Source organism: Malikia sp., from assembly GCF_028687635.1.
In the GTDB taxonomy this organism is placed as follows: Bacteria; Pseudomonadota; Gammaproteobacteria; order Burkholderiales; family Burkholderiaceae_C; genus Malikia.
This window is the reverse complement of the sequence record NZ_JAQTZS010000015.1, coordinates 1-57,147: the sequence shown is the minus strand read 5'-3', so window position 1 is coordinate 57,147 and position 57,147 is coordinate 1. Positions and strand designations below refer to the sequence as shown.

46 protein-coding genes, 1 tRNA gene, 2 pseudogenes and 1 riboswitch (1 of these 50 only partly in view) are annotated in these 57,147 nt (G+C 65.0%); of the genes and pseudogenes, 31 read left to right on the top strand and 18 right to left on the bottom strand.

Features of this window, described 5'->3' with window-relative positions:
• From PHR85_RS10385 to PHR85_RS10370, 4 genes are all read left to right on the top strand, one after another.
• Positions 1 to 364 carry the 3' portion of a YceI family protein gene (locus tag PHR85_RS10385; RefSeq protein WP_300053944.1) on the top strand. The gene continues 200 nt to the left of window position 1, outside the view, so the window shows 364 of its 564 coding nt (coding positions 201-564); its start codon lies off the left edge, out of view; it ends in the stop codon at positions 362 to 364.
• 149 nt (positions 365 to 513) lie between these two features.
• On the top strand, positions 514 to 1,215 hold the full coding sequence (locus PHR85_RS10380) for a DUF6781 family protein (protein ID WP_300053941.1): 702 nt from the start codon (positions 514 to 516) through the stop codon (positions 1,213 to 1,215).
• A complete protein-coding gene (locus PHR85_RS10375; RefSeq protein WP_300053939.1) occupies positions 1,215 to 2,951 on the top strand; it encodes an AarF/UbiB family protein in 1,737 nt (578 codons plus the stop codon). Before PHR85_RS10380 ends, PHR85_RS10375 begins: the two co-directional genes overlap by 1 nt.
• 30 nt (positions 2,952 to 2,981) lie before the next feature.
• The gene (locus PHR85_RS10370) at positions 2,982 to 4,139 is read left to right on the top strand and encodes an alpha-hydroxy acid oxidase (protein ID WP_300053937.1); all 1,158 of its coding nucleotides are present in this window, start codon (positions 2,982 to 2,984) and stop codon (positions 4,137 to 4,139) included.
• 12 nt (positions 4,140 to 4,151) lie between these two features.
• Here the strand turns inward: PHR85_RS10370 and mobB are convergent, their stop codons facing one another.
• The gene (gene mobB / locus PHR85_RS10365; protein ID WP_300053935.1) at positions 4,152 to 4,709 is read right to left on the bottom strand and encodes a molybdopterin-guanine dinucleotide biosynthesis protein B; all 558 of its coding nucleotides are present in this window, start codon (positions 4,707 to 4,709) and stop codon (positions 4,152 to 4,154) included.
• Between the two features lie 149 nt (positions 4,710 to 4,858).
• On the opposite strand from mobB, the gene PHR85_RS10360 reads away from it, so the two are divergent.
• Complete coding sequence (locus PHR85_RS10360; RefSeq protein ID WP_300053933.1) at positions 4,859 to 5,497, top strand: trimeric intracellular cation channel family protein; 639 nt, start codon at positions 4,859 to 4,861, stop codon at positions 5,495 to 5,497.
• Positions 5,498 to 5,513: 16 nt separating this feature from the next.
• Here the strand turns inward: PHR85_RS10360 and norR are convergent, their stop codons facing one another.
• The gene (gene norR, locus PHR85_RS10355; RefSeq protein ID WP_300053931.1) at positions 5,514 to 7,130 is read right to left on the bottom strand and encodes a nitric oxide reductase transcriptional regulator NorR; all 1,617 of its coding nucleotides are present in this window, start codon (positions 7,128 to 7,130) and stop codon (positions 5,514 to 5,516) included.
• Between the two features lie 159 nt (positions 7,131 to 7,289).
• On the opposite strand from norR, the gene hmpA reads away from it, so the two are divergent.
• Both hmpA and PHR85_RS10345 read left to right on the top strand, forming a co-directional pair.
• Positions 7,290 to 8,468 (top strand): NO-inducible flavohemoprotein, encoded by a 1,179-nt coding sequence (hmpA, locus tag PHR85_RS10350; RefSeq protein ID WP_300053928.1) that lies wholly within the window; start codon positions 7,290 to 7,292, stop codon positions 8,466 to 8,468.
• A 73-nt stretch (positions 8,469 to 8,541) separates the two neighbouring features.
• A pseudogene (locus PHR85_RS10345) lies at positions 8,542 to 8,988 on the top strand (HPP family protein); the annotation flags it as partial.
• Positions 8,989 to 9,011: 23 nt separating this feature from the next.
• Here the strand turns inward: PHR85_RS10345 and leuE are convergent.
• The 4 genes and pseudogenes from leuE to PHR85_RS10325 form a co-directional block, all read right to left on the bottom strand.
• The gene (gene leuE, locus PHR85_RS10340) at positions 9,012 to 9,677 is read right to left on the bottom strand and encodes a leucine efflux protein LeuE (protein ID WP_300053956.1); all 666 of its coding nucleotides are present in this window, start codon (positions 9,675 to 9,677) and stop codon (positions 9,012 to 9,014) included.
• 8 nt (positions 9,678 to 9,685) lie between these two features.
• On the bottom strand, positions 9,686 to 10,693 hold the full coding sequence (locus PHR85_RS10335) for a ribonucleotide-diphosphate reductase subunit beta (RefSeq protein ID WP_300053925.1): 1,008 nt from the start codon (positions 10,691 to 10,693) through the stop codon (positions 9,686 to 9,688).
• Positions 10,694 to 10,701: 8 nt separating this feature from the next.
• Complete coding sequence (locus tag PHR85_RS10330; protein WP_300053922.1) at positions 10,702 to 12,981, bottom strand: ribonucleoside-diphosphate reductase subunit alpha; 2,280 nt, start codon at positions 12,979 to 12,981, stop codon at positions 10,702 to 10,704.
• Between the two features lie 355 nt (positions 12,982 to 13,336).
• Positions 13,337 to 14,089, bottom strand: a pseudogene (locus PHR85_RS10325) (YoaK family protein); the annotation flags it as partial.
• A gap of 110 nt (positions 14,090 to 14,199) precedes the next feature.
• Here PHR85_RS10325 and PHR85_RS10320 point away from each other — a divergent pair.
• The 3 genes from PHR85_RS10320 (at position 14,200) to PHR85_RS10310 (ending at position 15,539) form a co-directional block, all read left to right on the top strand.
• Positions 14,200 to 14,541: a zinc ribbon domain-containing protein YjdM gene (locus tag PHR85_RS10320; protein WP_300053919.1), complete on the top strand. Its 342-nt coding sequence runs from the start codon at positions 14,200 to 14,202 to the stop codon at positions 14,539 to 14,541.
• Between the two features lie 64 nt (positions 14,542 to 14,605).
• Positions 14,606 to 14,682, top strand: a tRNA-Met gene (locus PHR85_RS10315).
• Between the two features lie 97 nt (positions 14,683 to 14,779).
• Positions 14,780 to 14,957: riboswitch (yybP-ykoY riboswitch) on the top strand.
• Between the two features lie 3 nt (positions 14,958 to 14,960).
• The gene (locus tag PHR85_RS10310) at positions 14,961 to 15,539 is read left to right on the top strand and encodes a TMEM165/GDT1 family protein (RefSeq protein WP_300053917.1); all 579 of its coding nucleotides are present in this window, start codon (positions 14,961 to 14,963) and stop codon (positions 15,537 to 15,539) included.
• A gap of 4 nt (positions 15,540 to 15,543) precedes the next feature.
• On the opposite strand, the gene PHR85_RS10305 is transcribed toward PHR85_RS10310, so the two are convergent.
• The 4 genes from PHR85_RS10305 to PHR85_RS10290 all read right to left on the bottom strand — a co-directional run bounded on the left by PHR85_RS10305 (position 15,544) and on the right by PHR85_RS10290 (position 21,909).
• The gene (locus tag PHR85_RS10305; protein WP_300053915.1) at positions 15,544 to 15,798 is read right to left on the bottom strand and encodes a hypothetical protein; all 255 of its coding nucleotides are present in this window, start codon (positions 15,796 to 15,798) and stop codon (positions 15,544 to 15,546) included.
• 12 nt (positions 15,799 to 15,810) lie between these two features.
• Complete coding sequence (locus PHR85_RS10300) at positions 15,811 to 16,689, bottom strand: DNA/RNA non-specific endonuclease (protein WP_300053913.1); 879 nt, start codon at positions 16,687 to 16,689, stop codon at positions 15,811 to 15,813.
• Positions 16,690 to 16,765: 76 nt separating this feature from the next.
• Positions 16,766 to 21,466: a PAS domain S-box protein gene (locus tag PHR85_RS10295; protein WP_300053911.1), complete on the bottom strand. Its 4,701-nt coding sequence runs from the start codon at positions 21,464 to 21,466 to the stop codon at positions 16,766 to 16,768.
• A gap of 173 nt (positions 21,467 to 21,639) precedes the next feature.
• Entirely contained in the window at positions 21,640 to 21,909 is a 270-nt protein-coding gene (locus PHR85_RS10290; RefSeq protein ID WP_300053909.1) for a YkgJ family cysteine cluster protein, read from the bottom strand.
• Positions 21,910 to 22,006: 97 nt separating this feature from the next.
• On the opposite strand from PHR85_RS10290, the gene PHR85_RS10285 reads away from it, so the two are divergent.
• From PHR85_RS10285 to PHR85_RS10275, 3 genes are all read left to right on the top strand, one after another.
• Complete coding sequence (locus tag PHR85_RS10285) at positions 22,007 to 23,737, top strand: Eco57I restriction-modification methylase domain-containing protein (RefSeq protein WP_300053906.1); 1,731 nt, start codon at positions 22,007 to 22,009, stop codon at positions 23,735 to 23,737.
• Positions 23,738 to 23,934: 197 nt separating this feature from the next.
• Positions 23,935 to 25,188 carry an RNA-guided endonuclease TnpB family protein gene (locus PHR85_RS10280; protein ID WP_300053902.1) on the top strand — a complete coding sequence of 418 codons (1,254 nt, stop codon included), beginning with the start codon at positions 23,935 to 23,937 and terminating at the stop codon, positions 25,186 to 25,188.
• Positions 25,189 to 25,198: 10 nt separating this feature from the next.
• Positions 25,199 to 25,657 carry a PaeR7I family type II restriction endonuclease gene (locus tag PHR85_RS10275; RefSeq protein WP_300053953.1) on the top strand — a complete coding sequence of 153 codons (459 nt, stop codon included), beginning with the start codon at positions 25,199 to 25,201 and terminating at the stop codon, positions 25,655 to 25,657.
• Between the two features lie 114 nt (positions 25,658 to 25,771).
• Here the strand turns inward: PHR85_RS10275 and PHR85_RS10270 are convergent, their stop codons facing one another.
• Positions 25,772 to 26,587: an alpha/beta hydrolase gene (locus tag PHR85_RS10270; protein ID WP_300053899.1), complete on the bottom strand. Its 816-nt coding sequence runs from the start codon at positions 26,585 to 26,587 to the stop codon at positions 25,772 to 25,774.
• Positions 26,588 to 26,852: 265 nt separating this feature from the next.
• Between PHR85_RS10270 and mnmG the strand changes: the two genes are divergently transcribed.
• The 8 genes from mnmG (at position 26,853) to PHR85_RS10230 (ending at position 33,919) form a co-directional block, all read left to right on the top strand.
• Positions 26,853 to 28,859, top strand: a complete 2,007-nt coding sequence (mnmG, locus tag PHR85_RS10265) for a tRNA uridine-5-carboxymethylaminomethyl(34) synthesis enzyme MnmG (protein WP_300053896.1) — start codon at positions 26,853 to 26,855, stop codon at positions 28,857 to 28,859.
• Positions 28,856 to 29,515 carry a 16S rRNA (guanine(527)-N(7))-methyltransferase RsmG gene (gene rsmG / locus PHR85_RS10260; RefSeq protein ID WP_300053894.1) on the top strand — a complete coding sequence of 220 codons (660 nt, stop codon included), beginning with the start codon at positions 28,856 to 28,858 and terminating at the stop codon, positions 29,513 to 29,515. Before mnmG ends, rsmG begins: the two co-directional genes overlap by 4 nt.
• A gap of 142 nt (positions 29,516 to 29,657) precedes the next feature.
• On the top strand, positions 29,658 to 30,428 hold the full coding sequence (locus tag PHR85_RS10255) for a ParA family protein (RefSeq protein WP_300053891.1): 771 nt from the start codon (positions 29,658 to 29,660) through the stop codon (positions 30,426 to 30,428).
• 12 nt (positions 30,429 to 30,440) lie between these two features.
• Positions 30,441 to 31,004: an alpha/beta fold hydrolase gene (locus PHR85_RS10250; RefSeq protein WP_300053888.1), complete on the top strand. Its 564-nt coding sequence runs from the start codon at positions 30,441 to 30,443 to the stop codon at positions 31,002 to 31,004.
• Positions 31,005 to 31,020: 16 nt separating this feature from the next.
• Positions 31,021 to 32,004, top strand: coding sequence for a ParB/RepB/Spo0J family partition protein (locus PHR85_RS10245; protein WP_300053885.1), 984 nt, complete (start codon positions 31,021 to 31,023; stop codon positions 32,002 to 32,004).
• Positions 32,005 to 32,090: 86 nt separating this feature from the next.
• Positions 32,091 to 32,948, top strand: coding sequence for an META domain-containing protein (locus PHR85_RS10240; protein WP_300053882.1), 858 nt, complete (start codon positions 32,091 to 32,093; stop codon positions 32,946 to 32,948).
• 21 nt (positions 32,949 to 32,969) lie between these two features.
• On the top strand, positions 32,970 to 33,536 hold the full coding sequence (locus PHR85_RS10235; protein ID WP_300053879.1) for a cob(I)yrinic acid a,c-diamide adenosyltransferase: 567 nt from the start codon (positions 32,970 to 32,972) through the stop codon (positions 33,534 to 33,536).
• Positions 33,537 to 33,577: 41 nt separating this feature from the next.
• Positions 33,578 to 33,919 (top strand): VanZ family protein, encoded by a 342-nt coding sequence (locus PHR85_RS10230; RefSeq protein ID WP_300053877.1) that lies wholly within the window; start codon positions 33,578 to 33,580, stop codon positions 33,917 to 33,919.
• A gap of 1 nt (position 33,920) precedes the next feature.
• Here the strand turns inward: PHR85_RS10230 and PHR85_RS10225 are convergent, their stop codons facing one another.
• The gene (locus tag PHR85_RS10225; protein WP_300053875.1) at positions 33,921 to 34,853 is read right to left on the bottom strand and encodes a LysR substrate-binding domain-containing protein; all 933 of its coding nucleotides are present in this window, start codon (positions 34,851 to 34,853) and stop codon (positions 33,921 to 33,923) included.
• A 192-nt stretch (positions 34,854 to 35,045) separates the two neighbouring features.
• Between PHR85_RS10225 and PHR85_RS10220 the strand changes: the two genes are divergently transcribed.
• The 6 genes from PHR85_RS10220 (at position 35,046) to recQ (ending at position 43,733) form a co-directional block, all read left to right on the top strand.
• Positions 35,046 to 37,277, top strand: a complete 2,232-nt coding sequence (locus PHR85_RS10220) for a malate synthase G (protein WP_300053872.1) — start codon at positions 35,046 to 35,048, stop codon at positions 37,275 to 37,277.
• 71 nt (positions 37,278 to 37,348) lie between these two features.
• Positions 37,349 to 38,572, top strand: a complete 1,224-nt coding sequence (locus tag PHR85_RS10215; protein ID WP_300053870.1) for a polysaccharide pyruvyl transferase family protein — start codon at positions 37,349 to 37,351, stop codon at positions 38,570 to 38,572.
• 192 nt (positions 38,573 to 38,764) lie between these two features.
• Positions 38,765 to 39,670 carry a cation diffusion facilitator family transporter gene (locus PHR85_RS10210; RefSeq protein WP_300053869.1) on the top strand — a complete coding sequence of 302 codons (906 nt, stop codon included), beginning with the start codon at positions 38,765 to 38,767 and terminating at the stop codon, positions 39,668 to 39,670.
• Between the two features lie 42 nt (positions 39,671 to 39,712).
• A complete protein-coding gene (gene hemB / locus PHR85_RS10205; RefSeq protein WP_300053866.1) occupies positions 39,713 to 40,723 on the top strand; it encodes a porphobilinogen synthase in 1,011 nt (336 codons plus the stop codon).
• Between the two features lie 17 nt (positions 40,724 to 40,740).
• Positions 40,741 to 41,871: a magnesium transporter CorA family protein gene (locus tag PHR85_RS10200; RefSeq protein ID WP_300053862.1), complete on the top strand. Its 1,131-nt coding sequence runs from the start codon at positions 40,741 to 40,743 to the stop codon at positions 41,869 to 41,871.
• Positions 41,868 to 43,733, top strand: coding sequence for a DNA helicase RecQ (recQ, locus tag PHR85_RS10195; RefSeq protein ID WP_300053860.1), 1,866 nt, complete (start codon positions 41,868 to 41,870; stop codon positions 43,731 to 43,733). The genes PHR85_RS10200 and recQ overlap by 4 nt, the downstream gene beginning before the upstream one ends.
• A 149-nt stretch (positions 43,734 to 43,882) precedes the next feature.
• On the opposite strand, the gene PHR85_RS10190 is transcribed toward recQ, so the two are convergent.
• The 5 genes from PHR85_RS10190 to zorA all read right to left on the bottom strand — a co-directional run bounded on the left by PHR85_RS10190 (position 43,883) and on the right by zorA (position 52,856).
• Positions 43,883 to 44,482: a hypothetical protein gene (locus PHR85_RS10190; RefSeq protein WP_300053857.1), complete on the bottom strand. Its 600-nt coding sequence runs from the start codon at positions 44,480 to 44,482 to the stop codon at positions 43,883 to 43,885.
• Between the two features lie 203 nt (positions 44,483 to 44,685).
• Positions 44,686 to 47,991 carry a DEAD/DEAH box helicase gene (locus PHR85_RS10185; RefSeq protein WP_300053854.1) on the bottom strand — a complete coding sequence of 1,102 codons (3,306 nt, stop codon included), beginning with the start codon at positions 47,989 to 47,991 and terminating at the stop codon, positions 44,686 to 44,688.
• Positions 47,992 to 48,035: 44 nt separating this feature from the next.
• Complete coding sequence (locus PHR85_RS10180) at positions 48,036 to 49,745, bottom strand: EH signature domain-containing protein (protein WP_300053851.1); 1,710 nt, start codon at positions 49,743 to 49,745, stop codon at positions 48,036 to 48,038.
• On the bottom strand, positions 49,724 to 50,491 hold the full coding sequence (locus tag PHR85_RS10175) for a flagellar motor protein MotB (RefSeq protein ID WP_300053848.1): 768 nt from the start codon (positions 50,489 to 50,491) through the stop codon (positions 49,724 to 49,726). Before PHR85_RS10175 ends, PHR85_RS10180 begins: the two co-directional genes overlap by 22 nt.
• 13 nt (positions 50,492 to 50,504) lie before the next feature.
• Entirely contained in the window at positions 50,505 to 52,856 is a 2,352-nt protein-coding gene (zorA, locus tag PHR85_RS10170; protein WP_300053846.1) for an anti-phage ZorAB system protein ZorA, read from the bottom strand.
• Positions 52,857 to 53,010: 154 nt separating this feature from the next.
• Here zorA and PHR85_RS10165 point away from each other — a divergent pair, with 154 nt between their 5' ends.
• Together PHR85_RS10165 and PHR85_RS10160 are read left to right on the top strand one after the other, a co-directional pair.
• Positions 53,011 to 53,433: a DUF1810 domain-containing protein gene (locus PHR85_RS10165; protein ID WP_300053843.1), complete on the top strand. Its 423-nt coding sequence runs from the start codon at positions 53,011 to 53,013 to the stop codon at positions 53,431 to 53,433.
• A 210-nt stretch (positions 53,434 to 53,643) separates the two neighbouring features.
• Positions 53,644 to 54,003 carry an EamA family transporter gene (locus PHR85_RS10160; RefSeq protein WP_300053841.1) on the top strand — a complete coding sequence of 120 codons (360 nt, stop codon included), beginning with the start codon at positions 53,644 to 53,646 and terminating at the stop codon, positions 54,001 to 54,003.
• Here the strand turns inward: PHR85_RS10160 and PHR85_RS10155 are convergent.
• Positions 54,000 to 55,070, bottom strand: coding sequence for a transposase (locus tag PHR85_RS10155; protein ID WP_300053838.1), 1,071 nt, complete (start codon positions 55,068 to 55,070; stop codon positions 54,000 to 54,002). The genes PHR85_RS10160 and PHR85_RS10155 overlap by 4 nt on opposite strands.
• A gap of 117 nt (positions 55,071 to 55,187) precedes the next feature.
• On the opposite strand from PHR85_RS10155, the gene PHR85_RS10150 reads away from it, so the two are divergent.
• Together PHR85_RS10150 and PHR85_RS10145 are read left to right on the top strand one after the other, a co-directional pair.
• Positions 55,188 to 55,754 carry a DMT family transporter gene (locus tag PHR85_RS10150; RefSeq protein ID WP_300053835.1) on the top strand — a complete coding sequence of 189 codons (567 nt, stop codon included), beginning with the start codon at positions 55,188 to 55,190 and terminating at the stop codon, positions 55,752 to 55,754.
• Positions 55,755 to 55,990: 236 nt separating this feature from the next.
• On the top strand, positions 55,991 to 57,147 hold a 1,157-nt coding region (locus PHR85_RS10145; RefSeq protein ID WP_300053833.1), incomplete at its 3' end, for a phosphoenolpyruvate carboxykinase (GTP).

Genomic DNA, 57,147 nt, shown 5'->3' with positions numbered 1-57,147 from the left:
CAGCCTGGACATCGCTTCGGTCAACTCGGGCACCGCCGCGTTCGACAAGCATCTGCAAAGCGCCGACATCTTCAACGCCGCCCAGTTCCCCAAGGCACGCTTCGTGTCCGACAAGTTCGTCTTCAACGGCGACAAGGTGACGGAAGTCCAGGGCCAGCTGACCCTGCTCGGCAAGACCCAGCCGGTGAGCTTCAAGGCCAACCAGTTCAACTGCTACGAGAGCCCGATGCTCAAGCGCGAAGTCTGCGGTGGCGACTTCGAAGCCACCATCGACCGCGCCGCCTTCGGCGTGAACTACGGCATCGACTGGGGCTTCCCGAAGAACGTCCGCATCGTGCTGCAGGTCGAGGCCGTCAAGCAGTAATCCTGCCCAGCACCCCCAAAAAACCCGCCCGGCCTGTCCGCCCGGCGGGTTTTTTGCTGCCCGCGTCAGTTTGGTCAGCCTTGCCACCGTCACCGCTCTGGGCGAGACTGTAATCAGGTGCACAATCCAAACCGCTCAGGAGGGAAAACATGACGACAGAACACCCGCATTCCGCCGCCCAGCTCGAGGCCGATGTCAAGCGCGCGGTCGAGCAGGGGCTTGACCTGCAGCAGCGCGTGCGCCAGCTGACGTTGCAGCAGATCAGCTCGGGCCAGTTCGATCTGGCCGCGCTGCGCGAGCTGAGCCAGGCCGTGCTCAACGGCGCGCTGGCCGGTGCGCAGCCGCTGCTGCAGCCGGCGTTGACCCAGACCAGCCAGGCCAAGGAGCAGTTGCAGCAGGTCGTCGCGGGCCTGGACGCCGCGCTGGCGCAACTGGCGCAGACCGCCAGCCTGGCGCTGCAGGAAGCCGCTGGCAAGGCGCAGGCTTTCTCGGCCACCGACCTCAAGCGCGCCCGCGCCGATTTCGCGCAGCTTGAGCAGATGTTCCTCGACACACTGCAGTCCACCGCCAGCCGCACGCGCGACGCCGCCGGCGTGATCCTGTCCGAGCTGGCGGCCCATTCCCGCCTGAAGGGCTCGGCCGTGGGCGCCCAGCTGCAGCAAAGCTGGCTGACGACGGCGCAGCAGCTCGGCGAGGTCGGCAAGGCCCAGCTCGACGCCGGGCTCAAGCTCGCGCACGCCAGCGGCGACCTGCTGCGCCAGATCGCCGCTGGCGTGCTCGGCGGCCTGGCCGAACAGGTCAAGCCCGCGCCCAAGGCCGATCAGGCCGGACCCGGCAGCAAGGGCGCCTGATGCTCTGGCAGGCGCTCGCCTCGGTCCGCGACCTGGGCCGCCTGCACGATATTGCTTCCGTCCTGATCCGCCACGGCTTCGGCGACTTCGTGCGCCGCATGGGGCTGGCCGAGGCGCTCGAGAATGCCGGCCGCGCCCTGCACTGGGGCGACACCCACGAGCTGATCCACCTGACGCCGCCGCAGCGCGCGCGGCGCGTGCTGGAGGAGCTGGGGCCGACCTTCGTCAAGCTCGGGCAGGTGCTGTCGACCCGGGTCGACCTGTTCGAGCCCGAGTGGATTGCCGAGTTCGGCCAGCTGCAGGACAGCGCGCCGCCCGTGCCCTACGCGGAGCTGCTGCCGCAGCTGGTCGAGGACCTGGGCGGCCCGCCCGAGCAGGTCTTTGCCGCCTTCAACCCCGAGCCGCTGGCGGCGGCCTCGATCGCGCAGGTGCACCGGGCCAGGCTGGAAGATGGCACCGAGGTGGTGGTCAAGGTGCGCCGGCCCGGCATCAAGCCGGTGGTCGAGGCCGACCTGCGCTGGCTGTTGCGGCTGGCGCAGCTGGCCGAGTCCGAGAGCCCCGAGCTGCGCACCTTCAGCCCGCAGCAGGTGGTGCGCCAGTTCGGCCAGTCGCTGCGCAATGAACTGGACTTCGCGATCGAGTGCCGCAACGCGACCCGCATCGCGCGCCAGTTCGAGGGCTACACCGATGCCGATGCGGTTCGGTCCCGGCCGGACGGCGGCGAGCTGCTGCAGCCGCCACCGCTGATCGTGGTGCCGCGCGTGCACTGGCAGTGGAGCGGCGAGCGCTGCTGCGTGCAGGACTACATCGCCGGCATACCGGGGCGCAAGCTGGCCGAGGTCGATGCCGCCGGGCTCGACCGCAAGGTGCTGGCGCGCCGGGGCGCGCGCGCGGTGCTCAAGATGATCGTGCAGGATGGCTTCTTCCATGCCGACCCGCACCCCGGCAATGTGTTCTATCTGCCGGGCAACCGCATCGCCTTCATCGATTTCGGCATGGTCGGGCGCCTGTCCGAGCTCCGGCGTGAACAGCTGATGGCGCTGCTGCTGGGCCTGGTGCAGCAGGAGCCGGCGCGCGTCGCCGATGTGCTGAACGACTGGAGTGGCAACGGCGCGGTCGAGCACGAGGCGCTGATCGCCGAGATCGAGGCCTTCGTCGAGCAGTACCGTGGCGTGTCGCTGCGCCAGCTCAAGCTCGGCTCGCTGCTGTCCGATCTGGTCGCGATCCTGCGCCACCATCAGGTGACGCTGCCGGCCGATCTGAGCCTGCTGATCAAGGCCTTCGTCACGCTCGAAGGCATGGGGCGCGAGCTCGATCCGGATTTCGACATGGCGGGCGAGGCGCTGCCGCTGCTGCGCGAGCTGCTGCAGGCGCGCTACGAGCCCCAGGCCCTGCTCGGGCGCGGCTGGCGCGCGGCCGGCGAGCTGCTCGGCCTGCTCGCGGGGCTGCCGCAGGACCTGTCGCGCCTGCTGCGCGCGGCGCGCAAGGGCCGGCTCGACATCCACATCGACGTGCTGGATCTGCGCCGGATCGGCAACCAGCTGGACCGCGCGCTCAACCGGCTGGTGGTCGGGATCGTGATCGCGGCGCTGATCATCGGCTCGTCGATCGTGATGACGGTGCCGGGCAATCCCAGCCTGCTTGGCCTGCTGGGCTTCGTGGGCGCGGTGATCGGCAGCCTCTGGCTGTTCCTGTCGATCTGGAGCGCCAACCGGCGCGACCGCGACGACGACTGAGCTGCCCGTTGGCTGGATTAAGCTCGGAGCATGACCCCGATCACCAATATTGAAGACCTGCGCCGACTCGCCCGCAAGCGGGTGCCGCGCATGTTCTACGACTACGCCGATTCCGGCAGCTGGACCGAGAGCACCTACCGCGCCAACGAGGCTGATTTCCAGGCGATCAAGTTCCGCCAGCGGGTGGCGGTCAACATGGAGGGACGCAGCACGCGCACCACCATGGTCGGCCAGGAAGTCACGATGCCGGTGGCGCTGGCGCCCACTGGCCTGACCGGCATGCAGCATGCCGACGGCGAGATCCTGGCGGCGCGCGCGGCGCGCAAGTTCGGCGTGCCGTTCACGCTCTCTACCATGAGCATCTGCTCGATCGAGGACGTGGCCGAGCAGGCCGGCCCGGGCTTCTGGTTCCAGCTCTACGTGATGCGCGACCGCGCCTTCATCGAGCGCCTGATCGCGCGCGCCAAGGCCGCCGGCTGCAGCGCGCTGGTGCTGACGCTGGACCTGCAGATCCTGGGTCAGCGTCACAAGGACATCAAGAACGGCCTGTCGACCCCGCCCCGGCTCACGCTGACCAATCTGCTCGACATCGCGACCAAGCCGCGCTGGGCGCTCGGCATGCTGGGCACCAAGCGGCGCCAGTTCGGCAATATCGTCGGCCATGTCAGCGGGGTGGAGGACATGGGCTCGCTGTCCGAATGGACCGCCAGCCAGTTCGACCCCACGCTCGACTGGGACGCGGTGCGCTGGATTCGCAAGCTGTGGGACGGCAAGCTGATCCTCAAGGGCATCCTCGACCCGGAGGACGCCCGGCTGGCGCTCGATATCGGCGCCGATGCGCTGATCGTGAGCAACCATGGCGGGCGTCAGCTTGACGGCGCCGAGTCCAGCATCCGCGCGCTGCCGGCCATCGTCGAGGCCGTGCGCGACCGCATCGAGGTGCATCTGGACGGCGGCGTGCGCAGCGGCCAGGACCTGTTGCGCGCCCGTGCCCTGGGTGCGCGCGGCTGCTACATCGGTCGCCCCTTCCTCTATGGCCTGGGCGCCCTGGGCGAGGCCGGCGTGACCCGCTGCCTCGAAATCCTGCACAAGGAGCTCGATGTCACGCTGGCGCTGTGCGGCCGGACCCGGATCGACCATGTCGGCCACGACATCCTGCTGCCGGGCAGCTATCCCGGTTCGCCCTGAGGCCTGCCGGATTTAGCGCAGCGCGGCGTGCGCGAGCGCGAAGTCGGCGATGGCGCCGATGTCGGCCAGGTCCAGCCGCTCCAGTCCTGGCGGGATGGCGTCTGGCGGCGGGCCGTCGCTCGCGAGGCCGACGATGCCGGGCCAGTCGCCCGCCAGCGGCTCCCGTCCCGGTTCGGCGCGCCAGACTTCGAGCTTGGGGAAGTCGCCGCCCTTGAAGCCCTCGACCAGCACCAGGTCGCAGGCCTGCAGTCGGTCGAGCAGGTAGTCCAGCGGCGGCTCGTCGGCGCCGCGCAGTTCGTGCATCAGCGCCCAGCGCTGGTTGCCCAGCAGCAGCACCTCGTGGCAGCCAGCCTCGCGCAGCCGGTACGAGTCCTTGCCGGGCCGGTCGATCTCGATGTCCTTGTGGCTGTGCTTGATCAACGAGATGCTCAGGCCGCGCGAGCGCAGCTCGGGCAGCAGGCGTTCGAGCAGCGTGGTCTTGCCCATGCCGGAATGGCCGGCGATGCCGAACACCCGGGTCCTGACTGGCGCCGCTGCGGCGCCGATGGCTTGCTGCTGGTCGTGGTTCATCGGGGCGGGAGGTAAAAAGTCAGCAGTCTAGTGCCTCGGCACAAACCGGCGTGGAGGGCCAGTCATGCGAGGGACTCTTATCATGCAGGTTTTATGCCGGACAAGCGCGCTGTCGCGCGAACGCGCAGCGCCGGTGGCAAGGAGTCAGCATGACGGGATTATCGGATTGGGGTGTTTGGTTGCGGCACGGGCTGGAGCTGGCGGCGACCGTGGCTTTCGCCCTGTCGGGCGCGATGACGGCGGCGCGCAGTCGCCTCGACGGCGTCGGCGTCTGTGCGGTGGTGTTCCTGACCGCCTTCGGCGGCGGCACGCTGCGCGACATCCTGCTCGACATCCGTCCCTTCTTCTGGGTCAGCCATGTCGAATACCTCTGGGGCCTGCTCACGCTGGCCGTGCTGGCCATGATCTTCATGCGGCAACACCATTTCGAGCTGACCGAGCGCGCCATCCAGCTGCCCGACGCGATCGGCCTCGGGCTGTTCGCCGCGATCGGGGTGGACGTGGCCCGCGCTCATGACATGCCGATGCTGGTGGCGGTGCTGATGGGCGTGATCACGCCGGTCTTCGGCGGGGTGCTGCGCGATCTGGTCTGCAACCGGATCCCGGAAGCCTTCATCGATCACCGGCCCTACGCCTTCTGTGCCTTCCTCGGCGGCTGGCTCTACCTTGGGCTGGAGGTGCTGGCGCTGCCCGAATGGCTGGTGTTGAGCGCCACCGTCGTCTTCACCGCCGGACTGCGACTGCTGGCGCTGAGGTTCGACTGGCGCATGCCGGTCTGGCGGGTGTGACGGCCGGCTGACCCATTCAGTTCGCGCCTGTTCCACGTGAAACAAAAGATCGCGATGGCGGTGCCACTCCCAGTCGCTTGGCCAGCCGGCTCAGGTTGGCCCGGTCCATCCGCAGTTCCCGGGCGGCGGCGGTCCAGTTGTGCTGGTGTCTGAGCAGGCATTGCTCGATCAGTCGGCGCTCGATCGATTCGACCGTCTGGCGCAGGCCGAGGGTTGACAAGGCCACGCCCGCGACCGCCGGCGTTCCGAGCGAAGTCGACTCGTCATCCTTGTGGATGGCTACTTGGCCGGGGCTGGGCAAGCCCAGATCCTGGGCGGTCAGGCTCAGGATGCGCGGCCTGGGCTGTTGCCGCCCCAGTGCCTTGAGCACGCTGCGTCCGATCAGGTGCTCCAGTTCGCGCACATTGCCTGGCCAGTCATAGGCCATCAGGGCCTCCTGCGCGTCCTGTTCCAGCCGCAGGCTGCCCACGCCCAGGCGGCCACGGTTCTCCTCCAGGAAGAAGCCGCTCAGCAGCAGCACGTCGCGGCCACGCTCGCGCAAGGGCGGCACCGGCAGCGGGTAGACGCTGAGGCGGTGGTAGATGTCGGCCCGCATCCGGCCGGCTCGCACCTCGGCGGCCAGGTCGCGGTTGGTGGCCACGATCAGGCGCACGTCGACCCGATGCTCGCGGTCGGAGCCGAGCCGCTGCAACTGCCCGCTCTGGAGCACGCGCAGCAGCTTGGCCTGCACCGACAGCGACAACTCGCCGACCTCGTCCAGGAACAGCGTGCCGCCATCGGCCAGTTCGAACTTGCCCTGCCGTTCGGTCACCGCGCCGGTGAAGGCGCCCCGCAGGTGGCCGAACAGTTCGCTTTCGACCAGGGTCTCGGGCAGGGCCGCGCAGTTCAGGCTCACGAAAGGGCGATCACGGCGGCCGGAGCGCTCGTGCAGGGCCTGCGCCACCAGCTCCTTGCCGACGCCGGTCTCGCCGGTGATCAGGACCGTCAGCTCGCTCGCCGCCACCAGGTCCACCTCCTTGAGCAACTGCCTGAAGGCCGGGCTGTGCCCCAGCAGCTGGCGATTGGGCTGGCCGCCGGCACGGCGGTAGCGCTCGGCCTGCAGATGCTCGCGTTGCGCCAGTTCTTCCAGCCGCTTGATGCGGGTGGCCGCCGCCACGGTGGCCGCCGCCAGATTGCCGAAAGCGTCCAGGTTCCGCAGGTGCTCCAGAGTGAAGCAGCCCGGACTGAGCGAGTCCAGCGTCAGCAGGCCCCAGGGTGCGCCCTCCATGTGCAGGGCTACCCCCATGCAGTCGTGCACTTCCAGCTGCCCTTGCAAGCCCTCGACCAGGCCGTCATAGGGATCGGGCAAGGGACTGCCGGGCGGGAAGTGGATTGCCTGCTCGGCTGCGAGCAAGGCCTGCAGCCTGGGGTGATCGGCGACCCGAAAGCGCCGGCCCAGGGTGTCCCGGCTCAGACCGTCGATGGCCAGCGGCAGCAGGTAACCGTTTTCCAGCCGCAGCAGCGCCACCGCATCGCAGGGAAACAGGGTGCGGACGGCTTCCAGCAGGCTGCGGTAGCGCTCGGATTCGGACATTTTCCGGGGCAGATTCGCCACCAGCGGGACCACGGCATTGAGCCATTCGGATGGAGTCATTTTTACACCAGCAAGGTCAGTTCGACTCCGAAAAGATGGAGTCTATTCGACATGGTACCGCGCAAGCCATTGATCGGCATGGGCCGTCACGCTGGCACGCCTGTTGCGTTACGGGTGCAGACAGCTTTGCCTTCCCGAACCCATAGACGAGGACTCCCCATGTTGACCGATGCCCAGCGCGCCATTGTGAAATCGACCGTACCGTTGCTTGAAACCGGGGGTGAAACCCTGACCAGGCATTTCTACAAGATCATGCTGGGGGAGTTCCCCGAGGTTCGCATCCTGTTCAACCAGGCGCACCAGGCCAGCGGCGACCAGCCGCGCGCGCTGGCCAACAGCGTCCTGATGTATGCCAAGCATATCGACCGCCTCGAAGGCCTGGGCGATCTGCCGGCGCAGATCGTGCACAAGCATGTGGCGCTGCAGGTGCTGCCCGAGCATTACCCGATCGTCGGCGCCTGCCTGCTGCGCGCCATCCGTGAAGTGCTGGGCGCCGAGATCGCGACCGACGAAGTGCTCGCCGCTTGGGGCGCCGCCTACCAGCAGCTGGCCGACATCCTGATCGGCGCCGAAGAGCAGGTCTACGCCGCCACCCAGGCGGCCAAGGGCGGCTGGCGCGGCGAGCGCGCGTTCCGTGTCGCGCGCAAGGAAGCCGAGAGCAGCGAGATCACCTCGTTCTACTTGAGCCCGGTCGATGGCGGTCCCGTGGTCGCCCACCAGCCGGGCCAGTACATCGGCCTGCGCCTGACGGTGGACGGCCAGGACCAGCGCCGCAACTACTCGCTGTCGGCCGCCGCCAACGGCAGCGAGCTGCGCATCAGCGTCAAGCGCGAGCCGGGCGGCGCGGTCTCCAACTACCTGCATGACCAGGTCCAAGCGGGCGATGTCCTGCAGCTGTTCCCGCCCGCTGGCGCGTTCACCCTGCAGCCGGGCGACAAGCCGCTGGTGCTGATCAGCGGAGGCGTGGGCATCACCCCGACGCTGGCGATGCTGCACGAGGCCCTCAAGACCGAGCGTCCGGTCCACTTCATCCACTGCGCGCGCAACCGGGCGGTGCATGCCTTCCGCGACGCCGTCGATGCCCTCTCGGCCAGCCACCCCCAGCTCAAGCGCTTCTACAACTACGACGAGGCCAGCGAGGCCGATGGCGTGGACGCGGTCGGTCTGCTGGATCAGGAGCGGCTGGCGCAATGGCTGCCGGAGACCCGCGACGTGGACGCCTACTTCCTGGGGCCGAAACCCTTCATGGCCCTGGTCAAGCGCCAGCTGAAGGCGCTTGGCGTGCCGGAGGCGCAGACCCGCTTCGAGTTCTTCGGTCCGGCTGCCGCCTTGAACTGACATCGACCGGGAGCGCCAAGCCGTGAACCCACTGCGGGTGTGGTGGCGCGCCCTCCATCCCGCTACCCTCGCGATGGGGTGGCGGGAGCTCGTGCTTGGCAGCCTGGGGCTGGGACTCGGAGTGTGGCTGACCGGCTGGCTCAGCCGCCTGACCTTGGGTGATCTGAACCCCTGGTTCATTGCCCCCATGGGCGCCTCGGCCATCCTGCTGTTCCTCCTGCCGACGGGTCCCATGGGGCGGCCCTGGTCGATCCTGGGTGGCAACCTGGTTTCGGCCTTGATCGGCGTCAGCTGCGCGCAGTGGCTGGGCAACGGCATCGAGGTCGCCGCGCTGGCTGGGACCATGGCGGCGCTGGCCATGCGCGCACTGCGTTGCCTGCATCCGCCGGGCGGCGCGGTGGCATTGACCGCGGTGCTGGGCGGCCCGGCCATCCAGCAACTGGGCTACGGCTTCGCAATCTGGCCGGTGGGGGTCAATTCCACCTTCATGATGCTGGTGGCGCTGCTGTTCCACCAAGCGACCGGACGCCGCCCGAACCGGCTTCAGGCCAGCGAGGCGCTCGCCAGTCGCACGCCGAAGCCGATGAACAGCGCGCCCATCGCTCCCATGCCCGCCGCCGACAGGCGCCGGTGGCGGCCGAACTGTCGCGCCAGGCGCGCGCCGCCGAAGATCAGCGCGCTCAGATAGAGCGCGCTGCAGACCTGCACGATCAGCCCCAGCAGCAGGAAGGGCAGCGTCGGCGAGGGGTAGGCCGGATCGACGAACTGGATGAAGAAGGACACGAAGAACAGGATGGCCTTGGGGTTCACCAGGCTGATCAGCAGCGCGGTGCGAAAGGGGCGGCCGGCGCCAGCGGCCTTCATGCCGCCGTCAGGTTCAGGTCCGGCTGGCGGGCTGGCCGATGCGCTCCAGTCGCGCCAGGCCGCGCGTACCAGCCCCAGCCCGAGCCAGGCCAGGTAGGCCGCGCCGGCGTACTTCACCACCATGAAGGCCAGCGGCGTGCCGCGCAGCAGCGAGGCCGCGCCAGCCGTCGACAGCAGCATCAGCACCGTGTCGCCGGCGAAGATGCCGGCCGCGCCCCGGTAACCCGCCGCCACGCCGTGGCGCGAGGCCAGCGCCATCACGTAGAGCGAGTTCGGACCCGGCAGCAGCACGATGAAGACCGTGCCGAGGATGAAGGTCGCGAGGTCGGTGATGCCGTAGGCCATGGCCTGGCTCACCACTCCAGGCCGTCGGTGGCGTAGTCGGTCGGCTTGCTCTCGAAGAAGTTGCTGCGCGTGCCGTTGGGCTTGCTGAAGTCGTCGAACCAGGGCACGGCGTTGACCACGCCCGGATAGATCACGCCCAGGTTCAGCGCCATCGCGCGCTTGTTGGCCAGGCCCTTGACGAAGTTCTCCACCACCTCGTCGGTCAGGCCCAGGATGCCGCCCTGGATGATGTACTGGCCCCAGCTGACCTCGAGCTCGACCGCGTCCTTGATCAGCTGGATCGCGTCATGGCGGAATTGCTCGTCGTACAGCTCCGGGTTCTCGGCCTGGAACGCGTGGTGCAGGTTGGTGAACAGGTCGAGATGGGTCTCGCCCTCGTCGCGGTTGATGTACTTGATCATGTCCGCGCTGCCCAGCATCTTGCCGTTGCGCGCCAGCGTGTAGAACACCAGGAAGGCCGAGTAGAAGTAGATGCCTTCCAGGATCACGTTGCCGACGATGGCGCGCGCGAAGTTGGCCGGCGTCGGCTCGTCCTTCAGCACCGACGAGGAACGCATGATGAATTCGTTCTTCCTGGCCAGCATGCCGTCATGCTCGAACATCATGTAGACCGATTCCGGATCGAGCGAGACCGCCTCGATCAGGAACTGGTAGCTGCGCACATGCACGCCTTCCTCCGAGGCCTGGCGCGCGATCGCCAGGCTGACCTCGGGCGCCGTGATGTGCTGGCCGATGTTGTGGATCAGGTTGTTGAACTGGATCCCGTCCAGGTTGGAGACGAAGGCCAGCGCCTTGTCATAGGCATTGCGCTCGCGCGCGTTGAGCGCGCCGCTGCGGTAGGTCTCGCGGTCGGCCACCAGCGGGATCGACTTCGGGAACCAGGTGTTGGCCTCCATGCGGTCGTAGATCTCGGTCGCCCACTTGTATTTTGTCCTCGACATGTTCATGAGCTGGTCCTGCGGCCCGAAGGCGATGCGGCGCTCGTTGGTGATGCGGGTGGTGTTGTTGATGGTCACGGCTGTACTCACTGGCAGGCCTCGCAGTTCGGGTTGTCGATCGAGCAGAAATTGGTCGGCAGTTCGGCCTCCGCCACGTCGCCCACCGGCAGCGCGGCGTTGGCCAGCGCCGGCTTGGCCACTTCCTTGGTCTTGGTCTGGCCGCGCAGGTAATAGGTGGTCTTGAGGCCGAGCTTCCAGGCGCTCAGGTAGATCTCGGCCAGGTCGCGGCCCTTGGTGCCCTGCTTGACGAAGATGTTGACGCTTTGCGCCTGGTCGATCCATTTCTGGCGCGCGGCGGCGCTTTGCAGGATCCAGCCCGGATCGATCTCCCAGACCGTCTTGAGCAGGTCCGGACGGCCGTACTTGACGCAGGGATCGACCACCTTGAACTGGCCGCTCATGTTCTTCTCCGAGCGCTCGATCTCGAAGATCGGCTCGATGCAGGGGGTGGTGCCTGTGATGATCGAGATCGTCGCGGTCGGCGCGATCGCCATCACGTTGCTGTTGCGCATGCCCTGCGCCTGCACCTGGGCGCGCAGCGCCGCCCAGGCGGCTTCGCCGAGGCTGGTCTCGTGGCGGCGCGCGGTGTCGATCGGCAGCAGGCCCTTGCTCCACTTGGAGCCCGGGAAGGTCTCGTAGGCGCCGCGTTCCCGGGCCAGCGCGCTCGAAGCCTGGATCGCGTGGAAGCTGATCAGCTCCATGGCCCGGTCCGAGAAGGCCACGCCGGCCGCGCTGGCGAAGTCGACGCCGCAGGCCACCTTGGCCTCGGTCTCGCCCATCAGGCCCAGGCCGACCGGCCGGTGGCGCAGGTTCGAGTTGCGCGCGCGGTCCGACGGGTAGAAGTTCAGGTCGATCACGTTGTCGAGCATGCGCAGCGCGGTCTTGACCGTGCGCGCGATCTTGTCGCCGTCGAGCTGGCCGTCCTTGACATGGCGCGCCAGGTTGACCGAGCCCAGGTTGCAGACCGCGGTCTCGGTGTCGCTGGTGTTCAAGGTTATCTCCGTACAGAGATTGCTTGAATGCACGACGCCGACATGGTCCTGCGGCGAGCGGCGGTTGCACTCGTCCTTGAAGGTGATCCAGGGGTGGCCGGTCTCGAACAGGTTGGTCAGGATGCGCTTCCAGACCTCGATCGCCGGGCGCTGCTTGTAGGCCTTGCCTTCGCGCTCAAGCTGTTCGTAGCGGGCCTTGAAGGCGTCGCCGTAGAGCTCGTGCAGTTCGGGGAAGCGCTCGGGCTGGAACTCGCTCCAGATGCCGTTGCTCTCGACCCGCTCCATGAACAGGTCGGCGATCCAGGCCGCCGGAAAGATGTCGTGCGCGCGCAGGCGGTCGTCGCCGAACTCCTTCTTGATCTCGCAGTAGTCCCAGAAATCCGGGTGCCAGACCTCCAGGTAGGGCGCGAAGCTGCCCTTGCGCCGCCCGCCCTGGTTCACGCCGACCGCGGTGTCGTTGTAGATCTTGAGGTAGGGGATGACGCCCGAGCTCTTGCCGTTGGTCGACTGGATATGCGAGCCGGCCGCGCGCACGCGGGTCCAGTCGGTGCCGATGCCGCCGGCGTACTTGGAGAGGCGGGCCGACTCCTCGATGGTGCCGAAGATCGAGGCGTAGCGGTGCTCGCCTTCGTCGATGTCGGCGCTGATCTGGTCGTTGACCGTGTTGAGGTAGCAGCTCGACAGCTGGGAGTGGACGGTGCCCGAGTTGAACAGCGTCGGCGTCGAGGCCATGTAGTCGAAGCTCGACAGCAGGTCATAGAACTCGATCGCCCGCGCGGTCGGCTGGTCTTCCTGCAGTGAAATGCCCATCGCCACCCGCATGAAGAAATGCTGCGGCAGCTCGATCAGCTTTTGCTGGGTGTCGCGCATCAGGTAGCGGTCGACCAGGTTCTGCAGGCCGTAGTAGTCGAACTGGTAGTCGCGCTCGGGCTTGATCGCGGCCTCCAGCGCGGCCAGGTCGAAGACCTCGGCCATGCGCTGGGTGTAACGGCCGGCCGCGACGCCGCGCGCGATCGTCTCGGCCAGCGCCGGATAGCGCGCCGAGCCGGTCGCGATCTTCATGGTCTCGGCCAGCAGGTAGCGCGCCGCGACGAAGGTGAAGTCCGGGTTGTCGGTCGAGATCAGGCCGGCGGCGGCCTTGTTCTGGGCCTGGAAGATCTCGTGCGTCTGCATGCCATCGTAGACCAGCAACTTGATCTGGCTGCGCAACAGGCCCAGGTCGACATTCAAGCCCTGGGTGGCAAATTCGTTGAGTCGCTCGATTTTGGCGAAGTCGAAAGCTTCGCGCGAGCCGTCGCGCTTGATGACGTCCATGGAGATGATGCAGGAAAAAATAGGGAACAGCCCACCCGTCGGCAGCAGCCGGAGCGATCCGTCGGAAAGGGCGATGGGCGGTCGGCTAGGGGGCCGTCCGCGAGGGGGTCGGGCAGATGGCCTTAATGGCCGGTGCGCTGGCGTGCCGCTCGGGCGCTGGCCCGGGCTGGCGGTGGTGATCAACGATGTGCATTCGAATCCTCCCGTCGAATGGTGCTGGCTGCATGGAGCAGCGGCACTCTTTCCGTTCAACGTCGCTGAGCTCACTGAGCCGACGCACCCGAAACCGGAATCATACCGGCTTTGCCATCACCCCAGGCCTTACTTGGTCGGGTTCCGGCGCGTGCCGGGTTCAGTCCTGGCGCTTGCGCCAGAGCTGGCCCAGGTCGTCGAGCGCGGGCACGCCAGCCAGCGCCACCAGCAGCAGCGCCAGCGGCAGGGTCGCGTAATAACCGACCCACTTGAAGCCCAGCGCCCCGCTGACGCCGCCGACGAAGAAGCAGACCGCCAGCTGCAGCAGGACCCGTAGCCGGGCCGGGTTGGCGCGCACCGGCGCCAGGGCGGGGTCGGACGAGTTCCAGTACGCCATCTTGCCGAGCTCGATGCCGAGATCGGTCACCAGGCCGGTGATGTGGGTGGTGCGGATCTCGGCGTGCGACAGCTTGGTGATCAGCGCGTTCTGCAGTCCCATGATGAAGCTCAGCAGCAGCACCGTCAGCGGCACGAACAGGCCGGCGACATGGGACAGGCGCTCGCCCAGCGCGCCAAAGCCGAGCAGCAGCAGTGCCTCGATCATCAGCGGCAGCGCGAACTCGCTGTGCAGGCGCCGGCGGCGCGCGAAGTTGACCAGGATGGCGCTGCAGGCCGCGCCGGCGATGAAGGACAGCAGGGCGCCGAAGCCGGCCAGGTAGTCGTGCCAGCGTCCCAGCGCGAGGTGGTCCGCCATCGCCGAGACGATGCCCGTCATGTGCGAGGTGTACTGGTGCACGGCCAGGAAGCCGCCCGCGTTGGCCGCCCCGGCGACGAAGGCCAGCACCAGACCGAGCTGGTGGTTGGCCTGGGCGCTGCGTCGGCTTCCGGTCAATTTTCGGGCGTACTGGATCGGCATCTAGGGGTGTGCAGGTGCTTCGGGCGGGGGGCGGTTCTGGTATGTTAACCAGCTGTCCAATTGGCCTTGACTGCTCCTATCAGTCCCGGCTCCACCGAAAAGGAAATCCCATGAGTTCATTGCCCCCCTGCCCGAAATGCCAGTCCGAATACACCTACGAGGATGGCCCCCAGCTGATCTGCCCGGAATGTGGCCATGAGTGGAGCGCCATGGCCGACGCACCGGTCGAGGAAGCCGCCAAGGTCTGGAAGGATGCCCACGGCAACTTGCTGCAGGACGGCGACACCGTGACCCTGGTCAAGGACCTCAAGGTCAAGGGCTCCTCGACCGTGATCAAGGTCGGCACCAAGGTCAAGAACATCCGCCTGATCGAGGGCGACCACGACATCGACTGCAAGATCGAGGGTTTCGGTCCGATGCAGCTCAAGTCCGAGTTCATCAAGAAGGCCTGATTCCGATTTATTTGATCGCTTCCGTCGCGCGGGCCGGATCGTCTGCTATAGTAGACCCTCTTGACGCGCGGTGGAGCAGCCTGGTAGCTCGTTGGGCTCATAACCCAAAGGTCGCAAGTTCAAATCTTGCCCGCGCAACCAATTTCCCGATCCCAGGCCGGATCTCCTTCGGAGATCACTGGATCGGCGTTGATTATTTCCCTCCCTCAGATCACTTCACTGGGCCTCCGGCATTTATAATGCGGGCGTCATTGGGGAGTAGCCTCTCTTTCACCCGAAGAGGTTTGCGTCAACACGATTGTCCCGCAGGACATGGCGCAAGCGGTTCCCGAGCTTGGCAAGACCTTTGACCACTGCGCCTCCGATCTGGCCGGGGATGCGTCGTGGTCAATCGTTCCTGAACCGGCCTTGGAACCCTCATGGAATCCCTTTTCGTATCGACTGGCGTCGTCGCCCTGGCTGAAATCGGCGACAAGACCCAGCTGCTCGCCTTCATCCTGGCCGCGCGCTTCAAGAAACCCCTGCCCATCATCCTCGGCATCCTGGCCGCCACGGTCGTCAACCACGGTCTCGCGGGGGCGCTCGGCGCCTGGATCACCGCCTCCATCAGCCCCGAGATCCTGCGCTGGGTGCTGGGCGCCTCGTTCATCGGCATGGCGATCTGGACCTTGATTCCCGACAAGATCGAGGAAGAGGAAACCCAGGTCGCCAAGCGCTTCGGTGTCTTCGGCGCCACGCTGGTCACCTTCTTCCTGGCCGAGATGGGCGACAAGACCCAGATCGCCACCATCGCGATGGCCGCGCATTACGCCCAGCCCTTGCTGGTCGTGATCGGCACCACGCTGGGCATGCTGATCGCGGACGTGCCGGCGGTCTTCGTCGGCGACAAGCTGGCCAACAAGATCCCGATGAAGCTGGTCCACTCGATCGCGGCGGCCGTGTTTGCCGTGCTCGGCGTGGCGACCCTGCTCGGCGCGGGGGCCAGCCTGGGCATTTGAGCCTTCAGCTGAAGGGATTGCTGACCGAGCGTGCCGGCAGGACTTCGATCCGTTCCGGCAGTCCCGGGTCGGACTCCATCGTCGCGATCGCGCGTCCGAGCAGCGCGTGCAGCTCGCGCGCCAGCGCCAGGCCGACGCGGTCGCGGCTCAGCACCAGGTCGCCGGTCAGCGTGAGCCGGTCGACCCGGTTCTCGATCTCGAGTCCGCCGATGCGGATCACGTCGCTCTCGTTGGCAAAAGGCTGGAATTCATTGTCCATGTCGGCTCCGTTTCAGCGGCCCATGATGCCCTTGAACAGTTCGAGCAGCAAGCGCAGCAGGCCGTCCAGCATCGATCCTTCCTCCGGTGCCTTGCCGTCGGCTTTCTTGTCGCCGCCGCCGCGATTGCCTTGCGGCTTGGGCAGGTTCATGGCCTGCTCGCGCGCCTGCTGCGGTAGAGCGGGCAGGGGGTTGATGCCGGCGAGCTTCTGCAGCTCGGCGATGCTCAGCACCGAGTAGTCCTTGGTCTTGTCGTTGCTGACCAGGTAGGCGCCGGCGCGCTGCTGCTTCGGGCTGTAGAGCACCTTCCAGACATGGGTCGGCACCAGCACGCGGCCGACCTGCTGGATGTCCTGGCCGACGAAGGCCGGGCCGCTGATCACGTAGAGCTCGCCTTCGTCGCTCGCGAGCTGGCGCGCCGCCGCCTCGATGCCGGCCCAGACGCCGGCGTTGTTCTCGTGTATTTGCGGCACCATGTTGGCGAGCGAGAACGATTCGCCCTGCGCCTTGCGCGTCGGCATGTCGGCGTTCGGCGCCATGTGGCCGCGGTCGTAGCCCGAGCGGGCGTAGTCCGACAGCTCGGCGCGGTCGCGCTCGGGCAGCCGGTCCTCGGCGTGGAAGCTGTCCTTGCGCGACAGCTCCTTGGCGGCCTGCAGGTTCTTGCGCGTCAGGTGTTCGGCCGCGTAGACCGGCGTGCGGCTGACGCCCGAGTGCAGCACAGCGAAGGCCTCGAAGCAGAGTTCCTGCGTGCGTGGCTTGAGCTTGGCGTTGACGAGCTGCGGCGGCTGGCCGTCCGCGAAATGCTGGGGGCAGTCGGTGCCGGCGGCCAGCGCCGGTCCGCCGGCTGTGCCAGCCACCAGCGTGGCGGCGATGAGCGAGTAGTTGAACTTCATGGCCAGCATAGTATCGGTTCAGATCGTCCGCCAGTGAGGGAAACCGGCCTGTTTCACGTGAAACAGGAGCCTCGCTTCAGGGCTTGCTTTCGGCTTCGAGCAGCGCCAGCGCCGCCGCGAAGTCGAAGCCCGCGACGGTATCCGAGAAGGCCCGGAAACGCGGCCCGAGCGCGGCGCGCGCCAGTGCCTGCTGCTGTTCGAGCAGCGCCACGCAGGCGGTGTCATCCTGCCGCAGCAGGTCGAGCAGGCGCTCGCGCAGCCTTCGCCACTGGGCCGGGTCGAAGGCGGTGACGGCCTGCGGCGCCGAGGCTGGCGGCAGGCGGGCCGCGATCGAGTCGGCCAGCCGGGGCAGGTCGCTGCCAAGGCTGGCCAGCAGCGGCGCCGGGTCCGGCGCACCATCGCGCAGCGCGGCCTCCAGCCGCCCGGCCTGCTCGCGCAGCGGCAGCGCGCCGATCTGTGCCGTCAGCCCCTTGAGCGTGTGCGCGAGCCGCTGCGCCTCGTCCCGGCGGCCGTCCGCCAGCGCTCGCGCGATGGCCTCGGCCTGGTCGCGCTGGCTGGCGACGAAGCGGGTCAGGATCTCGCGGTAGAGCGCCTCGCGTCCCATGACCTGGCCCAGTCCCAGCCTGGCGTCCAGCCCGTCGACGCCGGCCAGGGCGCTGATCCAGCCGGGCTCTGGTGTCCGGACTGGCGGGGCTGGGCGTGCCGTTGCCGGTGCCGGCCTGACCCAGCACCGCAGCTTGTCGATCAGCTCCTGCACGTTGATGGGCTTGGCGATGTGGTCGTTCATGCCGGCTTCGAGGCAGCGCTCCCGGTCTTCCGCCATCGCGTTGGCGGTCATCGCGAGGATCGGCAGCGCCTGCAGTCCGGGCAGCTGGCGGATCGCGCGCGTCGCGCTCAGGCCGTCCATCACGGGCATCTGCATGTCCATCAGCACGACATCGTAGGCCTGCCGCTGCACTTTCCGCAGCGCGACCGCGCCGTCGGGGGCGAGGTCCACCAGCAGGCCCAGGGTGCGGAGGAATTCGGTCGCGACCTCCTGGTTGAGTTCGTTGTCCTCCACCAGCAGCGCGCGCGCGCCGGCCAGCTCGGCGGACCAGTGCAGGGCGTCGGGTGACTCGGTACTGACGGGCCGGGCTTCGCCGCCGGTCTGCCGCATCAGCGCGTCGAACAGCGTGGACGCGCTGACGGGCTTGGTGAGCACCTCGCTGATGCCGGCTTCCCTGGCCGGTGGCATCGCCTCGTCGCGGTCGTAGGCCGTGACCATCAGCAGCAGCGGTGCCTGCCCGAGCGTGCGCCGCTGGATCTCGCGCGCCAGCGCGATGCCGTCCATTCCGGGCATTTTCCAGTCCAGCAGCACGATGTCGAACGGCTGACCGGCGGCGTCGGCCCGTTCGATCTCGGCCAGCGCCCCGTTGCCGGATGCCGCCGTGGCGGACTTGAAGCCCAGGCTCGTGATCAGCTCGGAGAGGACTTCGCGCACCTGATCGTTGTCGTCGACCAGCAGCACCCGCAGTCCTGCCAGGGCGGGCGCGCCGCGCGGGCGCGCCGGTCGTTCGGTGTCCAGGCCGAGGCAGGCCGTGAACCAGAAGGTCGAGCCCAGGCCCACGGCGCTTTCCACGCCGATCTGGCCGCCCATCAGCTCGGCCAGCCGCTTGGCGATCACCAGCCCCAGCCCGCTGCCGCCGTAGCGGCGCGTGGTCGAGCTGTCGGCCTGCTGGAAGCTCTGGAACAGCTGCTCGCGCTGCTCGGGCGAGATGCCGATGCCGGTGTCGCGCACCTCGAAGCGCAGTTCGACGCCTTCCGCCCGCTGCTGCCGCAGCTTGACCCGGATCTCGACCTCGCCGTGCTCGGTGAACTTGACCGCGTTGTTGGCGAGGTTGAGCAGCACCTGTTGCAGGCGCAGCGGGTCGCCGATCAGGCCGAGCGGCACGTCGGTGGCGGCGGAGACGATCAGCTCCAGCCCCTTGCTGGCGGCCTTCTCCGAGACCAGCGCGGCGACAGCGTCGAGCAGCTGGTCGAGCTCGAAACCGGTCCGGTCCAGCCGCATCTTGTGCGCCTCGATCTTGCTGAAGTCCAGGATGTCATTGATGACGCCGAGCAGCAGCTGGCTCGAAGCCTGGATCTTGCGCAGGTAGTCGCGCACCCGGGGCGGGGGATCGGCCTTGAGCGCGAGCTGCGTCATGCCCATGACGGCGTTCATCGGCGTGCGGATCTCGTGCGACATGTTGGCCAGGAAGTCGGCCTTGGCGCGCGCGGCGTCCTCGGCGGCCTCCTTGGCGAGCTTGAGCTCGGCCTCGGCCCGCTTGAGCGTGCTGATGTCGGTGAAGGTCGAGATCATGCCGTCCTCGACCAGCTGGCCGCCGATCAGCAGGTTCAGTTCCTGGCCGTTCTTGCATCTGACGCGGTATTCCTGATTCTCGACCTGGCCATCGCCCTGGCTGGCCCTTTCCATGGCCTCCCGCCAGGTTTGTCGCACCCAGGCGCGGTACTCGGGGTCGGGATAGGTGATGTGCCACCAGTCCGCCAGCGTCGGGATGTCATCCAGTCCGTAGCCGAACAGCTCGGTGAAGCGCCGGTTGACCGCGGTGAGCCGGCCGCCGCTGGTGTGGACCAGGCCGACCGGCGCGGCCTCGAACAGCACGCCCAGCTTCTCGTTGGCCTGGCGCAGTGCCTGCGCCGCCTCGCGCTCGGCGCTGATGTCGTCGATGATCCAGACCGAGCCGCGTGCCGGATCGTCGGCGTCGATCGCGTGCCCCGTGATGCGCGTCCAGACCGGGCTGCCGTCGCGGCGCCGCATCAGCTGCTCGCGGCGATGCGTGCGGCCTTGCCAGATCTCGGCGTAGGCCTCGTCGCCGGTGCGCCGATAGGCCGGCTCGTCCGCGTACCAGCGCCGGGTCGACTGGCCGACCAGCGCGCCGTCGGGCCAGCCCAGGATCTCGTGCATGCGGCGGTTGCAGCTGGTCGCGATCCGGTCCTTCAGCAGCACGATCCCCGAGCTGGCCGATTCGAGGATGGCTTGCTGTTCCGCCGCCACCAGGCACAGCGCCTCGCTGGCCGCCCGCTGCTCGGTGATGTCCTCGATCAGCGCGACGACACCGCTGGCGGGATCGGTGGCGTCGATCACCCGCGCCGACAGCCTGGCCCAGTAGAGATGGCCGTCCTTGTGCTGGAATTGCAGCTCCGTCACGTTGGTCCGGCCATCATCGATCCGGTGGTAGATGGCTTCGCCCTGGTGCTGCCAGCTCTCGTCATCGCGGTAGAGCATCCGGGTTGAATGACCTTCGAGCTCGGCGCTGTCGTAGCCGGTGATTTCCTCCGCGCGCCGGTTGCACTGCTCGATCACACGCCGACGTATCAGCATGATGCCGGTGCTGGCGGAGTCGACGATGGCGTGCATCTGCGCATTGGCGCAGTGCAGGCTGGCGGTCGCCGTGGCCAGTTCGGCGGTGCGCTCGGCGACCTGGCGCTCGAGTCCCTGCCGGTATTCGGCCAGTTCGCGTTCGGCCTGCTTCTGCGCCGTGATGTCGTTCCAGACCGCATGCAGCAGGTTCTTGCCACCGCGCCGGATCGCCGTCAGCAGCACCTGCACCGGAAAGATCTCGCCATCGGCGCGCCGGTGCAGCCACTCGAACTCGATGAAGCCTTGCGCCTGGGCGATCCGGCTCATCTCGGCGGCTCGCTCGACCGAACGCGACCCGTCGGGCTGGAAGGCCGGCGAAATCAGCTCGTGTGTCTGGCCCAGCAGCTGCTCCGGGTCATCCATGCGCAGCATGTCGAGCGCGGCGCGGTTGGCGGAGCTGACCCGCCCGTCCTCGATCAGCACGATCGCCTGGCGGGTGTCCTCGAACAGCGCGCGAAAGCGCTCCTCGCTCTCGGCCAGTTCCGCCGTCTTGCGCTGGACCGCCCTGCGGGTCATCCAGACCCAGCTGCCCAGCAGCAGCGCGATGCCGATGGCGGTGGCGCTGCCCAGCTTGAGGTAGCGCAGGGTGGCCGCCTCATCCTGATCCAGCGTGGTGCCGAACCATTTGCGGCGCAGCTTGGCATCCTCCTCGGGGGTGATGGCCTGCATGCCGCGCCAGACCAGCGCCAGTGTGTTCGCGTCGCCCTTGCGCACCGCGCGGCGGGCCTGTCCGACATAGAGCTCGAAGGCCTTGCGGAACTCGTTTTCGATCCCGAGCTGGTAGAGGTAGAAGTTGGCTGGCGCCTCGTCGAGGCAGAAGACCTTGACCTCGGCGCGTCGGGCGGCGTCGAGCAGCGCCGCGTAATTGTCGTATTGCAGCAGGGAAGTGATGCCCAGCTCGGCGAGCTGGTCGATGCAGGCGTCGCCCTTCTGCACGCCGACCTGGAAGCCCTTGAGCGTATTCACGTTGCCGAGGCCGCTGATCGAGGCATGGCTGTAGATGTTCACTGGCAGCCGGGCGTAGGGCGGCGAGAAGTCGTAGCGCGGCTCGCGCGGCGCCGTGCGGTAGATCAGGTCGATCACGTCGGCACCGCCCTGCTGGACCTGGCGCACCGCCTCGACCCATTGCGTCGCGTCGAGTCTGACCGGGACGCCCGTCTTCTGCTGCCACAGCTTCCAGTAGTCGACCAGATAGCCCTGCACCCGGCCGTCGGCAGCGCGGAACAGGTAGGGCGGGTAGTTCTCGTCGCTGACGACGTGGAGGGTGCGCTCGCCGGCCGCGGTGTCGGCGACCGGCATCAGCCACCCCGCCCAGCACAGGCTGAGCACGAGCAGGCGTCGGCGACCGACCTTCGATAGCGTGAACCGGATGGACATCGTGGCTTGGTGGCTGCGCGGCCATGCTGGCAGGGGCCGCCGGGACGGGTTGTTTCACGTGGAACAGAGGTGTTTCAGCCCACTTTACTTTCTCTTCATGAAGCGCAGGATTTGCGCTGAGATTATCCTAAAAATGCAAAGAAACGGCCGGCAGCCCCAGCGCTGGACCGGCTTCAGGCCTCGTCCGGTGCCGTGGCCCGTTCCAGCCGCTGCAGATAGACCAAGGCCTGCTCGCGCGCCTCGCCGCACATCTCGCGGCTGGGTGGCAGCGAGCCGCAGACGGCCGGTCGCTTGGGCTGGTTGAACAGGCGGCAGCGCAGGTCGGCGTCGAGGTGCGGGCAGGGGACGTCGGCGGGCTTGCCCTTGGGCAGGCCGGGCATGGGGCTGCTGATAGAGGGCGCGATGCAGCAGGCGGCGCAGCCGGGGCGGCAGGAAATGCTCATGCGAGGAATTGTGCAAGACAATCGCCTCAATCCATGACGACGGTTGCCTCAGCAGGCAGCTGTCCATGCCCAATACCCGCTGTCTTCTAGCCAATCGATGTCCACCGCCAACTTGCTTGTCAGCCAGCCGTTCCTGCCCGACCTGTGTCCGATCACCGCAGCAGTCGAATCGCTGGCCAATGCGGGAGGTGTGGATGAACGGGGGGCCATCTTCACCCGTCGCGAGGTGGTGGATTTCATTCTGGATCTCTGTGGCTACACGACGGACAAGCCGCTGCATCGGCACGGTCTGCTGGAGCCCTCTTTTGGCGACGGGGACTTCCTGTTGCCAGCGATCGACAGATTGCTGGAGGTTTGGAGCAGGGGCGGGACCACTGGCGATCCCATCCAGGATCTGGGTCACTGCATCCGGGGCGTCGAGCTGCATCGGTCCACTTTTCGGCGGACCCGAGCCGTCATCGTGGCGCGACTGGTCAATGCCGGTATCGGTGCCGACAAGGCTGACGAGCTGGCCGATGTCTGGCTGATTCATGGTGACTTCCTGTTGGCCGAGTTGCCCGCCAGCTTCGACTGGGTGATCGGCAACCCGCCTTATGTGCGCCAGGAGCTGGTTCCTCCCGTGCTGATGGCCGAGTACCGACGGCGTTACACGACGATTTACGACCGGGCTGATCTCTATGTGCCGTTCATCGAGCGGGGCCTGAGGCTACTGGCTGCTGGCGGGGTGCTGGGATTCATCTGCGCCGACCGCTGGATGAAGAACCGGTATGGCGCGAAGCTGCGCGCCCTGGTGGCGGCTCAATACCACCTCCGGGCTTATGTCGATATGACCGACACCCCCGCCTTCCAGGTGGATGTGATCGCCTATCCGGCCATTACCGTGGTGGCGCGCGAGCGAGGCCGGATCACTCGGGTCGCGCATCGTCCTGTCATCGAAGCACAGGCGCTGAAAGAGCTGACCAGACACCTGACCGAGCCCAAGCTGGCGGAAGATTGCCACTTGGTGCGCGAGATAGCCAGCGTCACGGATAGAACGGAACCCTGGATCCTGGACAGCACGGATCGGATGGACTTGCTGCGCCGCCTGGAACGTGAATTTCCCGTGCTGGAGGAGACAGGCTGCAAGGTCGGGATCGGGGTGGCCACCGGTGCCGACAAGGCTTTCATCGGCCCATACGATGAGCTCGATGTCGAGGACGATCGCAAGCTGCCACTGGTCATGACCCGCGACATCACGAGCGGTCATGTCGTCTGGCGTGGCCAGGGTGTCATCAACCCGTTCAACGATGGACCGGGGTCTGGCCTGGTGGCACTCGAAGACTATCCGCGACTCAAGCGCTACCTGGAGGATCGCAAGGAGGTGATTGCCCGTCGGCACTGCGCCCAAAAGTCACCGGCTAACTGGTATCGCACGATAGATCGCATCACCTCGTCGCTGACCAGCCGGCCCAAGCTGCTGATTCCCGATATCAAGGGTGAGGCCCAGATCGTCTACGACGAGGGCAGGTTCTACCCGCACCACAACCTCTACTTCGTGACCGCCGAGGAATGGGAGCTGCGTGCCTTGCAAGCCGTCCTGCTGTCGGACATCACAAGGCTGTTCGTGACCAGTTACTCGACCAAGATGCGTGGGGGCTTTCTGCGCTTCCAGGCGCAGTACTTGCGCCGTATCCGATTGCCCTACTGGAAAAACGTCTCCGCCAGGCTGAGGCGGGATCTCCAGCTAGCCGCCGAGACCTTGGATCTCACCGCATGCAACCAAGCGGCTTTCGAGCTTTATGGGCTCACGGCAGGCGAGCTAGCCTCCCTGGGTGATAATGATTCCTGATATGGCACTAAAGCTTTGCAACTACGAGAAGAAAGCCGCCGCTGCGGTGAAGGCCTTTTGGGGTTTCATTCAGTTACTGTAAAACCTGCTCAATTCTTATCTTTCATGCTCATACCTGCTCACGCACTGTAGCGGCATGACGAGAAGAACCGCAGGCCTGTTCAAGCCGTGCGGGTTCGTGCCAGAATTATCCCCCCATGCTGATCGCGCACCAGATTGCTCTCGATCCGAACAACGCACAGGCCACCTATCTGGCCCGCGCGGCGGGCGTGGCGCGCTTCGCCTACAACTGGGCGTTGGCCGAGTGGAAACGCCAGTACGAGGCCCACAAGCTGGATCTGACGCTACCCAAGCCCTCCCAAGCCGCGCTGCGCCGCCAACTCAACGCCGTCAAGCGCGAGCAGTTTCCCTGGATGCTCGAAGTCACCAAGAACGCGCCGCAGATGGCCATCATCCAGCTGGGTCAGGCGTTCCAGAACTTCTTCGCCGGCCGCGCCAAGTACCCGCAGTTTCGCAAGAAAGGCCAGCACGACCGCTTCAGTCTCAGCAATGACCAGTTCAGTCTCGACGATTCACGCATCCGCATCCCCAACCTGGGCTGGGTACGGATGCGCGAGACGTTGCGCTTCGCGGGCAAGATCCTGTCAGCCACGGTTTCGTGCGTGGCGGACCGCTGGTTGGTCAGTATCACCGTGGACACCCAGGACAATTCACACCTACCCCAGGCCGAAAACGAGCCCCAAGACGAAAACCAAGTCAAAGGCGAGTTTCGGCGTAGCCAAGACCAAGGTGCGGTCGGTGTGGATCTGGGAGTCAAGGCGTTGGCGACACTCTCGACGGGGGAAAGCATCCCTGGCCCCAAGCCGCACCAGGCGCTGCTGAACCGCTTGCGCCGGCTATCGAGGAGTCTGTCGCGCAAGCAGAAGGGTTCAGCCAATAGAAAGAAGGCCAAGGCCAGGCTGGCGAAGTTGCATGCCCGCATCGCCAACATCCGCTCGGACGCGCTACATCAGCTCACGACGGACCTCACGCGCCGCTTCCACACCATCGGCATCGAAGACCTGAACGTCAAGGGCATGGTCAGGAACCGCAGCCTGGCCCGGTCGATCGCCGACATGGGATTCTTCGAGTTCCGGCGGCAACTGGACTACAAGGCGGCGATGCGCGGCGGGCAGGTGATCGTGGCAGATCGCTGGTATCCCAGCAGCAAGACCTGTTCGGGCTGCGGGCACCGGCTCGATGAACTGCCGCTGTCGGCGCGCGAGTGGACTTGTCCGCACTGCGGTGCGAACCACGACCGCGACGTGAACGCGGCGATTAATTTGAGAAATCTGGCGGTGAGTTCCACCGTGTCAGCCTGTGGAGAGGAAGGCTCTGGCCGCCGTCGCAAGACGGGGGCGAAACCGGCCTCGGCGAAGCAGGAAGTCAGCTTTGTTCATGTTTGTACATGAATGAGCAAGTCTGACGGAACGGCAACTGGTCGCGGCGATCGAGCTCAAGAGCCAGGTCGGTCCCTCGTTCGGCAACAACTTCAACAACCGGACGGAAGAGGCCATCGGGACCGCGCATGACCTGTGGACGGCCTACCGTGAAGGGGCGTTTGGTCAGCAGCCACGGCCGTTCGTGGGCTGGCTGATGCTGGTGGAGGATGCTGAAGGTTCGCGCAACCCAGTGCGTGATCGGTCATCCCATTTCCCCGTGTTCAAGGCTTTCGAGGGCGCCTCCTACCTCAAGCGCTACGACGTGCTGTGCCAGCGGATGATGCAGGAGCAGCTCTACAGCGCTGCCACGGTGATGACCGCAACCCGAGAGGCGTGTGAAACAGGAGTCTATGGACAGCAGTCCGACCTGACAAGTTTGAAGAATTTCATTGCCAGCCTGGCGGGGCATGTCGCGACCGAAGCCGCAAGGCTTTCGTGACGGTCCGGCAGGGCCTGAAATGGCATGATCCTGTTTCACGTGAAACAGCCCTGCCCAGCCGAGGCCTTGCGGCACCCAAGGCCAACGAATCAACGTCGATTGAGCAGGCGCCGATCAGCTGCCGGGCAGGCCGATGTGCGCCCGCAGCAGCCCGGCAACAGATTGGGCATGGGTGAGTGGAGCCATGTGTCCGGCCTCGGGCACCTCGGCGCGGCGGCCCAGCGGTGCATTGGCGGCGATCAGCTCGCAGACCACCCGCTCGGGCTTCTGCGTCGTCTGGCCATGGATCACCAGTGTTGGGCAGGCCAGTCGCCGGATGTCGCTCAACCTGGTCGGGTTGGACGCCTGTGCGCCGTAAACCCGCAGCAGGGCAGGCGTCTTCTTCTTGATCGCCTGTCGCGTCGTCTCGGGCAGCTCATGCCAGGGCGGAACATGGCTGCAGTAGGCGTCGAAGAACAGCGCCCAGGCTGTGTCCGGGTCGCCCTCGGTGACGGCGCACCTGAAATCCTCCATGACCTGCTGGAAATCGCGCCACAGATCGTCGCGCCCGGTTTCCTGCAGCAACTGGTACGCCCCAGGCTCAATCAAGGTCAGCGTGCGAACGCATTCGGGATGGGCCGTGGCCAGTCGCAGGGCCGCGCCACCGCCGAAAGAATGACCCACCAGGTGCAGCGGGCCGTTTTGTCGCAACAGTGGTGACAGCAGGCGCGCCACGTCGTCGTAGTCCATCTCGCGCTCCTGGGTCCAGGAGGAGGTGGCCCCGCAGTCGTAGAGGTCGGGGGCCAGCAGTCGGACGCCGTCGCCGAGTGCGTCGCCCAGCGCCGTCCATTGCGCACCCGTGTTGCCTGCGCTGTGCAGCAGCAACACGGTTTCTCCTGCCCCGCGTTCGCGGACATGCAGGCTGACGCCATCAACATCTAGAGTGGGCATAGTTTCAGGGTTCCACGAGCATTTTTCAGGCGATGCGCAACCGCAATCGCGACAGGTCGGTTTCAAGGATAGCAAAGCCGCCGGTCGTCATCGTCGCTTCATGGCCGGCTGCCCGTCCTAATTCGCCACCCCCACAGGCTCGGCGGCAAGCCGCTGTTTCACGTGAAACCAGGCCGGGGCGCAGATCCAGGCAGGAAATGGAGCGGGTCGCTAAAATCGCGGCTGTCCTTCCCGGGAGCGCAGGCTCCGACTTACTCCATTCCCCATGCTATATCCCCAGGAATTCGATGTCATCGTCGTCGGCGGCGGCCATGCCGGCACCGAGGCCGCGCTTGCTGCCGCGCGCATGGGCTGCCAGACCCTGCTGCTGAGCCACAACATCGAGACGCTGGGGGCGATGAGCTGCAACCCCTCGATCGGTGGCATCGGCAAGGGTCATCTGGTCAAGGAGGTCGACGCGCTCGGCGGCGCGATGGCGCTGGCGACCGACGAGAGCGGCATCCAGTTCCGCATCCTCAACGGCAGCAAGGGGCCGGCGGTGCGCGCGACCCGGGCCCAGGCCGACCGCATCCTGTACAAGGCCGCGATCCGCCGCCGGCTGGAGAACCAGCCGAACCTGACGCTGTTCCAGCAGGCGGTCGATGACCTGATGGTCGAGGGCGATCGCGTGGTCGGCGCGGTGACGCAGATCGGCATCCGCTTTCGCGCCCGCACCGTGGTGCTGACGGCCGGCACTTTCCTCGACGGCAAGATCCATGTCGGGCTGGAAAACCATGCCGGTGGCCGCGCTGGCGACCCGCCGTCGGTCAGCCTGTCGGCGCGGCTGAAGGAGCTGAAGCTGCCGCAGGGCCGGCTCAAGACCGGCACGCCGCCGCGCCTGGACGGCCGCACCATCGACTTCAGCCAGTGCACCGAGCAGCCGGGCGACGGCATGCCGGGCTCCGGCACGACCGAGCAGCCGGTGCCGGTGTTCAGCTTCATGGGCCATGCGTCGATGCACCCGCAGCAACTGCCCTGCTGGATCACGCACACCAACGAACGCACGCACGAGATCATCCGCAGCGGCTTCGACCGCAGCCCGATGTTCACCGGCAAGATCGAGGGCGTCGGCCCGCGCTACTGCCCGAGCGTCGAGGACAAGATCAACCGCTTCGCCGACAAGGACAGCCACCAGATCTTCCTCGAACCCGAGGGCCTGACCACCCACGAGTTCTACCCCAACGGCATCAGCACCAGCCTGCCGTTCGACATCCAGCTCGCGCTGGTGCGCTCCATCAAGGGCCTGGAGCACTGCAACATCCTGCGCCCGGGCTACGCGATCGAGTATGACTACTTCGATCCGCGCGAGCTCAAGTCCAGCTTCGAGACCAGGCAGATCAACGGCCTGTTCTTCGCCGGCCAGATCAACGGCACCACCGGCTACGAGGAGGCCGCCGCCCAAGGTCTGTTCGCCGGCCTGAACGCGGCGCTGCAGGTGCGCGGCGAGGGCCCATGGTGCCCGCAGCGCGACGAGGCCTACCTCGGCGTGCTGGTCGACGATTTGATCACCAAGGGCGTGACCGAGCCCTACCGCATGTTCACCAGCCGGGCCGAGTTCCGCCTGCAGCTGCGCGAGGACAACGCCGACATGCGCCTGACCGAAGCCGGGCGCCGGCTGGGCCTGGTCGATGACGCGCGCTGGGACGCCTTCAACCGCAAGCGCGACGCGGTTTCACGTGAAACAGAGCGCCTGAAATCGACCTGGGCCAACCCGGCCACGCTGTCGGCGGCCGAGGCCGAGCGGGTGCTGGGCAAGGCGATCGACCACGAGTACAAGCTGTTCGACCTGCTGCGCCGCCCCGGCGTGGGCTACGCCGAGCTGATGGCGATGGAAGCGGGCCGCTTTGCCGCCAAGGGCAAGGACGGCGCGCCGGCTCCTGTTTCACGTGAAACATTGGCCGAGCAGTACGAGGCGGTGGTCGAGCAGGTCGAGATCGCGGCCAAGTATGCGGGCTATATCGAGCGCCAGAAGGACGAAGTCGAGCGCGCCGCCTATTACGAGCACCTCAAGCTGCCGGCCGAGCTCGACTACCTGCAGGTCGCCGCGCTCAGCATCGAGGCACGCCAAAAGCTCGCCAAGCACCGGCCCGAGACCCTGGGCCAGGCCTCGCGGATTTCGGGCATCACGCCGGCCAGCATCTCGCTGCTGCTGATCCATCTCAAACGCGGCAAGTTCAAGGGCTTCGCCGAACTGCCCGCTGTCGCAGCGGAGAAAGGCGAGGTGCAGGCATGAGCGCGCATCCGCTGGAAGCCGGCCTGCGCGCCGGCATCGAGGCCCTGGGTCTGGAACTGAACGACGAGCAGGTCGGCAAGCTGCTGTCCTATCTGGACTGGGTCGCCAAGTGGAACAAGGTCTACAACCTGACCGCGCTGCGCGACCCGCAGGAGATGCTGACCCACCACCTGCTCGACAGCCTGGCGGCGGTCGCGCCGCTGCGGCGCCAGCTCGCGGCCATGGGGCTGGACCAGCCGCGCCTGCTCGACGTCGGCTCCGGCGCCGGTCTGCCGGGCGCGGTGTTCGCCATCGTCTGCCCCGAGCTCGATGTCAGCTGCGTCGACACCGTGGCCAAGAAGGCGCTGTTCATCCAGCAGATCGCGGCCGCCTTGCGTCTGCCCAATCTGCACGGCCTGCACGCCCGGGTGGAGAATCTCAAGCAGCAATGGGATGTGGTGAGCTCGCGCGCCTTCGCCTCGCTGCTCGACTTCACCAACTGGTCGCGCCAGGCCTTGGCGCCGCATGGTGTCTGGCTGGCGATGAAGGGCAGGCATCCGGCCGACGAGATCGCCGCGCTGACAGCCGAGCTTGAACTGTTTCACGTGGAACAGTTGCAGGTGCCGGGGCTGGACGCCGAGCGCTGCATCGTCTGGATCAGGCCCAAGGCGGCCTGAGCGTCCGCCACTGCCAGCCAGCCTCTGGTCGCGGGCCACGGCTGGCCGGCAAAGCCCTTAAACTCGGCTGCAACAGCAGGCCCGCGCCACCAGCCGCGCCGGGCCTTTTCCCTGCAATTTCCTGTTTTTCGCTAGCCCCACCATGGCCAAGATCTTTTGCATTGCCAATCAAAAGGGCGGCGTCGGCAAGACCACCACCTGCGTCAACCTCGCCGCCGGCTTGGCCAGGATCGGTCAGCGCGTGCTGCTGGTCGACCTCGACCCGCAGGGCAATGCGACCATGGGCTCGGGGGTCGACAAGCGCGCCCTGGCGCTGAGCATCTATGACGTGCTGCTCGGCGAGGCGACGGTCGCCGAGGCGGTGGTCGCTGCCGAGGCCTGCGGCTACCGCGTGCTGGGTGCCAACCGCGAGCTGGCCGGCGCCGAGATCGAGCTGGTCGGACTGGACCAGCGCGAGCAGCGCCTCAAGCAGGCGCTGGCGGCAGTGGCGGCCGACCACGACTTCGTGCTGATCGACTGTCCGCCCTCGCTGAGCCTGCTGACGCTCAACGGCCTGTGCGCCGCCAACGGGGTGATCGTGCCGATGCAGTGCGAGTATTTCGCGCTTGAAGGCGTGTCCGATCTGGTCAACACCATCAAGCAGGTGCGCGCCAACCTGAACCGCGAGCTCAAGATCATCGGCCTGTTGCGCGTGATGTTCGACGCCCGCACCATGCTGCAGAAGCAGGTCAGCGACCAGCTGTTCGAGCATTTCGGCGACGAGGTGTTCCAGACCGTGATCCCGCGCAACGTGCGCCTGGCCGAGGCGCCGAGCTACGGCCTGCCGGGCGTGGTGTTCGATCCGTCCGCCAAGGGCAGCAAGGCCTTCGTCGAGTTCGCGCGCGAGATGGTCGAGCGCATCCAGACTCTCTGAGTGAGGTTTCACGTGAAACAGGTCAAGCTTGAAGCCGCGCCGCGGGTGCTGATCCTGCCGGGCTGGCAGGGCAGCGGTCCCACCCACTGGCAGAGCCGCTGGGAGGCGCTGCATGGCCATGCCCGCGTCGAGCAGCACGACTGGCAGCAGCCGCGCCGTGGCGACTGGCTGGCAAGGCTGGACGAGACCGTGATCGACAGCGAGCGGCCGGTGCTGCTGGTCGCGCACAGCCTGGGCTGCATCCTGGTCGCGGCCTGGGCCAGGTTCTCGCGTCACACGTACAAGGTGCGCGGCGCGCTGCTGGTCGCGCCGGGCGATGTCGAGCAGCCCGATCTGGCGCCAGCGCTGCCGGGCTGGGTGCCGATCCTGCGCGATCCGCTGCCTTTTCCGAGCCTGCTGGTCGCGAGCCGGGATGACCCTCGCTGCCGCTTCGAGCGTGCCGAGCAGTTCGCGCAAGCCTGGGGCAGCCGCCTGATCGACGCCGGTGCGCGTGGTCACCTCAATGCCGATTCCGGCCTGGGCGACTGGCCCGAAGGCCACGCGCTGCTGCAGCCCTGGCTGACCGGCGGCGCCTGAAACAGGACAGATCCTCATGGCGACAAAGAAATTCAAGGGACTCGGCCGTGGCCTGGAGGCGCTGCTCGGTCCCAAGCTCGACGACAGCACCAGCCTGGATGCCGCCAGCGGAGACCTGCCGAGCCAGCTGCCACTGACCGATCTGGTGCCGGGCAGCTACCAGCCGCGCACCCGCATGGACGAGGGCGCGCTCTACGAGCTGGCCGAGAGCATCAAGGCGCAGGGCATCATGCAGCCGATCCTGGTGCGTCCGCTCGCAGCGGACGAGGGTGAGCGTCGCCTCGCGGCCTGGCTGGCGCAGCAGGGGTTGCCGCTTGTTCCACGTGGAACCCGTCCGGTCTACGAGATCATCGCGGGCGAGCGGCGCTTTCGCGCCTCGCGCCTGGCGGGGCTGGAGAACGTGCCGGTGCTGGTGCGCGACGTGCCCGACGAGGCCGCCGCCGCGATGGCGCTGATCGAGAACATGCAGCGCGAGGACCTCAATCCGCTCGAAGAGGCGCAGGGCCTGCTGCGCCTGGTCAACGAGTTCGGCCTGACGCACGAGCAGGCGGCTCAGGCCGTCGGCCGCTCGCGCAGCGCCGCCAGCAACCTGCTGCGCCTCTTGAACCTGGCCGATCCGGTCCAGACCATGCTGATGGCGGGCGACCTCGACATGGGGCATGCGCGCGCGTTGCTGGGGCTGGACCGTGCGCTCCAGATCACGACCGCCCAGCAGATCGTCGCGCGCGACCTGTCGGTGCGCGAAGCCGAGAGCCTGGCCCGCAAGATCGGTGGCACGCAGGCTGTATCGGCGCCCAAGGTCAAGCCAGCCAAGTCGCGCGACGTGAGCCGGGTCGAGGAGGAGCTGTCCGATCTGCTGACGGCCGCCGTCAAGGTCCGGGTCAAGAAACATGTCAAGCGCCACGGCCAGGTCGAGCAGATGGGCGAGCTCGCCATCCAGTTCGGCTCGCTCGAAGAACTCAACGGACTGATCGACCGCTTGCGCAGCCTGGCAGGCTGAAGTCGACGCTGCGCGTGGCGATCTGGCTCCAATCTGGGAAAATGCCGGTTGAGTCCGCTTTCCCTTTCCTCAAGCACAGAACTTCCATGACACTCCCGTCCGCTCCTGCCCGCTGGCTGGGCATCCTGGCATTCTGCTTTCTTTCCGACGTCGGCGCGCAGACGCTGCCGCCCGATCCTGGGCTGGAAACCTTCACCGAGACGCCGGGGCGACTGGCGGCATCGCCGCGCCGCTTCGAGCAGGTCTGGGACGTGGTCGAACTGATGGGGCAGCCGATGTTGAGCGACAGCCAGCGCCCGGCGCGCGTGGTGCTGCGGCCGCAGGGTGGCCTGATGGTGGACGGCGGTTGCAACTATTTCTCGGGCCGTGTCGAGCGCGATGCGCAGGGCCTGTTCCGCGTCTCCAAGTACGGTGGCACGCACGCGGGTTGCGAGAAGCCGCCTCGTTCCGAGGCCCTGCTGAATTCGGCGCTGATGATGGTCGACGGTTACCGCTGGGACCGTGGCCTGGTGCTGCGCAGCGGCGGCAACGACCTGGTCAGGTTGCAGCCCAGCGCCCACCAGACGAGCCAGGACATCGAGCAGGCACTGGCGAGCCGTTCGGTACCGGCTCCGGCAGCAACGCAACCGGCGCAACCGGCGCGCGCGGTGGCGTCTGGAGCAGCCGAAAAGAATTGTCGGCCGGTCAAGGTCGCCAAGTCCAAGAAGGCTGGTGCCAAGGGCAGCAAGGCGGCCAGGGCGGCCAAGGCCAAGGCAAGCAAGACGGTCTGCAAGCCCGTCGCGGGGGTCGGCAAGCACAAGACCCTGAAATCGACTGGAAAGACCAGGCTGACCGGCAAGTCCAAGGCTTCGAAGGCTGGCAAGGCCAAGGCGGTTTCCAGGACCAAGGCCGCTTCCAGGGCCAAGGCCAAGGCGGCCGCCAGGCACGGCAAGCACAAGCGCTGATCGATACCGGAGCAAACCGACATGGGCAACCGACTCACTCAAATCGCCACCCGTACCGGCGATGCCGGCACCACCGGCCTGGGCAACAACCACCGCGTCAGCAAGAACAGCCTGCGCGTGCATGCGATGGGCGATGTCGACGAGCTCAACTCGCACATCGGCCTGCTGCTGTGCGAGGAGATGCCAGCCGACCTGCGCGCGCTCTTGGTCGAGATCCAGCACCAGCTGTTCAACCTCGGCGGCGAGCTCAGCATTCCGGGCTACGAGCTGCTCAAGGCCGAGGCCGTGCTCGCGCTCGACGAGGCACTGGCGCGCTACAACGAGCAGCTGCCGCGCCTGGTCGAGTTCATCCTGCCGGCCGGCAACCGCGCCGCCGCCCAGGCCCATGTCTGCCGCACCGTGGCGCGCCGGGCCGAGCGCCAGGTGGTCGCGCTCGGCAACGAGGAGGCGATCAACGAGGCGCCGCGCCAGTACCTGAACCGTCTGAGCGACCTGATGTTCGTGCTCGCGCGCGTGCTCAACCGCATGCACGGCGGCGATGACATCTACTGGAAGAGCGAGCGGCTGCGGCAGGCCGGTACGGTCTGATGAGGCCCAGACCGACGTCCGTCCAAGCGGCTGGCAATCTGTTGCAGACATCGGCCCGACTGCTTTTCTGGCTGCTGCTGGTCGCCGTCATCGTCCTGTCCCTGTCGCCCGCGGCCTACCTGCCGCCGCAGGCTTTCAGCCTGTGGGACAAGGCACAGCATGCGCTGGGCTTTGCAGCACTGGGCCTGCTGGGTGGCCTGGCCTACCCCAGCCGGATGCGCCTGCTGTCCGCCTGCCTGCTGGCCTTTGGTGGCGCGATTGAGCTGGCTCAGGCCGCCACCGGCTGGCGTTCCGGCGACTGGGCCGACTGGCTGGCCGATGCCATCGGGCTGACCGTGGGCCTGACGCTGGCGGCGCTCGTCCTGCGTTTGCGCGCGCGCTGAGTCATCCGCTGCGCTGCTGCCAGAAGCCCGGCTGGCCGTAGCGCTGCTTGAGGAAATCCACCCACAGCCGCACGCGCAGCGGCAGATGCTTGCGTTGCGGGAACACCGCGTAGATGCCGTTGGGCGCTGCCGCGTAGTCGTCGAGCAGCGTGATCAGCCTGCCTTCCGCGATGTCGGATTCGACCTCCCAGAGGCTGCGCCAGGCGATGCCGTGGCCGGCCAGGCACCAGGCGTGCAGCACCTGGCCGTCGCTGCAGTCCAGCGGCCCGCCCGGTCGCAAGTGGATCAGCTCGCGCGGCTTGCCGTCGCGCCCGGGCAGCTCGAACGCCCAGCCGCGCGTCTGCGAGGCGTCCGATGACAGCACCAGGCAGTCGAAGCGCGCCAGGTCCTGCGGGTGCCGTGGCCGACCGTGGCGCTGCAGGTAGCGCGGCGCCGCCACGCAGAGCCGCCGGTTGTCGGCCAGCCGCACGCTGACCAGCGACGAGTCGGGCAGGTCGCCGACGCGCACCGCGCAGTCGTAACCCTCGGCGGCCAGGTCGATCACGCGGTCGGCCAGGTTGAGCGAGATCGTGAGCTCGGGGTGCAGCTCGCGAAACAGCGGCAGCAGTGGCGCGACATGACGCCGCCCGAAGCCCGCCGGCGCGGTCAGCCGCAGCCGGCCGCTGGCGCGCGCGCCGCCCGCGCTCACGCTGGCCTCGGCATTGGCGATCTCGGCCAGCAGGCGCTGGCAATCCTCCAGGTAGGCGCTGCCCTCGTGCGTCAACGTGATGCGTCGCGTCGTGCGCAGCATCAGCTTGACGCCCAGCTTTTCCTCCAGCAGGTCGAGCCGGCGCCCGACCACGGCTGGCACCACCTCCTCGGCGCGCGCGGCCGCGGCCAGGCTGCCGCGCAGCGCGACCGCGACGAAGGTTTCCATGGCCTTGAGCTTGTCCATTGCCGCCTGTTGCTTAGCTAATTTTTATTGTCGAGTCTGTGGATAATTTTGTTGATTATGTAATAAAAGGTCACGAGTGAAATGGCAAACTGCACTCGAATTGAGGTCTTCCATTCGCATACAGTGGGGCTGTGGACAAGCCGGCAACAACGCTGCTGGTTTGCCGGCCGAAACCTTCTTCAGGACTTGAAAATGAACGCACGCTCGAACACAACCGCACGCATCGCCATCCACCGCCTGCAGGTGGCCCAGGAACTGCATCAGTTCATCGAAGACCAGGTGCTGCCTGGCACCGGCATCGAGTCCGCCCGCTTCTGGGCCGGCTTCGACGCCATCGTCGCCGACCTGGCGCCCAGGAACATCGCCCTGCTGGCCGAGCGTGACCGCCTGCAGGCCGAACTCGACGCCTGGCACCGTGCCCATCCGGGTCCGATCGCCGACATGCCGGCCTACCGCGCCTTCCTGCAGCAGATCGGCTACCTGGTGCCGCAGCCCGCCGCCGCCCAGGTCACGACCGCCAACGTCGATGCCGAGCTGGCCACCCAGGCCGGCCCGCAGCTGGTGGTGCCGATCAGCAACGCGCGCTACGCGCTCAACGCCGCCAACGCGCGCTGGGGCAGCCTGTACGACGCGCTCTATGGCACTGATGCCATTCCCGAAATCGACGGCGCCCAGAAGGGCAAGGGCTACAACCCGGTGCGCGGCGCCAAGGTGATCGCCTTCGCGCGCAATTTCCTTGACCAGTCCGCTCCGCTGGCCGTCGGCTCGCACCACGACTCGACCGGCTACGCCGTCGTCAATGGCGCGCTGCGGGTCACGCTCAAGGACGGCAGCGTCAGCGGCCTGAAGGCCCCGGCCCAGCTGGCTGGCTACCAGGGCGACGCCGCCGCGCCGAAGTCGCTGCTGTTCACGCACAACGGCATCCATTTCGACCTGATCATCGACCGCGGCACGCCGATCGGCGCCAGCGACGCCGCCGGCGTCAGCGACCTGGTGATGGAGGCCGCGCTCTCGACCATCCTGGATCTGGAGGACTCGGTGGCGGCGGTGGATGCCGAGGACAAGGTGCTGGGCTATCACAACTGGCTCGGCATCCTGAAGGGCACGCTGACCGAGTCCTTCGAGAAGGGCGGCCAGATGCTGACCCGTGGCCTCAACCCGGACCGCGTCTACACGGCACCGAATGGTGGCGAGGTCCGTCTGCACGGCCGCAGCCTGATGTTCGTGCGCAACGTCGGCCACCTGATGACCAACCCGGCCATCCTCTGGACCGCAACCGATGGCAGCGTCAAGGAGATCCCGGAAGGCATCATGGACGCGGTGGTCACGACCACGATCGCGCTGCATGACCTGCAAGGCCATGGCGCCCACGGCATCCGCAACAGCCGCACCGGCAGCGTCTACATCGTCAAGCCCAAGATGCATGGCCCGGCCGAGGTCGGCTTCGCGGCCGAGCTGTTCACGCGCGTCGAGCAGCTGCTCGGTCTGCCCGACAGCACCGTCAAGCTCGGCATCATGGACGAGGAGCGCCGCACCAGCGTCAACCTCAAGGCCTGCATCGCCGCCGCCGCCAGCCGCGTCGCCTTCATCAACACCGGCTTCCTCGACCGCACCGGCGACGAGATGCACACCGCCATGCTGGCCGGCCCGATGATGCGCAAGGGCGAGATCAAGTCCAGCGCCTGGATCGCCGCCTACGAGCGCCGCAACGTGCTGATCGGCCTGCAATGCGGCCTGCGCGGCAAGGCGCAGATCGGCAAGGGCATGTGGGCGATGCCGGACCTGATGGCCGAGATGCTCAAGCAGAAGGTCGGCCACCCCAAGGCCGGCGCCAACACCGCCTGGGTGCCCAGCCCGACCGGCGCCACCCTGCACGCGCTGCACTACCACCAGGTCAGCGTGGCCGAGGTGCAGCGGCAGATCGAGGCCAGCGGCGACACCGACAACGCCCAGCTCGCCGAGCAGCTGATGACCGACCTGCTGACCATCCCCGTGGTGGCCGAGGCCCAGTGGAGCGCCGAGGAGCGCCAGCAGGAGATCGACAACAACGCACAGGGCATCCTGGGCTATGTGGTGCGCTGGGTCGACCAGGGCGTGGGCTGCTCCAAGGTGCCCGACATCAACGACATCGGCCTGATGGAAGACCGCGCCACGCTGCGCATCTCCAGCCAGCATATCTGCAACTGGCTGCGGCACGGCGTGGTGAGCGAAGCCCAGGTGCGCGATACCTTCGCCCGCATGGCCGCCAAGGTCGACCAGCAGAACGCGGGTGACCCGGCCTACCAGAGCCTGGTCGCCAACCCCGAAGGCGCGGCCTACCAGGCGGCGCTGGAGCTGGTGTTCAAGGGCAAGGAGCAGCCCAGCGGCTACACCGAGCCGCTGCTGCACGCCTGGCGCCTGAAGGTCAAGACCGCTGCCGCCTGATTCCGGCGCGGTCCTGAAGCGAACGACGGCGCCTGCGGGCGCCGTTTTTTTCCAGCGGCCAGAATCCGGTCATGAAACGGCCCCTTATCCTGTTCGGCGCCTTCGACCGCCACAACTTCGGCGACCTGTTGCTGGCGCGGGTCGCCTCCGCCTTGCTGCCGGGGCGCGAGCTGCATTTCGCCGGTCTGGCCGCTCGCGACCTCCGGCCCTGGGGCGGGCCGCTGACGCGCGCGCTGCCCGAGCTGCTGGCCGAACGCGCGCCGCGCCGGCCCGATCTGCTGCATGTCGGCGGCGAGATCCTCGACTGCAGCGCCTGGCAGGCCGCCGTGATGCTGCTGGCGCCGGATCAGGCGCAGGCCACGATCGCCTATCTGGAGCCGCGTCCAGCCGAGCGGACCGCCTGGGTGGAGCGGGTCACTGGCGGCCAGGCGCTCGCGCCCTATGTCGCCTCCCGCGCGCACTTGCCTGCGCTGCACCGTACATTCTTTGCCGGCGTGGGCGGTGTCGGGCTGGACCGGGCGCCGTCGGCCCAACGCACCGAGGTGCTGGCGGCCTTGCGCGCGGCAGCCTTCGTCTCGGTGCGCGACCGCGTCACGCGGGCGACCCTGCTTGACGCCGGCATCCCGGCCCGGCTGTTGCCCGATCCGGCGGTGCTGGTGGTCCGGCTGTTTGGTGACCTGATCCAGCATCAGGCCGGGGCGGGCGAGCTGGCCGCGCTGCGCGGGGCTTTCCCGCATGGCTACCTGGCCCTGCAGATCAGCGCCGAGTTCGCCGACGACGCCTGCCTGGCCGCGCTCGCGGCAGCGCTGCGGGCCGTGCTGTCCGCTGCCGGCCTGGGTCTGGTGCTGTTCCGCGCCGGCCTCGCGCCCTGGCATGATGACCTCGGCGTGCTGCAACGGCTGGCGGCCCGGTTACCGGCCGCTTCGGTGCGGATCATGGCCTCGGCCCATCTGTGGGACATTTGCGGGCTGATCTCGTGCAGCCGGGGCTATGCTGGCAGCAGCCTGCATGGCCGCATTGTCGCCACCGCTTGCGGCCTGCCGCGCCTGAGCCTGGTTCCGTCTGCCGACAGCGCCCAGTCCACCAAGCTGGCCGCCTATCTACGGAGCTGGGAGTTGCCCGGGCTGCCGCTCTGTGTCTTGCCTGCCGGGCTGGCGCAGACCCTGTGGCAGGCGCTGTCGGTCGATGCCCATGCGCTGCAGCGGCGGGCCGAAAGTCTGGCGACCAGCTGCCGGACGGGTCTGGCCGATCTGCAAGGATGGCTGGGGTTGCGGGACCCGGATCAGGCGGCCTGAGAGGCTGTTTTCAGCAACAATAAAACAGCAAGCTGGCCGAAAATTTCAATGCCTGTCCCGGACTTGCTCAATTTTAATCAATAAGTGACGTAAAAAAGTTACGTAAAAATGTAATGAGACGCTCATGGCGCTGCCGCAACATGGGCCACTTAAGATAGGCGCGGTCATGTACAAGGAAAGATGGATCGTCGTATGGAAGTGAAGGATTTGCGCGAATTTGATGAGGACCAGGAGCACCCGGAGCGCGAGCGCGCCGCCAAGCGCAGCACCTGGGTCAGCGTCGCGGTCAACCTGGTGCTGACCGTGGCGCAGGTGGTGGTCGGCGTGATGGCGGCCTCGCAGGCGCTGGTGGCCGATGGCATCCACTCGCTGTCCGACCTGGCGGCCGATTTCGTCGTGCTGCTGGCGCTCAAGCACAGCCGCAAGGCGCCTGACGCCGATCATCCCTACGGACACCAGCGCTACGAGAACGCCGCCTCGCTGGTCGTGGGCGCGCTGCTGCTGGCGGTCGGTGTCGGCATGCTGTGGTCGGCCGGCGCCAAGCTGATGGCGCCCGCTTCAGTTGCCTCCGTGAACCCGATCGCGCTCTGGGTGGCGCTGTTCACGCTGGTGGCCAAGGAGGGCCTGTTCCGCTACATGCTGGCCGTCGCCCAGCGCGTGCGCTCCAGCCTGCTGGTCGCCAACGCCTGGCATGCGCGCTCGGACGCCGCTTCCTCGCTGGTGGTCGCGGTCGGCATCGGCGGCAACCTGCTGGGCTTCGGCCTGCTCGATCCGATCGCGGCGCTGGTCGTCGGCCTGATGGTGGTCAAGATGGGGTGGGATTTCGTCTGGGACGCGCTGCACGACCTGACCGACCGCGCGGCCTCCGAGGAAGAGACCCACGCGATCGAGCAGGAGATCCGAGCGGTGCCTGGCGTCCAGGGGGTGCATGATCTGCGCACGCGCAAGACCGGCGACATGATCCTGATCGACGTCCACCTCGAGATCGATGGCGCCCTCAGCGTGCGCGAGGGCCACGCGATCGCCGACGAAGTGCATGCGCGCGTGATGGCGCGCCACCCTGTCCTCAACGTCCTGACCCATGTAGACCCGGTCTGAGCCGCTGGTCACTCCAAACCCACATTTGCCACAATACCCGTCATGACTTCCCACCCCGCCCCCTATCCCCTGTCCCGTCCGCGCCGCCTGCGCCGCGACGTCTTCACCCGCAACCTGGTGCGCGAGCACCATCTGACGGTGCATGACCTGATCTATCCGGTGTTCGTGCTCGAAGGCGAGGGCCGGCGCGAGGCGGTGGCCTCCATGCCGGGCGTCGAGCGCCTGAGCCTGGACCTGCTGCTGCCGGTGGCGCATGAATGCGTGGAGCTGGGCATTCCGGTGATGGCGCTGTTCCCGGTGATCGATCCGGCGCTCAAGACCCCCGACGGCCGCGAGGCCTGGAACCCCAACGGCCTGATCCCGAACGTGATCCACGAGCTCAAGTCGCGCGTGCCCAACCTCGGCATCATGACCGACGTCGCGCTCGACCCCTATACCAGCCACGGCCAGGACGGCCTGCTCGACGACCAGCACTACATCGTCAACGACGCCACGGTCGAGGTGCTGGTGCGCCAGGCGCTGACCCAGGCGGCCGCCGGCGTCGACATCGTCGCGCCGTCCGACATGATGGACGGCCGCATCGGCGCGATCCGCCAGGCGCTGGAAGCACGCGGCCATGTGCATACCCGCATCATGGCCTACAGCGCCAAGTACGCCAGCGCCTTCTACGGCCCGTTCCGCGACGCGGTCGGCAGCGCAGCCAACCTCGGCAAGGCCGACAAGAAGGTCTACCAGATGGACCCGGGCAACACCGACGAGGCGCTGCGCGAGGTCGCGCTCGACCTGGCCGAGGGCGCCGACATGGTGATGGTCAAGCCCGGCATGCCCTATCTCGACATCGTGCGCCGGGTCAAGGACGAGTTCAAGGTGCCGACCTTCGCCTATCAGGTCAGCGGCGAGTACGCGATGCTCAAGGCCGCCGCGCAGAACGGCTGGCTCGACCACGATGCCGTCATGATGGAGTCGCTGCTGGCCTTCAAGCGCGCCGGCGCCGACGGCGTGCTGACCTATTTCGCCCGCGACGCCGCCCGCCTGCTGCGCCAGCAGGACTGACCCGGCCGTTTCGCCGCATGCGCGTCTTCCATCTCGCCGAGCTCAGCATCCGTGAATCCGCCGCCCTGCCGGCGGTCCTGCCTGAGCACGGCTTTGTCTGGATCGCGCTGGGGCGGCGCGAATTCGAGTCGATGCAGGCCGAGGTCCAGGCCTGCCTGCAGCAGCTGTGCGGCAGCGCGCTGGTCGACCTGCATTTGTCCGACCTGCTCAACAACCAGCTGCCCTCGCATTACGACTACACCGCGCAGTACGACCTGCTGGTGTTTCGCCGGCTGGCGCAGGGGCGTGACGACATCGATACCGAGGCCGAGGCCCCCAGCCAATCGCCCGGGCGCGTGCCACGCCGTGGCGGCCCGCCGGTGCTGCGCCGCATCGACACCAGCCCGGTCGGGTTCGCGTTGTTCGACCATTTGCTGCTGACCGTGCATCCGGCCGATTGCGCCGTGCGCGACGGCTATGCCGCGCGCCTGCTGGCCCTGACCGCCAGTGGCCAGGCCGAGGTCGCCGAGCCGGGACGCAGCGCGGCCATGCGCTTCATGCCCACCAGCAGCGGCGACCTGATGCTGCGCCTGGTCAACCAGATGGTCGACGGCTACCTTGAGCTGCGGCGCGAGCTGACGCGCCAGCTCGATCACTGGCAGGCCGAATTGCTGAGCCCGAAGTCCCGCTTCAACAACTGGAGCAGTCTGCTGCAGGCGCGGCTGGCGCTGCACCAGCTCGACGAGATCTGCGAGGACCAGCGCAGCGCGATCCAGGACTGGATCGAGGCGCTCAACAGCTGGCAGCCCAATGGCGGCGGCCAGCGCGAGCTCGACCTGCTCCGGGTGCGCAGCCGCGACGTGCTGGAGCATATCGAACGGGTGGTCCACCATGTGCGCCGCCTGGAGCAGAGCGCCGAGGTCGCGGTGCAGATGCATTTCAATGCCCAGGGCCACCGCACCAACGAGATCATGCGCATCCTGACGGTGCTGACCGCCATCTTCCTGCCGCTGAACCTGATCGCGGGCATCTTCGGCATGAATTTCGACTTCATCCCGCTGCTGCATCTGCAGGCGGGCTTCTGGTGGGCGATGACCGCGATGGGCGTGATCGCCGTCAGCCTGGCTTTCTATTTCTGGCGCAAGCGCTTCCTGGAGCACCGTACTTGAACACTGACATCGCCCGGGCCGCGCGGGACGTTCTGCGAGAGGTCTTCGGCTACTCGGCTTTCCGTGGCCCGCAGGCCGATATCGTCGAGCAGGTGGCCGCTGGCGGCGACGCGCTGGTGCTGATGCCCACCGGCGGCGGCAAGTCGCTTTGCTACCAGGTGCCGGCGATACTGCGCCAGCGCGCGGGGCAGGGCGTGACCATCGTGGTGTCGCCGCTGATCGCGCTGATGCACGATCAGGTCGGCGCGCTGCTGGAGGCCGGCGTCAGCGCGGCCTACCTCAACTCCAGCCTGAGCCCGGAGCGGGCAGCCGAGATCGAGCGCCAGCTGCAGCGCGGCGAGATCACGCTGCTCTACGCCGCGCCCGAACGCCTGACGACCGCGCGCTTCATGGCGCAGCTGCAGGCGCTCTACGCGAGCGGCCTGCTGAGCCTGTTCGCGATCGACGAGGCCCATTGCGTGAGCCAGTGGGGCCACGACTTCCGGCCCGACTATCGCGGCCTGGCCACGCTGCACGAGCGCTTCCCCGACGTGCCGCGCGTCGCGCTGACCGCGACCGCCGATGCGCTGACGCGCGCCGACATCGTGCATCACCTGCGGCTGGAGCAGGCGCGCCATTTCGTCTCCAGCTTCGACCGGCCCAACATCCGTTACACCATCGTCGAGAAGAAGGACAGCCTGCAGCAGCTGCAGCGCTTCATCCGCAACGAGCACATGGGGGCCAGCGGGCACGACGCTGGCGTGGTCTATTGCCAGTCGCGCCGCAAGGTCGAGGATGTCGCGGCCCAGCTCGCCGCCGCCGGCCTCAACGCGCTGCCCTATCACGCCGGCCTCGATCCGGCCACGCGTCAGCGGCACCAGGACCGCTTCCTGCGCGAGGAGGGCCTCATCATGGTCGCGACGGTGGCCTTCGGCATGGGCATCGACAAGCCCGACGTGCGCTTCGTCGCCCATGTGGACATGCCCAAGAACATCGAGGGCTACTATCAGGAGACGGGACGCGCCGGCCGCGACGGCGAGCCGGCCGATGCCTGGATGGCCTACGGCCTGCAGGACGTGGTCAACCAGCGCCGCATGATCGACGAGAGCCCGGCGGCGGAGGAATTCAAGCAGGTGCTGCGCGGCAAGCTCGAGGCGCTGCTGGCGCTGGCCGAGGCCACCGACTGCCGCCGCGTGCGGTTGCTGGCCTATTTCGGCGAGAAGTCCCAGCCCTGCGGCAACTGCGACAACTGCCTGCATCCGCCGCAGACCTGGAACGCGACCGAGGCCGCGCGCAAGCTGCTGTCCTGCATCTACCGGGTGCAGCAGGCCGGAGGCGCGGCCTTTGGCGCCGGCCACCTGATCGACATCCTGCGCGGCAAGAAGACCGAGAAGGTCGAGCAGCATGGCCACGCGGGCTTGAGCACCTTCGGCATCGGCGCCGACCTGGGCGAGAGCGAGTGGCGCAGCATCGCGCGCCAGCTGATCGCGCGCGAGGCGATCCGGGTCGATGCCGAGCATTTCAACACCCTGCGCCTGGGCGAGGCGGCGCGCGCCATCCTCAAGGGCGAGGAGCAGGTCTTCGTGCGGGTGCAGAGCGCGGCGCCCGCGCGCAGCCGCAGCGCGGCGCGCCAGCGCGTGGTCGCCGCCGAGGCCAACCTGACGCTGGCGGCGCGCGAGACCCTGGCCGCGCTCAAGGCCTGGCGCGCCCAGGTCGCGCGCGAGCACAACCTGCCGGCCTACATCATCTTCAACGACGCCACCCTGCGCGCCATCGCCGAGCAGCAGCCGCAGCGCCTGTCAGAGCTCGAAGGCATTCCGGGCCTGGGGCAGAAGAAGCTCGAGGCCTATGGGGCGGAGGTGCTGCGGGTGGTGAGGGGCTGAGGCGGGAAGCTGACCTGCAAGCCCTGTTCGAGCTCAAGATCTAGTCCGTTGCTCAGATGGAGCAAGCCGAGGCCGCCTGTTGTCAGCGCGCCCCACGCCAGTACCTGCAAAGCCGCACTGGCGAGCGAAATGCCCCAAGCAACAGCAGATTAAAGTCCTGCCATAGCGTTTTGTTTTTGCCTTTGTTCTAGCAAGCCCTTTAATGATAGGCTTTGATACATTAAAGATAGTTTTGATTCGTAATTGTCCCCATGTAGGTGTAATTCAATGTGAGTATCGCTGACGTCCCAAATTTCAAAAAACACAACATGCCCGCACGATACTGCCATTCCCCATTCATCTAAATCTTCTTTGTAGAGGTTATTGTTCCAAAATTCTAGCGTTTCTTTTGGATCCCCATATTTTTCAATCAAGAGATTTTTAATAGTCCAGTAGTCATGAAGGTATGATTGTGCGTTCGTGTGTGATTCTTGGAATGAATATCTCCCCATGACCAATTTATTTTTTATGAAAGTATATATGGCGAAGCAATCAAAATTCGCCACAATGGTTTTATAGATTAATGTGTCATCGCTTTCGTGAATTAATTCTTCAGCCTCTGAGGCCTTTACCTTGTCGATTGAGTCGCCCCAAGAGAAAGCGCGAAACGATTCTTTTTGATGCTGTAGTGTATTGTTAATCTTCCATGTTCCGTTTTCGAATAGTGTGAAGTGCTGTCCTTCGGAAGAGAATGCCTGAATAGATTTCATGATTTAATTAATCTCTGACTGATTTGGCGGGGTGATTTTAGTTTTTGAACCTTTGTGTTCAATAAGATTGCCGAGGGTAATTTAGGTGCATAGTTTAGGAATTTATAATTTAATTAGAGCAACCGAATTCACAGTTGCAGACAGATCAGCAGCACCTTGTTTACTGAAAAGCAGGGTGTTGAAGTTCAGTTTTGAATCCGCGTTCATTGGAAATCAGCAAAATCTGCGGCCTTGATGTCGCTGCACCCGTTGAGCATGTCCGACGCCAGCTCGCGCTTTTTGCTAAGCAGCGCATCCAGCCGGACATCGAAGCTCGGAAATCTGTCACTGACTACGCCTGGGTAGTAGACCTGCACCGCGCGCTTCTGACCGATACGGTATGCGCGGGCTGTGGCCTGGTCCTCCTTGGCGGGATTCCAGGTTCGGGTGAAATGCACGACGTGGTTGGCTGCCTGAATGTTGACGCCGAAGCCGACGGCCAGCGGAGACAGGATGATCACGTTAAAGCCAGGCTTGTCCTGGAACGCATCGATTAACTGTTGGCGGTTATAGAGGACACGTGGATCTGCAGACGTATCTCCGTTGACTATGCTCGCGGCAATGCCGAAGAAGGCGGCGATGACGCGCTGCAGTTGAAGCTGTAGCTCACGGAATTCGCAGAACACGATCACCTTGTGCTCTCCAGCCGTATCAGCGGCCAGTCGCTTAAGCAGCGTCATCAACCACCCCATCTTGGGCGATTCATTGACCAGCCGGTCAATTTGCAGGCCGAGTGCATTTTTCTCGGTGTACCCGTGAGGATCGGAGCAGATCTGGCGGATGGCCAGCAATGCCAGCAGCTGTGCGGATGGGTTGGTCTCTCGTTGTGTCTTCAGAGTCTTGAGTGCGCTCTCGTAAAGGCACAACTGATATGGCGACATGGGCAGTCGCTTACAGGCATCGTCCTCGACCGGGGTCGGTAGATCCTTGGCGACTTCGGTTTTCTTGCGATGGAGTATTTGCGGCTGGATCAGGGCTCGCAGTTCTTCCACCTTAGCAACCTGTTCATCGGTCTTGGCTTCGATGGGCTGACGGTAGGTGTGGGAGAACTGGCTCAGTGCTCCGAGCATGCCTGGCTGCACGAAGTCAAACAGGCACCAGAGGTCGGCCAGTGTGTTCTCGACCGGTGTGCCTGTACAGGCGATGCGGAACCGGACTTTCTGCTTCTTGGCCGAACGGGTGACCATCGCGGCTGGCGTCTTGATCTTTTGTGCCTCGTCGCAGACCATGACCGACCACTGCTGGCTGGCCAGTGCGAACTCGAGGTCGCGCATCGTCTCGTAGGTGGTCAGGACCAGCCTGGCATCGCCGATCCAGCCTTTCTTGAGCAGGCGTGTGATACCTTGCGCTTTCAGTTCCTCGTCCAGCTCGTGCTTGCTCACTCGCAGGGACTTGAGTGTGTCGCCGTAGAGCATCAACAGTGGCAAGGTGCCGGGTTCGAAGAAGCGGCCGAGTTCGTTGCGCCAGTTCTCGAGCAGTGCGACGGGTGCGACTACGAGGGCTGGTGGCAGATTGGGGTCTTGCTCAAAGCAGGACGTGATGAAGGCCAGCAGTTGCAGCGTCTTCCCGAGTCCCATGTCGTCGGCCAGTACGGTGCCGCGGCACTGCTGTGGCGACATGAACCAGAGATGCTGCAGCCAGGCGATGCCGACTTCCTGGTGAGGCTTGAGACTGATCTCGGGCCTGAGCGAGGAGGGAATTACGGGCCGGGCACCTTCTGGCATGGTCAGTGCCTCGGCACGAGCCTCGGTGTAATCCATTGCCTCGAAGTTGGACTTGATGACCAACCGCTTGGCTGTCGGGCGTTCCCTTCCTTTGCTGCCTCCGGGCTCGAACGTCTTGTCCTTGAGTTCTTGCCGAACTTGGGCGAGTGCATTCAGGGCGGCTTTTGCTTCTTCGATCGGAACGGGAGTGGGGAGACCTGGTAGTTGAACCAGTGTTCGACGTTCCGACTCGGCGGCTTTGATGGCTTGCTGCAGGGTGGGGACTTCGTCGAAGGTGATTGGAACGAAAGTTGGGGCGGCACCCATCCCGTTTTCGACTCGGATTCCCACACTGACATTACCTTCGAACCAGCTATCACTCTCGTCGTTGCGGGCGATGACCGGTGTGATGCATGGTTTCTCTATGCCGATTTCCTGGATCCGCTCCGAATAATGGCTCAGGTCCATCACCTCGCCGGCAGTCCAGAGCTGGGGGTAGGTCCATTCGCGCAGCCAGCTCTGCAGCTGTTCCAGGTGTTCTGGAGTCTCACCGAGGATCTCGAACTCCCGGCCAGACCAGCGTACGCATTGCGATTCGTCATCAAGGCATCGGTCCAGCTTGGCAGCGAAGCGGGCGAGGTCATCCGGGTTGGCGAACCAGATCGGACTCGATTCTCCGAGATCTTCACCCAGGCTCTCTGCCTCTAAGCCCACGCGCTTGACTTCGCCGAATTCGCCGCGGTCTACCTTTGGAATGAAACGTTCGAAGCGGATGCCGGCGTCGTCGCGGGCCTTTTCGAACTGAGCCGGGTCTATGACATTCTCTGATGCCTCACCCAGCACGGCGAAGGGGTTGCGCATGAAGGACTCAGCGCGTGGGCCGTAAGCTCTTCGCCCTGGCATGCGCTTGATCTCCGCCAGCACGGCCTTGACTTCCGGCGCGACGACGACGCGGACCAACGTGGCGCCATCAGGTACATCGTATCTGTCCTGCAAGGGAAGACGATCGAACTGGCTGAGCCACTGAGCTGGGGCTTCATCGAATCCAGGAACCACCTCTAGGACAGGCTCGTCACCAACCACGCGCTTTTCCATCGCAAGCCTGAGTCGCTCAGGGGTGAGTACTATGGTTCGGGCGACGTAGTCAGACAGCGGGCAGCTGCTGGCGCTGGCGAGCTTACGGATGCGACCGAAAATCTGTTCCTTGAAAACCTGAGTACGGTCACTGACCGGAGTGGCATGAAACCGTTCCAACTGCGCAAGCAGTAGGTGTACCTGTTCAGGCAGCAAACCAGCGGTTTCCCCGGATACTAGCAGTCGGCCTTTGAGCTTGGGAGCTGGCTGAACCGATTTGCCATGCGGATCCAGCCAGCCGTCGATCAGAATGGAGAAATTTGCATCTATCAGTGCGCCAAGGCTTGCAATCCTGGGGCGAGCCAACGTATCAGGCGGTATTTGAAGGGCGTCGCGATGGGCGCCGAAATCGGGGTCGCGCAGCATCGCGTACAGGTCGTTCCAGCTGAGGAAGAATTCACCGGTCCGGCACTCGCCAAGACCTGCAAGTGCCAACTGCGATAAGCGCGCTCCGAGTTCGGCCTGTTTGCCTGTTTCGTAGGGATTATCAAGCCAGTTGGTTGCGGGGGTGCTCGGAGCAGGGTAGTGGGCTCCATCGGCATCGAAGATAACACGGCTAATGCTACTCTCTTGTATCGAAAGTGCCTGAGTTGCTTGTGCTGGCGCTGCTCTTCTGAGAAATTTATCGAGCATCGGTCAGGCTTGTCTATTAATCAGAGATGTTGAGTTCGATGTAATCATTGGAAATCCATCTTGGTCCAGTAACCTTTTCCTTGTACGAACGAAAATCCCCATTTATCTAGATTTTTTGCGAGTATTGGATAACTTACTTTTGGATTAATGGAGCCTGTGAGAATCCAAAATTCGCCGCCACGAGATCGGTTGTCTTCATGTTCTAGGCCATATTTCCCGCATAATGAGAAAATGATAAATTTTTTTGGAGCTCCGACGTCTGTAGGTGATGATGTTTGGATTGGATCTTTTATTTGATTTATGGTCGGACTTGAGGTGGATTTTAGGTCGCCGCGATCAAGTGGGATCGTCTGCATAAGACTTCGAAGCGTCTGGTTAAACTTGAACTCCCATGAGCCGCTATGTGAAAGCCGCGTGGCTCCCAGTCGTTGCTTTAACTCATAAATAGAGAATGATTTCTTCTCCAAGTCCGTGATGAAGTCGGATGTAGCAAATACGTAGCATGCATTTCCAGTGATGCCGAACTCTATGATAAGCAATTGACCAATTCGCATGATAAAAGCGTTATTGGATGGATTGTTATCTCTCAATATCCGGTCACGACCTAACATGAGTTTTCGAAGTTCTGTGAAGGCAGTGCTGCGGTTAGTCGCAGCATCATTCCCTAGGACGAACCACATGTCGCTGATATGGGGCTCCCACTTGAGCCAGTAGTTCAGACGCCGCAGATCTGCGGCGCCATCTTCTGCCAGAAGTTCGAAGAAATCCTTGATGAGTCGGCATTTTAGCCAACTTTCTACCATTTGTCGGGCAGCTTCCTTCTTGACGACTGCATCCCAGGCGGTGCGCTTTAGCCAAGGGTTACCTATCCAGTTCAGGCTAGCATCTCGAAGGGTGATGTGCTCTGGCTTTTCTTGACAGTCAGAGTAGCGGTATAACACCCGTCCAACTGTCTCGGTGGCATAAAGCCTTGGAAATTGTATGTCTAGCTTGCCGTTCACGAGATCCAGCAGGTTGGGTAAGCGTCTCTTGAATGCATCATCCTTGCTGCTGCAAACGGTGCGAACATATGCCATGAGTGCATCTTCCCAGACCCATGAGTTGCTGGGGATGCCAAGAGTTGCGCAAACTCCTCTAAATTCATTAATGTCATCGCGCATGAATCCTTCTGCATAGCGACTGCAGGGGTCATCGCCAAGCAGATTCCTGTGCATAGCCAGCGTTGCTAACCATGGGGGCGGTTCACCTCTTGCGCTCGATTCTTGCAGAACTGGATCCAAGTTAGTTGACAAAAAATGCTTCAGTCCTGCCCAGTTTGTCCGTGTGGTGGTGCTTGCCTGGCTTTGTTGATCGAAACTGAGGTAGCCCTCGAGCAGGCCTTGGTAGCAGCGTCTAAACTGTTTAGCTTGTGATTCCCACCTGCGTACTTCCATAAGTAGGTTGTCGAACACAGCCTGATTGTCGATGACACGCCACTGGTTTATACCGACGGGTACCGTGACGCCGTAGCACACGTACTTCAGACTGTTGAAGCTTGGCAGCTCTTTGGTCTTCTGGTAGTGGAGCAGAGACTCATTCACCTTATCCTGGGGTGGCCTAGTGTCTGCTTGCCCTCCTAGGTCACGCTTGATGCTGGCCAGCATTTCGTGCATAGGCATTGGGTTTCCCCAAGGCTGTGCTGTATTATTATTTCTGAGTTCGAGTGCTTGGCGCAACTCAGCACGCAGTACGTCTATCGGTTGACGATGGGGCATGGCTCTTTAGTATCCAAGGCCTGGATCAGCGCAACTTGGTCAATTTTCACCGGTGGGCTGGCGAGTTCACCATCCCGTTCCTTTCGAGTCTTGAATTCCAGTTTGAATTCGATACGTCGGCTTTCTAGTGCAGTTGGTTGCAGGGAGTTGAAAGAACCACCGCCGACGAAGAATTGCGTAGCAATCAACATCCGATCGTCGAGGTTTAGTGGTGGGATCCCATTTCCGGGATCGCGCAGGAGGTCACAGATGACACGCTCACTGCGTTCCAGGCTAAGGTTCAGGTTGAATAGATATTTTCCTGAGCGGCTTGCATAACCTTCTACGACTGCACGCTTGAACCAGTGCTTTCCAGCCTCGGACGAGCGCAACTGGTCGAGTAGCTTGGGCGTGAACTGTAGGAGGAGTTGTCTTTGTGCAGCTGATAACTGGTTCTGTCCTTCACGCTCGAAACGTCCGCGCGGGCCGAAGTCGATTGTGTTGCCAATTACCTTGACGCCCTCAAACTCCTTAGCAGTTAGGATCTGCTGGATCTCACGCATGAAGTCTGTGATCGCTTGTGAACGTTCTGCTTCTAGTTTTTCTGTCGTTGAGGCCTCGCTGGTGACAGCTAGCAGGGCCACGCTCATGGCGACTAGGAACAGGACCATGAGTGCCGACATCAGGTCAGAAAACGAAATCCAGAAAGGCTTCTCGCCCTCTTCCCGTACACGTCGACCGCTGGCTGTTTTTAATCCTCCAATCATAGCTCAGACCCTCTCAGCGCCTTGTGGGCAGGTTGTCCAGATGATCGCCAAGATCTTGAATGGCTCCTTTGAGGTAACTTGTAGCCTGCGCCAGTTCGGTGTGGAAGGCGCTATTGCCTTCACGCAGCGTATTTCTGATTTGCTTTGCGAACTCCGCGTGCGAGTTGGCCATTACATCAGTGACGCTTTCAAGATAATGGTCGGCAGTTTGCTGAGCTTCTACCAACTTCTGGCTTGCAGACTTCAGACTATTGACGAGCTCCGATGTAAGTCCGGCCTCTCGCTTGGCGTTCTCGACCGTAGCGCGCAGATCATTAACCATGGCGGACAGGGTATCCCTGACCGACTTCTGGTCCAGGAGAACCTGTTGTGCTGCGGCCAGAGCGGCATTTAGACCAGATGCAGTCTGGTTCAGCTTGTCGACGTTCGTGCCCATCCCGTCGGTGACTGTCTTGATCTGTCCCAGATTTGTCGTCAATACGTTGGCCGCGCTATTGAGTCGATCTGCACCCTGACCCATGCGCTCGACATTGCTGCTCGTGCTCGATAGCAGTTGTGTGACGGACTCCTTCATCGCGGTGGATGCTGCCTGTACGGTATCGCTGAGGCGCGAAATTTGGATCTGTTGTTTATCGAGAAGATCTGTCACCTGTTTGGCCATAGCCTCCTGCTGTGCCGCATGACTTCGTTCTGCCTGTTGGGTTTTCTCCTGAATCGTGGAAAGGAGCTGGCCTGATGTATCGCCGAGTTGCTGGAGCAGTTTTGATGTGGCAGCTGCAGTGTCACTTTGGCCCTGAGCCATGCTGGCCTTGAGGCCTTCCATGAGCTGTCGCATCTGCTCGTCTCGCTCCTGCTGACGCTGCGCATGACTCTGGTCTGCGTTGTGCGTCCGTTCCTGCATGGACGAGAGGAGTTGGGTCGTGGTCTCGCCTAACTGCTGCAGCAGTTTGCTGGTTGCACCTGAGGTCTGACTTTGGCTGTCGGCCATACTGGCCTTGAGGCCTTCCATGAGCTGTCGCATCTGCTCGTCTCGCTCTTGCTGACGCTGTGCGTGACTCTGGTCTGCGTTCTGGGCCTGCGCCTGCAGTTGCTCGACAAGGTGTCTGGTCGTGTCGCCAAGTTCCTTCATCATTTGCAGGGTGCGCTCAGTTGATTCGGTCTGCCCCTTTGAGAGGTTTTCCTTGAGCTGATCGACGAAGAGCCGCATCTGTTCGTTAGCTTCCATCTGGCGGGCTTGCATATTCTCTAGGGCTGCCCCCATCTTCTGAGCCATGGCGTCTGCCGCACCTGACCCTGCTTGCTGGATCTGTGCTGCAAGCTGTTCGAACCGGTCGGAGGTTGTACGGATTGTGCCGGCTGTCTCAGCCAGCATCTCGTTCATACCGCGCAGCTGAGATCCGAACATGCTTTCCATCTTCTCGGCAAAGCTGCCTAGGACATCGGTGAGCATCTTGTTAACGGCATCTCCCTGGCTCTGGCCAACGGTAGCGACTGCGCTGGAGATACGTGTAAGGGGTTCGGTCAGGCCCTCACTGAGACTGGTCGTAATCGAGTGACTCAATTGCTGGCTGGTCGCTGTCATGGTCGCGATCTGCTGCTGTGTGAGCTCTGTCAGCACTTGCTTAAGGTCCGTAACCAGTGACTCCTTCATCTGCATTGCCTGCGTGGCTGAGGTTTCTGACGCTTCGACAAGGCGCTGCAGGTATTCTTCTCCGGCTCCGGCGTCGAACAGTCCGTCTACTAAGGCGCAGAAGTTCTCGAGTTCGCTGTATCGCTTGTTTAGGGTGGATTTTTCCAACCAGGTCGCAAACATCGCCAGGGCGATGGCGGTGCCGGAGACGATAAACGCGCCACCGACGCTTCCGAGCAAGCCTTGCAGGCTCTGCTGTGCGACAGCTGCGTCGGTTGACACCTTGAACCCGCTGAGACCCAGGATGAGGCCAGTGAAGGTACCGATGATGCCTAGGCCAGTCAGTATTCCGGGTAAATGCTTGTAGAACTCGGCTTTCAGAGGGACATCGACCACGGTCTGTTCGGTGAAGAACATGTTGGCCATAGCAGTCGCACGCCAGCGGCTGACCTCCATCATTCCTATGGAGTTAGCGCTCTTCTGACCGTGTAGCGTGTCACGATATTCGGACCAGCCATGGCTCAGCGCTGAGTTGACCATCACCTGTTTGTTGATGCCGTCAAGATCAAGGACGTTGCCTGAGCTCTTCAGCATTTCTAGCTGCTCTGTTGCTTGCTTCAGCTCGACGCCGAGTCGCTGGCTCGGCTTGAAAAACTCGGAGTAGAACTTCCATGTAGCCCAAGCCAGAGGCAGAAAGATGATCCAGTGAAGGTGTTCTAGCAAGACAGAGGACATTCCGGGTTCTACTTGTGTTTCTGAATTCTTGTCTCGATGGTGGCAGGATCGCCAGCAAATGAGAATAATTCCAAAATGGAGATTGTAAGCTCCGAGCCTATGTGTGCTGCTCGAAACCATATCCTCGGCCCAGGGGAGACCATGAACTGCAACTATGTCCCCACATTCCGACCTCACCCGCTTCCTCACCGCCCAGTCCCCCGTCATCGACCGCGTACTGGCCGAACTGCGCGCCGGGCGCAAGGAGAGTCACTGGATGTGGTTCATCTTCCCGCAGCTCGGGGTGCTGGGGCGCAGCGCGACGGCCCGCTTCTATGGCATCGAGGATCTTGAGCACGCGCGCCGCTACCTCGCGCATCCGGTGTTGGGGCTACGCCTGCTGGAATGCACCCGCGCCGTCCTGGCACATGGCGACCAGACCGCGCACGCGATCCTCGGCTCGCCCGACGACCTCAAGTTCCGCTCCTGCATGACGCTGTTCGCTCTGGCTGGACCGCAGAAGCCGGAGTTCCGGCAGGCGCTTGAGCTGTTCTATGGTGGCGAGCCTGATCCGGTCACAGTTGGGCTGCTCGTCTAGCTGGCAGCCCGGCGCGCTTTCCAGGTCTCGAACTGCGAAAGGCGCAGGCCGTAGCGGGCCAGTACGCCTTCGTGCAGCCGCCGGGTTCTACTTGTGTTGCTGAATGCTTGTCTCGATGGTGGCAGAATCGCTAGTGGATGAGAAGAATTCCATAATGAAGATTTTTCCCCGCGACGGCACCCCCTGTCTGCAACCCCTGTTGGAGCTGAATTGAACCCGCCTCACACCGCCATTCAGGACCAGGGAAAGGGCCTGCTCGCCGCACTCGCCGTCGTGCTGTTCTGGTCGGGCTTCAACATCGTGTCGCGCCTGGGCGCCACCGCTGCCTTCTCGCCCTTTGACCTTGCGGCGATACGCTTTGCGGTATCCGGCACCATCGCGCTGCCGCTGTTCCTGCGCTATGTGCCGCGCCAGGACTGGTCGCGGCACGCGGCGCTGGCGCTGTTCGGCGGCCTGGGCTACTGCCTGCTGGCCTATTCGGGTTTTGCCTTCGCACCCATCGCGCATGCCGGTGTGTTCGTCAACGGCGGCATAGCGTTCTGGACCATCTTGACATCTTCCCCACCCTAAAGGACGGGGATTCCTGCTGCCAGACGGCGATGTCCCGCCGCGAGAATGTTCCTGGCAGCGTTGACGTCCCGGTCGTGGACCGTGGCGCACTCGCTGCAAGCCCATTCTCTTATTCGCAAACCCGCTCTACCTTTCGGACTGCTGGCGGGAATAGCCCCGCAGCACGAGCAAGTCTGGGTTGAATACGCTTCGTTGACTACCTCGAAGACGACACCGGCCTGATGGCACTTGTATTCCAACATCGTCTTGAACATGGCCCAACCCGCATCCAGCGTGGACTTGGCCATCTTGGTCTTGACCAGCTGGGCGCTGGCCACGTCGCCCACGAAGATGGCGGCGTGCTCTTTCACCAGGGCGCTGCTGAACTGGTGCAGCGCGTCCTTGCGCTGGTTTCTGATCTGGGCGTGGAGGGCCTTGACGCGCCATTTCTTTCTCGCCCGCTGGGCGGTTGCCAGCTTGTGCTCATGCGTCCGGTACCAGTGGCCTTCGAGCTTTTGCCCGGTTGACGTGGTGGCGCAATCCTTCAGGCCGAGGTCGATGCCCACCGCTGCCGTGCCTGCGCTCGGTTTTGCTGGTACCTGCACGGCCACGTTGAAGTACCAGCGGCCCCGGCTGTCCTCGTTGAACGAACCTGCACGGAGTTCGTAGTCGGCCAGCCCGTAGCTGTCCCAGAGGCTGAAATGCTGCCCGGCAAAGTGGATCTGCCCGGCCTTGTAGCGGGCGTGCCCACCCTTGAACGGTATCCAGCCCAGCGAATATTTCGATGACTTGGGGTTCGACACCCGCCAGTGCAGGCGTGAGCGTTTGAACTGCTTGCGCCGGGTGGCGTATTCAGCGCAGACGACTTGCACGGTGCCGCTGCCGATGGCGATGCCGTCGCACTGGCTGAACCCGGCGGTGAGCTTTTGCAGGTCGTAGCCACTGAGCCACTGGTGGCGCTCACGGATGGCGCGGGCACTGGTCTCGTTGCAGAAGTTGAACACCTGATTGACCTCGCGCGCCATCGACGACAGCACGCGGGCGTGCTTGTCCTTGATGCGCAGCTGGAGGGTCTTGGTCGTGTTCACGGCGAAGATCATAGAGCACAGAACCGCGCAGCGGACTACAGGCCGTGCCGGCCTGATCGCTCGAACCTCGGGCTGAACCCCGAGGCTTGCCGCTCAGTTCTGGTCATCATGGCGTTCATGTCCCGGTTCCGCATTCCGCGCTACACCGTGCTCGCCCTGCTGCTGTCGACCTGCGGCTTGCTGCTGATCGGCTTTGACAGTCTGTTCGCCACGCTGCGCGGTGGCGAATGGATCGGCGACCTGTTGTTCCTGGCTGCCGCGCTGACCTGGGCCATCTTTGGCCTGCTGCTGCGCCGCTGGCAGATCCGGCCCCAGCATGGCGTGCTCGGTGTCGCCAGTTTCTCGGCCCTGGTCTACCTGCCGGTCTATCTCTTGTGGTTGCCCGGCAATCTGGGCCAAGCCAGCTGGGGCGCCATCACGCTGCAAGCGGTTTACCAGGGCATCGTCGTGGCGTTCCTGGCGGCGGGCCTGTACAGCTATGCGGTGCAGAAGATCGGCGCCGGTGAGGCCTCGATGATGCTGGCGCTGGTGCCGGCTGTCTCGGCCATCGGCGGCTTGCTGATCCTGGGCGAACGGTTGGGTCCGACGACCATCATCGGCATCGTGGTGGTGTCGGTCGGCGCCATGCTCGGCGCGCTGCCGCCCGGGGTGCTGGCCCGGATCCGCTGGTTCGGCTTGCGCTGACGCCTTCGTTGCAGCTGGCGGCTTTCGAGGCCGCTCCGTGCGGAAAACGGGTCAGGTTTCGGGTCGGCATGAGGTCATGCATTTTTTGCATAAGATGCCGCTAGGCAGTTTCATCGTGGTTTCGTAAAATCTCAGGCCTTGGCCGACAAGCGGTTGTTGCCGGAAAAAGGGATATGGGAAGGCGTCAAGCAGCGACGCCTTCCCATATCGCTTTTTTACTCTCTGGAGCCTTTCCCATGAACGCACCCGTGCTGCAGGGCATCAATGCCCCCGTCTACGTCAAACATGCCAAGCTGATCGCCTGGGTCGCCGAGATGGCCGCCCTGTGCAAGCCCGCCAGCATCTACTGGTGCGACGGCTCGCAGGAAGAGTACGACCGCCTCTGCCAGCAACTGGTTGACGCCGGCACCTTCAAGAAGCTGAATCCGGCCAAGCGCCCGGGCAGCTTCCTGGCCTGCTCCGACCCGTCCGACGTGGCCCGCGTCGAGGACCGCACCTACATCTGCTCCGAGAAGAAGGAAGACGCCGGCCCGACCAATAACTGGATGGCTCCGGTCGAGATGCGCGCCACGCTGAATCCGCTGTTCGACGGCTGCATGGCCGGCCGCACCATGTACGTGGTGCCGTTCTCGATGGGTCCGCTGGGCTCGCATATCGCCCATATCGGCGTCGAGCTGACCGACAGCGCCTACGTGGCCGTCAACCAGAAGCTGATGACCCGCATGGGCAAGGCCGTCTATGACGTGCTGGGCACCGATGGCGACTTCGTCCCCTGCATGCATACCGTCGGCGCTCCGCTGGCCGCCGGCGAGCAGGACACCACTTCCTGGCCTTGCAACCCGACCGTCAAGTACATCGTCCATTACCCCGAGACGCGCGAGATCTGGTCCTACGGCTCCGGCTACGGCGGCAACGCGCTGCTGGGCAAGAAATGCCTGGCACTGCGCATCGCCTCGACCATGGGCCGCGACCAGGGCTGGCTGGCCGAGCACATGCTGATCCTCGGCGTGACCAACCCCGAAGGCAAGAAGTACCACATCGCGGCCGCCTTCCCGAGCGCCTGCGGCAAGACCAACTTCTCGATGCTGGTGCCGCCGGAAGCCGGCTTCGCTGGCTGGAAGGTCACCACCATCGGCGACGACATCGCCTGGATCAAGCCGCACGCTGACGGCAAGATGTACGCGATCAACCCGGAAGCCGGCTACTTCGGCGTGGCTCCGGGCACCAACATGCAGACCAACCCGAACTGCATGCGCTCGCTGGACAAGAACGTGATCTTCACCAACGTCGCGCTGACCGATGACGGCGATGTCTGGTGGGAAGGCATGGAGAAGGACGGCGGCGGCGTGCCGGCGCACCTGATCGACTGGCAGGGCAAGGACTGGACGCCCGA

Bases quoted from the DNA above. Each gene is read 5' to 3' on its own strand.
- PHR85_RS10360 (WP_300053933.1), top strand. From the start codon at position 4,859: ATGACGGGATTATCGGATTGGGGTGTTTGGTTGCGGCACGGGCTGGAG.
- PHR85_RS10190 (WP_300053857.1), bottom strand. From the start codon at position 44,482: ATGAAATCTATTCAGGCATTCTCTTCCGAAGGACAGCACTTCACACTA.
- PHR85_RS10220 (WP_300053872.1), top strand. From the start codon at position 35,046: ATGAACGCACGCTCGAACACAACCGCACGCATCGCCATCCACCGCCTG.
- hmpA (WP_300053928.1), top strand. From the start codon at position 7,290: ATGTTGACCGATGCCCAGCGCGCCATTGTGAAATCGACCGTACCGTTG.
- norR (WP_300053931.1), bottom strand. From the start codon at position 7,130: ATGACTCCATCCGAATGGCTCAATGCCGTGGTCCCGCTGGTGGCGAAT.
- PHR85_RS10185 (WP_300053854.1), bottom strand. From the start codon at position 47,991: ATGCTCGATAAATTTCTCAGAAGAGCAGCGCCAGCACAAGCAACTCAG.
- PHR85_RS10290 (WP_300053909.1), bottom strand. From the start codon at position 21,909: ATGAGCATTTCCTGCCGCCCCGGCTGCGCCGCCTGCTGCATCGCGCCC.
- PHR85_RS10200 (WP_300053862.1), top strand. From the start codon at position 40,741: ATGCGCGTCTTCCATCTCGCCGAGCTCAGCATCCGTGAATCCGCCGCC.
- PHR85_RS10295 (WP_300053911.1), bottom strand. From the start codon at position 21,466: ATGTCCATCCGGTTCACGCTATCGAAGGTCGGTCGCCGACGCCTGCTC.
- PHR85_RS10165 (WP_300053843.1), top strand. From the start codon at position 53,011: ATGTCCCCACATTCCGACCTCACCCGCTTCCTCACCGCCCAGTCCCCC.
- PHR85_RS10370 (WP_300053937.1), top strand. From the start codon at position 2,982: ATGACCCCGATCACCAATATTGAAGACCTGCGCCGACTCGCCCGCAAG.
- PHR85_RS10215 (WP_300053870.1), top strand. From the start codon at position 37,349: ATGAAACGGCCCCTTATCCTGTTCGGCGCCTTCGACCGCCACAACTTC.
- PHR85_RS10175 (WP_300053848.1), bottom strand. From the start codon at position 50,491: ATGATTGGAGGATTAAAAACAGCCAGCGGTCGACGTGTACGGGAAGAG.
- PHR85_RS10270 (WP_300053899.1), bottom strand. From the start codon at position 26,587: ATGCCCACTCTAGATGTTGATGGCGTCAGCCTGCATGTCCGCGAACGC.
- rsmG (WP_300053894.1), top strand. From the start codon at position 28,856: ATGAGCGCGCATCCGCTGGAAGCCGGCCTGCGCGCCGGCATCGAGGCC.
- PHR85_RS10210 (WP_300053869.1), top strand. From the start codon at position 38,765: ATGGAAGTGAAGGATTTGCGCGAATTTGATGAGGACCAGGAGCACCCG.
- PHR85_RS10310 (WP_300053917.1), top strand. From the start codon at position 14,961: ATGGAATCCCTTTTCGTATCGACTGGCGTCGTCGCCCTGGCTGAAATC.
- PHR85_RS10255 (WP_300053891.1), top strand. From the start codon at position 29,658: ATGGCCAAGATCTTTTGCATTGCCAATCAAAAGGGCGGCGTCGGCAAG.
- leuE (WP_300053956.1), bottom strand. From the start codon at position 9,677: ATGGCCTACGGCATCACCGACCTCGCGACCTTCATCCTCGGCACGGTC.
- PHR85_RS10150 (WP_300053835.1), top strand. From the start codon at position 55,188: ATGTCCCGGTTCCGCATTCCGCGCTACACCGTGCTCGCCCTGCTGCTG.
- zorA (WP_300053846.1), bottom strand. From the start codon at position 52,856: ATGTCCTCTGTCTTGCTAGAACACCTTCACTGGATCATCTTTCTGCCT.
- PHR85_RS10320 (WP_300053919.1), top strand. From the start codon at position 14,200: ATGAGTTCATTGCCCCCCTGCCCGAAATGCCAGTCCGAATACACCTAC.
- PHR85_RS10305 (WP_300053915.1), bottom strand. From the start codon at position 15,798: ATGGACAATGAATTCCAGCCTTTTGCCAACGAGAGCGACGTGATCCGC.
- PHR85_RS10225 (WP_300053875.1), bottom strand. From the start codon at position 34,853: ATGGACAAGCTCAAGGCCATGGAAACCTTCGTCGCGGTCGCGCTGCGC.
- PHR85_RS10285 (WP_300053906.1), top strand. From the start codon at position 22,007: ATGTCCACCGCCAACTTGCTTGTCAGCCAGCCGTTCCTGCCCGACCTG.
- PHR85_RS10300 (WP_300053913.1), bottom strand. From the start codon at position 16,689: ATGAAGTTCAACTACTCGCTCATCGCCGCCACGCTGGTGGCTGGCACA.
- mobB (WP_300053935.1), bottom strand. From the start codon at position 4,709: ATGAACCACGACCAGCAGCAAGCCATCGGCGCCGCAGCGGCGCCAGTC.
- PHR85_RS10245 (WP_300053885.1), top strand. From the start codon at position 31,021: ATGGCGACAAAGAAATTCAAGGGACTCGGCCGTGGCCTGGAGGCGCTG.
- hemB (WP_300053866.1), top strand. From the start codon at position 39,713: ATGACTTCCCACCCCGCCCCCTATCCCCTGTCCCGTCCGCGCCGCCTG.
- PHR85_RS10280 (WP_300053902.1), top strand. From the start codon at position 23,935: ATGCTGATCGCGCACCAGATTGCTCTCGATCCGAACAACGCACAGGCC.
- PHR85_RS10235 (WP_300053879.1), top strand. From the start codon at position 32,970: ATGGGCAACCGACTCACTCAAATCGCCACCCGTACCGGCGATGCCGGC.
- PHR85_RS10180 (WP_300053851.1), bottom strand. From the start codon at position 49,745: ATGCCCCATCGTCAACCGATAGACGTACTGCGTGCTGAGTTGCGCCAA.
- PHR85_RS10330 (WP_300053922.1), bottom strand. From the start codon at position 12,981: ATGGACGTCATCAAGCGCGACGGCTCGCGCGAAGCTTTCGACTTCGCC.
- PHR85_RS10375 (WP_300053939.1), top strand. From the start codon at position 1,215: ATGCTCTGGCAGGCGCTCGCCTCGGTCCGCGACCTGGGCCGCCTGCAC.
- mnmG (WP_300053896.1), top strand. From the start codon at position 26,853: ATGCTATATCCCCAGGAATTCGATGTCATCGTCGTCGGCGGCGGCCAT.
- PHR85_RS10240 (WP_300053882.1), top strand. From the start codon at position 32,091: ATGACACTCCCGTCCGCTCCTGCCCGCTGGCTGGGCATCCTGGCATTC.
- PHR85_RS10380 (WP_300053941.1), top strand. From the start codon at position 514: ATGACGACAGAACACCCGCATTCCGCCGCCCAGCTCGAGGCCGATGTC.